The sequence below is a fragment of the Haloarchaeobius sp. FL176 genome (assembly GCF_024609245.1).
In the GTDB taxonomy this organism is placed as follows: domain Archaea; phylum Halobacteriota; class Halobacteria; order Halobacteriales; family Natrialbaceae; genus Haloarchaeobius.
This window is the reverse complement of record NZ_JANJYH010000011.1, coordinates 1-57,499: the sequence shown is the minus strand read 5'-3', so window position 1 is coordinate 57,499 and position 57,499 is coordinate 1. Positions and strand designations below refer to the sequence as shown.

Here is a 57,499-nt window from a genome sequence, read left to right as displayed (position 1 = left end):
GCGGATCTGCTCGATACGGTGGGCGTACTCGTGGTCGGCGTAGATGGCCGTCACCCCCGCGTCCTCGAGGATGTAGGCGTAGTCGTCGGCCGTCAACCGGTAGTTCAGCGGCGTGTGGACGGCGCCGACCTGCATCGACCCGTACGCGGCTTCGAGGTGGTAGTGCGTGTTGGGGTCGAGGACGGCGACGCGGTCGCCCTGTTCGACGTCCACGGACTGGAGGAACGCGGAGAACCGGTCGGCGCGTTCGCCGAACTCGTCGTACGTGTAGCGCTCGCCGGTCGTCGCCACGATGGCGGTCTCGTCGGCGTAGTGGCGTCGGGCACGGTCCAGGAAATCTGTCACTAGAAGCGGCTTGTGCATGAACGATGATTGGATTCCCGTCGGTTCAAAACCCCCTGTTCGTTCAATAGTTACCGGAATTCCGAACCGAGTGAACTTCCAGAGGTGGCCGTCCCCGCCGACGGATTCCTCGGAACCACGCGGTCAGTGCGCGTCCTCCACGACGCAGAGCCAGTCCCGCAACGCCGGATGGTCGAACCCTGTGACGCGGTCGTCCTGCCACCGTTCCGGCGCGGTGAGGGAGACGGCGTCCGTCGCCGCGTCGAGGTCGCTCGTCCCGACGAGGCTGGCAGTGGGGGGCGGCCCGAACTCCGCGAGACGGGCGCTGAGGCGGTCACCGTCGGGTTCGGCGAGTGCGACACCACTCCCGGCGAATCGGTGGCGTCTCGCACCGAGATGATCCGAGCCGGCGGTCTCCGGCCGCGGCACGCCGAGCAGCCGGTCGAGGGGGGCAGGTCAGCGCGCTCGCTCCGTGGTCGAGACGGCTGTCCATGCAAGGACCCGGCTGCGGGAGAAAAGCGTTCGTGGCGGGTCAGTCCAGGCCGAGGAACTCCTCGGCGTTCTCCCAGAGGATCTTGCGCTGGACCTCCTCGGGGAAGTCGAGCTCGCCGAACTGGTGGAGCCACTTCTGCGGGTCGAGCATCGGGTAGTCCGTGCCGAACATCACCTTGTCCTTGAGCAGCGTCTTCGCGTAGTGGAGCACCTGGTCGTCGATGTAGGCGGGCATCCAGCCCGAGAGGTCCATGTAGACGTTGCCCTTCTGCTGGCAGATGGCGAGTTGCTCCTTCTCCCACGGGAACGCCGGGTGGGCGATGAGTATCTGGAGGTCGGGATGCTCGGCGGCCACGTCGTCGAGCAGCATCGGGTCGCCGTACTTGATCTTCAGGCCCCGCCCGCCGGGGGCACAGGCACCGAGCGTGGAGTTCCCCCCGTGGAAGACGCAGGGGACGCCGAGGTCCTCGATGGTGTCGAAGAGCTCCTCGTGTTCGGGGTCCGAGGGGTCGAAGCCCTGCGCTATCTGCTGGAACTTGAAGCCGACGAGGTCGAGGTCCTCGACGCATCGGCGGGCCTCCTCGACGCAGTCGTCCTTCAGGGGGTCGACGCTCCCGAAGCCGACGAAGAAGTCGTCGTGCTCGTCGCGTACCTCCGCGACGTACTCGTTCGGGACCGGCGGGTTGCCGGTGTTCGTCTCGGCGTCCCAGCCGAGCAGCACCGCCTTGTCGATGCCGACAGCGCGGTACTCCTCTTTCATCTCCTCGTAGGAGTTCGGCACCATCTCCTTGCCGAAGCGCTTTGCGGCGTCCTGCATCATCTCGCCGCCGGCGTCGAAGAGGAACTCCTCGGTCGGCTGGTGTGCGTGCGTGTCGATGATTCGGGGGTCGTCGGGGTCCACGACGCTCGGCAGGCTCATACTCACTCCTGCAACGGGCAGGCGAAAAAGCGTTCGTGTTTTCCCCGGCTCAGACCGGTTCGAGCAGCTCCAGCACGTGGCCGTCGGGGTCCTCCACGAACGCGATTCGGATGCCGAGTTCGTCGAGCGTCTCCGGCCTGCGGTGGACGCGCCCGTCGTCGAGTCCGGCGACCGCCGCGTCCACGTCGTCCACCGAGAGGCCGAGGTGGCCGCCGTCCGTCGGCTCGACCGGCTCGTCGGTCTCGACCAGCTGGATGGCGGCATCGTCGCCGATGCCGAGGAACGTGTCCGAGACCGTGTCGCTCCGCTCGAACCGCTCGACGGGCTCGTAGCCGAACAGGTCGCGGTAGAATGCGATGGATTCGTCGAGGTTCGAGACGCGAACCGCCGCGTGATCTATGGTCATACGTGTCCGTTCGCGCCCCGTCACCAATAGCTGTGGTCCCGTCTCAGGGGTGGCCCGGCTTGTCGCCGTAGTGGTCCCGCCGCTTGAACATGAACTTCATGTCGCCCTGCAGGAGGATCTCGTCGTCCTGGTTGCGCGTGTCGGCGTCGATGACCACGAGGCCGGCGTCCTCGCGCGACCCGAACTCCTTCTTCTCGGTGACCTCGAACTCGGCGGAGATGGTGTCGCCGATGGTCAGCGGGTTCGGCACGTCCATGTAGTTCATGCCGAGGAACGCGATGACGGTGCGCTCGACGAAGCCACAGCGCTGGACCATGCCGGTCGTGAGGATGAACGTCATCGGGCCGTGCCCGATGCGTTCGCCGAACGGGCCGTCCTCGCTGTACTCGGCGTTCGTGTGTAGCTCGGTCCAGTCGTCGGCGAACATCGAGTGGAAGACGAAGTCCGACTCGGTGACGGTGCGTCCCACGCTCTCGAAGGTCTTCCCGACCTCCATGTCTTCGAAGTAGTGTGGCTCGTAGCTGTAGGCCATGTCGGTGGCTTCGAAGGGGGCGTAAGTAATGATTGCCCTCCGACTGCGGTCACTGTCGTCGGAGCGCGAAACGAAGGCTTCGACGACCGCTCAGTACTGCGCTTCGTCGTACGTCTCGGTACCGGTGCCGGCAGTCGCGGTGGTCCGGGCCTTGCGGAAGTCGTCCTCCCAGACCGCGTGGGCGATGAAGCCGCCGAGCGCGCAGAGGCCGACGGTGTAGATGGCGGCCATCACGAGCAGGACGACGCCCAAGAACATGAGCACGATGAAGCCCGTCGCGTCACCGGTCAGGATGCCGAGGAAGCCGAACCCGAACAGGGCCAGCAGCGAGGGGACGAAGAATATCGCTCCGGCAGCGGCCCCGACCTTCACGTTCTCCATCTGCGTCTCCCCCTTCTGTAGGTAGGCTGCGACCACGCCGCCGAGGACGGTAGAGAACGGGATGAACCCGAGCACGAACGCCGCGACGGCGCCGATGAGCGCGTTGATCCAGAAGCCGTTCTCGTGACTGCTGTCGTCGAAGTTGAGTGCCATAAGTGGTAAATCACCAGATGGACATATAAACTTACGCTCTAGATGGGGCGTGAATACCTGAGGGACCCAATATCGGAGGGTATGAAAATAGCCGCAGATAATGTGTCAAAATTCTACTTATTTATACGGTCAGCCTTCGAGGAACCGCTAGCGGACCTCCTCGTCGTCGAGGTCCGTGGAGAGTCCAGCAGATGGCTCGTCCAGCAACAGGAGCGCCTGAATCTTGCAGCCGGATGACTGATGCTATCAGCAAGGATATAAGAGAGTCCCCGTCTGAACCGCCGCTTTCCCCGACCTATATGCGCTCCGGCGTCCGACTGCCGCTATGCGAGATGCGTACGTCGTCGGGGCCGGGCAGTCGGACTTCGGCTCGTTCCCCGACGAGAGCTACCGGTCGCTGTTCGAAACGGCCTTCGACGCGGCCGTCGACAGCGTCGCGGGGGGCATCGACACGGACGACTTCGACGAGGCCGTCGTGGGAACGCTCGGCGTCGGCGGCCGTCAGCTCGGGCTCTCCGGGCCGGCGGTCACCGAGCACGTCGGACTCCACGGCGTGCCGACGACGCGAGTGGAGAACGCCTGTGCGGCGTCGGGTTACGCGGTCCGACAGGCCGTCCAGGCCGTCAAGTCGGGCATGGCCGACGTGGTGCTCGCGGGCGGCGTCGAGGTGATGACCGACGCCTCCGGCGACGCGACGAAGTACTGGCTCGGCGTCAGCGGCGAGACGGAGTGGGAGCGCCTCTCCGGGACGACGTTCGCCGGCGTCTACGCCCAGATGGCCAGCGCACACATGGCCGAGCACGGCACCACGCACGAACAGCTCTCCCACGTCGCCGTGAAGAACCACGCCCACGGCGCGGACAACCCGCACGCCCATCTCGGGTTCACCTGCTCGCTGGAGGACGCGATGGACGCGCCGGTCGTCGCGGACCCGCTGAATCTCTATCACTGCTGTCCGACGACCGACGGCGCGGCGACGGCCATCGTCGTCAGTGAGGACGTCGTCGACCAGTACGCCGACGAGGCGCTTCGCGTTGCCGGCGTGGGCGCGGCGTCGGACCGCGTGGGGCTGTTCCAGCGCGACTCCTACGTGAACGTCCCAGCGTCCGCCGACGCGGCCGCCACCGCCTACGAGATGGCCGGCTTCGGGCCGGAGGACCTGGACTTCGCAGAGGTCCACGACTGCTTCGCCATCGCGGAGCTGATGGCCTACGAGGACCTCGGGCTCTGCGAGCCGGGCGAGTCCGGCGCGTTCGTCGCCGACGGGCGGAGCGACTACGGCGGCGAGGTCGTCGTCAACACCTCCGGCGGACTCAAGTCCAAGGGTCACCCCATCGGCGCGACCGGCGCGGGCCAGGTCGTCGAGGCGTTCAAGCAGCTCACCGGACAGGCGGGCGAGCGACAGGTCGAGGGCGCAACGCGGGGGCTGACGCACAACGTCGGCGGGAGCGGCGGCGCGGCGGTCGTTCACGCGTTCGAGCGCGAGGAGGTCGGCGCATGACCGGGAACTCCATTCGCGCGGTCGGCGCGTACGCGCCGCGCTTCCGCATCACCGCCGAGGCGTTCGAGGAGGCGTGGGGCCAGTTCCACGCATCCGGCATCGAGGAGAAGGCGGTCCCGGGAGCCGACGAGGACGCGCTCACGATGGCCGTCGCGGCCGCGAAGCACGCCCTCGAAGCCGACGGCAGCGACGGCGACAAGGTTTCGCACCTCGCCTTCGCCTCCACCACCCCACCGCTCGCCGAGGCGGACCTGACGAGCCGGCTCGGGGCGGCGCTTGGCGTGCCGGAGACGGCGACGCGACGGTTCCACGGTGGGAGCACGCGCGCCGGCACCTCGGCGCTCGTCGACGCCGTCGCGGCCGACCTCGACGAGGGGGTCGCCCTCGTGGTCGCCGCGGACTGTCCGAAGGGACACCTCGACGACGCGGTCGACCACGCCGCCGGGGCCGGTGCGGTCGCGTTCGTCCTCGACGACGGTGGTCGCGACGGGGGTGCAACGGTCACCGAGAGCGCCGAGTACGCGACGCCGTACCCCGGCACCCGGTTCCGGCAGGCGGGGGCCGAACGCACCGAGGGTCTCGACGTGACGACCTACGACCGGGCGGCGTTCCGCGAGGTCGTCACGGGCGCGGTCGACGCGCTCGACGCCGACCCGGAGCCGGACGCGGTCGCCATCCAGGCCGTCGACGGCAAGCGCCCGTACCGCGTCGCCGGCGCGCTCGGCGTCGACAACGCCGCCATCTACGAGGTCGCGACGGTGCAGGACCTCGGCGACACCGGGGCGGCGAGCGCGCCGCTCTCGCTCGCCCGAGCGCTCGCGGCGGGCGTGGAGACGACGCTCGTCGTCGGCGTCGGCTCGGGTGCCGGCGCGGACGCGCTCGTGGTCGAGCACGACGACGCGGGGGCCGTCTCGGCGGACCTCGACCTCGACGGCGGTGCGAACCTCTCCTACGCCGAGTACCTCCGCCAGCGGGGCGAGGTCACCTCCGGCCCACCGGACGGCGGCGGCGCGTACGTCTCCGTCCCGTCCTGGAAGCGCTCGATTCCGCAGCGCTACCGGCTCGAGGCCGCCCGCTGTGTGTCCTGTGGCGCGCTGAACTTCCCGCCCGCGGGTGCCTGCGAGTCCTGCAACGAGCGCGACGGCACGGAGCCGGTCGTGCTCCCGGGCACCGGCACTGTCGAGGCGGTGACGACGATTTCGCAGGGCGGCGCGCCGCCCGAGTTCGCGGAACAGCAGTCCAAGTCCGGCGACTTCGCCGTCGCTGTCGTCGCCTTCGACGGTCCGGACGGCGGCAGCGTGAGTGTCCCGGTGCAGGTGACCGACGCCGATCCCGGCTCCGTGGGCGTCGGTGACGCCGTCGTGGCCGAGTTCCGCCGCATCTACACGCAGGAAGGCGTCACGCGCTACGGCTGCAAGGTCACGCCCGCGGAGTGACCCCCTACTCGCCGGACGGGACGAACGCGATGCAGGCGACCGCCGTCGTGAGGTGCATCACCGCCAGCGCGCCGACACCGGCGGCCGTCGCGGTGTCGTCGGCCAGCATGATGCCGATGTCGGGAATGAACGAGAGGACCAGCACCCCCAGGGCGACCCGCGTGAACGTTCTCGTCGGCGTCTCCGACCGCGACTCCAGCACCCGGAAGACGCCCACCCCCCCGACCACGCCGGCGGTCGTCAGGACTGCGACCGGTGGGTACGCGAGTGCCATCAGGTCCGGGGCGAGTTCTGCCGTGATGGCCACGTTCAGGACGGCGAGGTTCCCGAGGAGGGCTGTCACGAGGGCGACCCCCGCACGTGCGGGCAGGCCGTAGCCAGCGACGGGCTGGCGCAGGCGTTCGAGCGTCGTCGGCCGTTGGCTCATACCGCTGGAGAGGATGGCCACGAACTTCAAGCTAGGACTGAAGTGGCACACCCCGCCGGAACGGACAACGCTTACTTGCCGGGCAATCACGGTCCCACGTATGAAGGTCTGTGTACTCGGCGCGGGGACCATGGGGAACGGAATCGCACAGGTCACGGCGATGGCCGGCCACGACGTGACGATGCGCGACATCGAACGGGAGTTCGTCGAGGACGGCCTGGCGACCATCGAGTCGAACCTCCAGGGCGGCGTCGACCGTGACAAGGTCACTCCGGAAGAGATGGAGGCCACGCTGGCGCGCATCGACACCGCGGTCGAGCTCGAACCGGCCGTCGCGGGTGCCGACCTCGTCGTCGAGGCGGTGCCCGAGCAGATGGACCTGAAGAAGGACACGTTCGCGGACGTGGAGGCGGCCATCGACGAGGACACTGTCATCGCGACGAACACCTCCTCGCTGTCCATCACGGAGATCGCGAGCGCGCTGGAACACGACGAGCGCGCGGTCGGCCTGCACTTCTTCAACCCGGTCCACCTCATGCAGCTGGTCGAGGTCGTCGTCCCCGAACAGTCGAGCGAGGAGACCGTCGCGTTCGCCGAGGAGTTCGTCGAGGGCATCGACCGGACGGCGGTGACGGTCCGCGATTCGGCGGGGTTCGCCTCGTCGCGGCTGGGCGTCACGCTCGGCGTCGAGGCCATCCGGATGCTCGAAGAGGGTGTCGCCTCGCCGCAGGACATCGACGCCGCGATGGAGCTCGGCTACAACCACCCGATGGGCCCCATCGAGCTGGGCGACGTGGTCGGGCTGGACGTCCGGCTGGACATCCTCGAGTACCTGCGCGAGGAGCTGGGCGAACGGTTCAAGCCCCCGCAGCTGCTCAAGCAGAAGGTCCGGGCGGGCAAGCTCGGCAAGAAGACCGGCGAGGGGTTCTACGTCTGGGAGGACGGTGAAATAGTCGGCACGTCGGGCGACTGGGGTGACGGTGAATGAGCGGCGACGAGGTGGCGAGCGACGACAGCGGGACCGTCGACGCCGAAGCGACGGCCGAGGACTGCGAACTGGTTCGTGTCGCCGTGGGTGACGAAGCCGAGGGTGTGGCGACGGTCACCCTCGCCCGGCCGGACGCGCGGAACGCGCTGAACGCCCAGCTCCGCCGTGAACTGAAGACGGTGCTCGACGGGGTCGAGGCCGACGACGACGTGCGCGTCGTGGTGCTCACCGGTTCGGACGAGTCCAGCGCGTTCGTCGCCGGCGCGGACGTGACGGAACTGCGCGAGCGCGACGCGCTCGAACAGCGCGAGGCGTCGAAGCGCCCACGCGTCTACGAGTACGTCGACGACCTGGAGAAGCCGGTCGTCGCTCGCATCAACGGTCACTGTCTCGGTGGCGGCTCCGAACTCGCACTCGGCTGTGACGTGCGCATCGCGCAGTACGGGGCCAAGTTCGGCCAGCCCGAGATCAACCTCGGTATCATGCCCGGCGGGGGCGCCACACAGCGGCTCCCCCGTCTCGTCGGCGAGGGCCAGGCGATGCGGCTCGTGCTCTCCGGCGAACTCATCGACGCCGAGGAGGCCGACGACATCGGCCTCGTCGACGAGGTGTACGAGCCGGACGACCTCGACGACCGCGTGTACGACCTCGCGGGGAAGATGGCGTCCAAGTCGCCGGTGGCGCTCGAACACGCCAAGAAGGCGGTGAAGGCGGCGTCGCGGATGGAGCTCGAGGCGGGCATCGAGTACGAGGCGGAGCTGTTCGCGCTGCTGTTCGCGGGTGAGGACAAGAACGAGGGTATCGACGCGTTCTTCGAGGACCGCGAGCCGGAGTGGTCGGGGTAGTCACCGCAGCCGGACCGGTTTCAGTTCAACGGATTGATGAGTACCGGTACAACAGGGTTGTGGCCGCTGTTTCCGTTGGAGGTGGTATCGACACAGACGCCCGGAATTCGTCTCCCGGCAACTCTGGACGTTTTATTTTTGCTACGAAGCGTTGAAATTGTGCTGTTTTCCTTGCTACCATCTCCAATTGTGGCATTTATATTACATTCTTTATTTATATTCGCCCCGCGTCCCGGCTACTGATGAGACGAGCCCCTTGGGAAGGGGGAGCGTCGAAACATGGGAAACGAACGGATGAATCGGGCGAACGAAAGAGCGGAGCGGCAGAGCGTGGACAGTCGTCGGTGCTGGCCGTGGCACTCCTCATCGGATTCGTGGTCCTGGGTATGCTATCGGTCGCACTCGTCGGCAGTGTCACGCTCGACCGGGCACAGGACAACGCGCAGAACCAGCGCATCGAACTGGCCTTCGTCGAGTTCAGCCAGTCGGTCACGTCGGTCGCCTTCGGCCAGGGGACGACGGAGCAGGTCGCGTTCGACATCAGGGCGAACGACGCGGCCGTCCGTCACGACGAGACCGGGAGCATCCGGGTCTACACGGACGACACGCTGATCGCGAACCGCACCTTCGGGTCCGTCGAGTACACCCGGGAGGGCAGCACCCTCGCCTACCAAGCCGGTGGCGTGTGGCGCGGGACCCGTGCGGACGCCAACATGGTGTCGCCACCGCCATTCGACTACGACGACGGGTCGTTGAACGCCTGGATTCCGGTTGTGACCGGCGAGCGGACGCTCACCAGGAGTGCCATCGACCTTCGGCGGAACGGCTCCGCCGTGGCACTGGACCGCCAGTCGGTCGTCCAGGGCCAGCTCGTCACCGTCGAGATCCAGAGCAAGTACTACGGCGGCTGGGCCGACTACCTCCGTCAGCAGACCAGTGATGCCAGCATCACGGTCGACCACGCCAACGAAACCGTCGTCATGCGGCTCGGTGAGCCGGCCATCGACAGCACGTTCTCGGAAGGTGTCTTCGCGACCAGCGGTGACATCCAGTTCGACGGCGGCAACTCGGAGATCCACGGGAGCGTCTCCGCGGGCGGGAGCGTCTCCGACCACAGCAGGGTCACCCGCGGCGTGACCGAAGGCACGACGAACGACCTCCGCATCATCGACGACGTCATCGAGAAGAAGGTCCGTGACGCGGAGAACGACTCGACGATGCCGATCATGCATCCCGAGTACGGCGGTGCGTTCCTCGGCAGTGGGGCGACGTACTACGACGACGACGGCTTCGTCCTCGAGAACGGTGAGGACCTCACTGTGGACCTGAGCGGCGGAAACGTCACCATGCTCGTCGATGGGAACGTGTCGCTCCAGGGCGGCGATATCGACGTCGTCAACGGGGGCGGCGACCGGGCGTTCCGCATCTACTCGACCCGGAACTTCGGGATGGGGAACAGCCGGGCCGGCGTCGTCGGCGAGTCCCAGTACCTCCAGGTGTACGGCACCTCGGAGATGCAGATCGCCATCACCGGCGGGAGCAAGGCCGACCTGTTCGGGACCATCTACGCACCCCGTAAGGAGGCTGTCCTCGGGGACAGCGAGCCCAACGCGGCCGCGGAACCGTTCGGGACCGGGAACAAGTGCGACGGCTGGGACACCTGCGTCGTTGCGGGGAACAGCGAAGTGTCGGGTGCCATCATCGCCGGGCCGACCATCGTCGGGCAGAGCACCGAGATCGAGTACGATCGGAACCTCGTGGACATCCAGCCGTCGCTCCAACTCGACCACGGACTCTACCCCCCGCCGATCACGTACCTGCACCTCTCCGTGTACGATATCACGGTCTCACAGGCGGGGTCGAACAGCTCCATCGCAGTACCGCCTGCCGTTGCGTCCTCGGTAGCCGCGGCAGCACGGCCGAGAGCCGACTGACCGTTCGGCCGACCCGTCTCCAGAACGTCGCCGCACCGGCTGTCGGGCTACTCGCTCGAGATCGGGTGTTCGAGGTTCTCGATCATCGCGTGGACGTTCCCCTGTTCGTCGAGCTCCCGCGGGAAGATGCCCAGCGAGACGACGTGGTCGCCCGCGTTCTCCACCGAGCCACTGACGATGAAGTTGGTGTCGACCTGCTGGCCCTGCATGGTCGCCGAGCCCCCGAACGTCGACACCAGCGCGCTCCCGCCAAGCGCGCCGAGCGTCGTCTGGTCGATGCGGTCGCCGACGCTCATGCCCTCGTACTGCTGCTGGAAGCGACTGACGATGTCACGGGGGCTGGCCTCGGCGAGCGGGTTGAACGACTCCCCGAGAATCTCGACCTGTGGCGTCGAGACCACGGCGAAGACCCCCGCACGCTGGCCGCTCAGCGGGCCCACGTCTATGGTCTTGTAGTACTCCGTCACCCAGTTGGCGACCGTCACGGTCTGCTCCTGGTCCGCGACGGAGAACGTCCGCTCGGCGCGGAGCTCTCGTGGCTCCTGCTTGACGTAGTTCCCCTCGCCGGCAACCGACTCGGCCGTCGCCGCCTGCTGTGCCTCGAACGTCGTCGCGTCGGAGAGGAAGCCCAGACAGCCTGCTGTCGCAGCCAGCGAAGCACTCGCTGTCGCCGCGAGGAACTGTCGTCGATTGGCGTTCATGGGCGTCATCAGTCGGTACGGGGGCTTAAAACGAGTGGCAACGCACCGAGGGGTGTCAGAGCCGGAACGTCGCGCCGTCGTCCGTATCCTCCACGGTGACGCCGATGGCCTCCAGCTCGTCGCGGAGCTCGTCGGCGCGGTCGTAGTTGCCAGCCTCCCGCTCGGCTTCGCGGACCGAGAGGACCAGTTCGACGAGTTCGCCCGCCACCTCGGCGCTCCCGTCGGTCTCCTCGCGGAACTGGAACCCGAGGACGTCGCCACCGAACTCCGCGAACGTCTCGACCGCCATCCGGAGCCCGCGGTAGTCGTACGTCTCGCGGTCGTCGACGTGCCGGTTCACGGCGCCGACGAGTTCGAGCAACGCGGTCGTCGCCTCGCGGGTGTTGAAGTCGTCGTTCATCCCCTCGGTGAACTCCCGGCGGGCGCGGTCGACGGTGTTGCGGAGGTCGCGGTCGTCCTCGGTCGTCCGGGCGTCGACCGAGTCGCAGGCCTCGACGGCGGTCCGGTAGCCGCGTTCGAGTCGGTCCCAGCGTTCGCGGGCCTCCGCGAGCGTCTCGTCGCTGTAGACGGCCTCGTTGTGGTACGCCGTCGAGAGCAGGAACATCCGGACGACGTTCGGGCCCTCCGCTTCGAGCGCCTCACCGACGGTCGTGAAGTTGCCCAGACTGGAGGACATCTTCTCGGCCTTCGTCTGCAGCAGGCGGACGTGGAGCCAGTACTTCGCGAACTGCTGGCCGGTCGCCGCCTCGGACTGGGCGATCTCGTTCTCGTGGTGCGGGAAGACCAGGTCCTGCCCGCCGACGTGGATGTCGATGGTCGAGTCGAGGTGCGTCATCGCCATCGCCGAGCACTCGATGTGCCAGCCGGGTCGTCCCTCGCCCCACGGCGACACCCAGGTCTGGCCGGACGGCGTCTCGCCATCGTCGCCGGGGTGGTCGGCCTTCCGGTGCTCGTGGACGGCGTCGGGGGAGACGCCGTCGGCCTTCCAGAGCGCGAAGTCGGCCGGGTGGCGCTTCTCGCTCAGCTCGTCCGGGTCGCCCTGTTCCTCGATCTCCTCGACGCGCTGGTTCGAGAGCTTCCCGTAGTCCTCGAACGCGGTCACGTCGAAGTACACCGAACCGTCGGCCTCGTAGGCGTAGCCCTTCTCGACCAGCGTCTCCACGAGGTCGACGATTTTCGGGACGTGCTCGGAGACGCGGGGGTAGACCTCGGCCCGCTTCAGGTTCAGGCCGCGCATGTCGGCCAGTACGTCGGCGATGTAGTGTTCGGCGACCTCGGCCTCGCTCTCGCCGAGGTCGGGGTCGCCCGCCCGGGCGACGATCTTCTCGTTCACGTCGGTGAAGTTCTCGACGTGACGAACGTCGTAGCCGAGCTGTGCCAGCCAGCGGTGCATCACGTCGACGTGGGCCCAGCCACGTGCGTGCCCGAGGTGCGCCGGGTCCGAGACCGTCAGCCCGCAGTAGTAGAGGAGGACGTCGTCGGGGTCGTTCGGCTCGAACGGCTCCTTCTCGCCCGTCAACGTGTTCGTCACGTGCAGGGTCATTACCCCGTGGTTCCCGGCGGGAGCGGTTAAATCGATTGGTGGCACGGTGTGGTTCGTCATCACGTGTCGGGAGTGCGGCAAGCACGTCTAACAACGCAAATATAAAACACCTACGAGGGCTATATCTGGGCATGACAGAGACGCCGCACGTGGAGATATACACGAAGGAGAACTGCCCGTACTGCGAGAAGGCGAAGGACCTCTTCGACGAGAAGGGCGTCGACTACGTGGAGTACAACGTGACCGGCGACGAGGCGCTGTTCGACGAGATGGTCGAGCGTGCGGAGGGGCGCAAGACCGCGCCCGAGGTGTTCATCGACGACCAGCTCGTCGGCGGCTGGGACGACACGTGCGAACTGGAGGAGCAGGGCGAACTCGACGAGCTGCTCGGGCTTGCGGAGGAGGGAACCGACGGTGACGAGCCGGTCTCTGACGTCTGTGACGACGCCGAGGAGACCGTCGAACACCGCACGCTGCTCATCGCCGGCACCGGCATCGCCGGCCTCTCGGCGGCCATCTACGCGGCGCGCTCGAACAACGAGCCGCTCCTCGTCGAGGGCGACGAACCGGGTGGCCAGCTCACGCTGACGACGGACGTGGAGAACTACCCCGGCTTCCCCGAGGGGATCTCCGGTCCCGACCTCATCAACAACATGAAAGAGCAGGCCAAGAAGTTCGGTGCCGACACCCGGAACGGCATCATCGCGGACATCGACGGCTCCTCGCGGCCGTTCCGCGTCGAGCTCACCGACGGCGACGTCTACACCGCCGACGCGGTCATCGCGGCCTCCGGCGCGTCCGCTCGCACGCTGGGCGTCCCCGGCGAGGACGAGCTGATGGGCTACGGGCTCTCGACGTGTGCGACCTGCGACGGCGCGTTCTTCCGTGGCGAGGACATGCTCGTCGTCGGCGGCGGCGACGCCGCGATGGAGGAGGCGAACTTCCTCACCAAGTTCGCCGACACCGTCTACATCGCCCACCGGCGCGACGAGTTCCGCGCCGAGGACGTCTGGATCGACCGTGTGATGGACAAGGCCGAGCAGGGCGACATCGAGGTCCTCTGGAACACCGAGCTCACCGAGATCCACGGTTCGCAGGCGGACGGAGTGGACCACGTGACGCTCGTCGAGAACCCCGAGGGGCACCCGACGGACAAGCTCAACGACCCGGACACGACGGAGTACGCGAAGGACGTCGGTGCGGTGTTCTACGCTATCGGCCACACGCCGAACACGGACTACCTCGAGGGTACCGGCGTCGAGATGGACGAAGAGGGCTATCTCAAGACCGCCGGCGGCTTCGGCGGCGGCCAGACCGAGACCGGCGTCGAGGGTATCTTCGGTGCGGGCGACGTCGTCGACTACCACTACCAGCAGGCTGTCACCGCTGCCGGCATGGGCTGTAAGGCTGCGCTGGACGCGGACGATTACCTCGAGGACCACGCGACCGTGGTGGACGCGACGGCAGAGACAGCCGCCAAAGCCGACGACTGAACCCTGAATGGTCCCCTAGCGGTTTTATTATGCTCCGTCGAATCCATCAATCAGAATGGACGCCTGCGGGGCCGGGGCCCGGTCGTCGACCAGAGTCGGGGTCGCCGTGTTCGACGAGGGCGGACGGCACGTCTTCGCGAACGGCGAGTACGCGGCTCTCTACGGCTACGACGAACCGGCCGAGCTACTCGACGAGCACTGGGACGCGTGTCTCCCGTCGAGTCACGACGACTGCGTCACCGACGGGCTGACAGCGGTCGAACGCAGCGGGCGCTGGTTCGGGACCGTCCGCGAGTTCGACGCCGACGGCGGTGAGGAGCGGGAGTACGAGCTGACCTTCGTTCGCTCCACGTCGGGCGAGACGGTCGTCATCGTCCGCGAGGGCGACAGATTGTGCTCGCACGAGGACCGCCTTGCGGCGTTGAACGAGGCTACCCAGGACCTGTTCGCTACCGAACGGACGAACGTCATCGCGAAGACCGCCATCGATGTCGCACAGAGCGTCTTCGACCAGCCGTTCGTCACGCTCTGGCTCGAAACGGACGACAGCGACCACCTCGACCCCGTCGCCGGCAGCGACGCGTCACGCGTGCTCTCTGGGTACGAGGACCTCGAATTCACGCCGGTACCGCCGGACACCCTCGAGATGGAGACCTTCGAGTCCGGCGAACGGACGGTCGTAGAGGACTACTCGTCACATCCGAATCGTGCGTTCCCGGACCTGCCGCTCTCGTCGGCGCTCCTCGTTCCCGTCGGCGAGTACGGACTTCTCGGCACGTCGGTCCCGCACGCCGGAGGGCTCAGCGAGGAGACCGTGGAGCTTCTCACGCTGCTCGCCCGGAACGTCGGCGTCGCGCTGGACCGCGCGAGCAAGCACCGGGAGCTGGAGCGACGGAACGAGCGGCTCGACCAGTTCACGGGCGTCGTCAGCCACGACCTCCGGGGCCCGCTGTCGATAATCTCCGGCAACGTCGAACTCGCCCGCGAGACGGGTGACACGGCGTACCTCGACGAGGTCGACCAGGCCGTCGAACGGATGGACCGGCTCATCAGCGAGGTTCTGACGCTGGCCCGTGAGGGCGAGGCGGTCGGCGACCCGGAGCCCGTGTCGCTCGTCGAGACGGCCACGCGGGCCTGGCGGTCGCTACCGACGGCGGACGCCACGCTGGTCGTCGACGACGACGCCGTCGTCATCGCTGACCCGGAGCGGCTCCAGACGGTGTTCGAGAACCTGTTCCGCAACAGCATCGACCACGGCCACGAGGACGTCACGGTGGCCGTCGAGCCGACCACGGACGGGTTCGCAGTGTCGGACGACGGGCCCGGAATCCCCGAGGACGAACGTGAGTCAGTGTTCGACCGGGGGTTCACGACCAGCGACGACGGCACCGGCTTCGGGCTGGCCATCGTCGAGACGGTCGCCGAGGGCCACGGGTGGACGGTGTCGGTGGCGGAGAGCGAGGCGGGTGGCGTACGGTTCGTCTTCGACGGTGCGGACGTGCGCCACGGGCCCCGTCGGACCGTCTCCGAGCATTGAATCCACAGAGGTTTATGCGTGCCAACGAATCCGGAACTATGTCAGACGACGTCGAGACAATCACGTTCGCCATCGAATCCGAAGACGACGAGGACGAGGTCGAGCTGCCCGCAGACCTCATCGACATGCTCGCCGAGCAGGGCCAGTCGCCCGCCGAGGTAGTCGCGGACATCACACTGCTCTCGTTCGCCTCCCGAGCGCACCACTTCGCACACCACGGCGAGGGTGACGTTCCGGAGATCGACGACGTCGAGTCGGAGACGATGGCGCTGTTCGAGGAGCGCTTCGGCGTCACGTTCGGCGAGGCGACCGGCCACCAGCACTGAGCCGGCCTCACCCGCTCGAGACCGACAGGTTCCACACGTTTTCGGGGCCGACGCTACCGCCACCAGCCACGGCACCATCGACCGCCCTCTCGTCGAACCGCGCACGCACTCGCCGACGGCGGCGCGGCGGTCAGGACTCGTCGGACCGCCCTTCGACGGACCACCGCAGCAGGACGCCGTCGTCGACTTCCTCGACGCCCTCGAGGGACAGCTCGGGGAAGTTCGCCACGAAGCCGTCGCCGTCGGCGAGCGTCGGCGCGTCGCGGCCCCCGACGACCATCGCGCCGACGTAGACGGTGAGTTCGTCGACCAGTCCGGCCTCGAACAGGGAGGCGATGAGCTCGCCGCCTCCCTCGACCAGCAGCCGGTCGACGCCGCGGTCCCCGAGTGCGTCCAGTCCGGCGGCGGGGTCCACCCGTTCCCGTCCAGCGACGACGACCTCCGCACCGGCCGCCCCGAGGGCCTCGCGTCGGTCCTCGGGCGTGGCCTCGGCGACGAGCACGTAGGTCGTGGCCGCGTCGTCGAGGACGACGGCCTCGGCCGGGGTTCGTCCCCGTGAGTCGAAGACCACCCGTGCCGGGTGCGGCGTCCGCCCGTCCGTCTCGCGGTCGGCGATGCGGGCGTCGTCCTTGACCGTCAGCGATGGGTCGTCGGCTAGCACGGTGCCGACGCCGACCGCGACGGCGTCGCTGTCGGCTCTGATGGCGTCGACGCGCTCGAAGTCCTCGGGGCCGCTGATGCGGAGCTGACTGCGGTCGCGGGATGCGAGCTTGCCGTCCGCGCTCGTCGCGGCGTTTACGTGGACGTACACGCCCGGAGCCACGGCGGGCGGCGGCAAACTGGTTTCGGTCCCCTGGTTCAAGTGCGATGCCGGGACCAGAGCGGTCATGCTCGCAGTCGCCGGCGGCAAGGGTGGCGTAGGGAAGACGACGACGACGCTCGGGCTGGCGGGGGCGCTCGCCCGCGACGGCCGCCCGGTCCGGGCGGTGGACACCGACCGCGAGATGCCGGACCTCCACGCGCTCGCCGGCTGTGACCGTGACCCGTCGCTCGCTGCGGTGCTCGACGGCGACGGGGTCCCCGAACAGCCCGTCGCGACGATCCCCGGCGTGCGGGTCGTCGCGGCTCCCCGTGTGGACGACGGGGCCAGTGTCTCGTCGGCGCTCGCTCGCCTGCGGGACCGACCCACTGTCGTCGACACGCCCGCCGGTGCAGGGCCGGACGCGGTCGCCCCGCTCCGCGTGGTCGACCACGTGCTCCTCGTGGCGGACGGCACGTCCCAGGCGCTCCGTGACGCGGCCAAGACCGCCGCCATCGCCCGACAACTCGGCGTGACCGTCGCTGGGGTCGTCCTCGTCGGCACCTGCAAGCGCCCCGACGGCGTCGAACGCCTCCTGAGAACGTCTGTACTCGGTACGGTCCCGGCCGCGACCGACCCCCTCTCGGATCCGGCTGTCTGGCGGGCCTACGACGGTGTCGCCGAACGTCTCCGGAGGCAAACAGTTATTTAGGCAGGGCCGGTTAACGGTTGACGTACATGGCTGGCCGGTTAGAGACTGGAATCGACGTTCTGGACCGGAAGTTGAACGGTGGGCTCCCCCCGGGGTCCATCGTCGCGTTCACCGCGTCTCCGGCGAGCCAGTCCGAACTCCTGCTCTACGAACTGACCGCCGCACGCGGGACGCTCTACCTCACGACCGAGCGGTCCGACCAGGCCGTCCGCGACGCTATCGAGAACACCAACGCGCCGGTCGGTTCGCCGACGGTGCGTGACATCTCGGGCTCCGAGCCGCTCGACCAGGCCAACCGGCTCATCCGCGCGCTCCCGGAGGGTGCGAACCTCGTCATCGACACCGCCGACGTGTTAGAGCGCGGTGACCGGAACCGCTACCGGAGCTTCATGAACGAACTCCAGACACACATGGTCAACACCGGCTCCATCGCGTTCATGCACTGCCTCGACGGCCACCACATCCCGACGAACCGGGACACGACGAAGCACATGGCCGACGTGGTGTTCGCACTGGAGACCCAGGTCCGCGGCGCGGAGCTGGAGAACCGCCTCTCCGTACCGAAGTTCCGCGGCGGGACTGCACTCGTCGAGACGGTCAAACTGGAGCTCGCGGACGAGGTCGCCATCGACACCAGCCGCGACATCGCGTAGGGCGCTCTTTTCGGACCTTCGAACTGTTCACCGGGACGAACACGAATCAGAAAGAATTACACTCCGGATTCGAATGTAGGGGTAACGGCGTTCATCGAACACTGCGACGCTGTCTACTCTACCATGACTGAAACATACGACGCGGTCATCGCCGGTGCCGGGCCCGCTGGTGGCCAGGCCGCCCGGGACCTCGCCGCACGGGGGTACGACGTTGTCGTGCTCGAGACGGAGGGAGAGGAGGAGTTCCCGAGCCGGAGCAACAAGTCGACCGCGGGAACGTTCCCGTCGACGATGTCCGACTTCAACATCCCGGACGAGGTCGTGATGAACTTCACCGACGAGGTGGTGCTGGAGTCGCCGAACCACTACTACGCGCGACATCAGCCGGGGGCGGTCCTCGAGTTCGCCGACTACAAGCGCTGGCTCGTCGAGGACTCCCGAGACGACGGGGCGGAGTACATCTTCGACGCCCGCGTCTCGAAGCCCATCGTCGAGGGCGGCGAGCCGGTGGGGGTCCGCTACAACGGCGACGAGGAACTGTACGGGGAGGTCATCATCGACGCCACGGGTCCGAGCGCGCCGCTCGCGAAGGCGCTGGATGTGGTGGACCTCAAACGCGGGCGTCAGGCCATCGGCGTCGAGTTCGAGATGGAGGGCGTCGACGTGAACGCGGGCGGCTACGCCGACCTCACCGACGCGATGATGCTCAGACTCGACCACGACCTCGCGCCCGGTGGCTACTCGTGGATCTTCCACACCGGCGGCGACACCGCGAAGGTCGGCGTCTGCTACATCCAGAGCGACGCACACCGTGAGAACGCCAAGGAGGGCTTCAGCATCGACGACTACCTCTCGTACTGGCAGGACAAGGACCCACGCCTCCAGAACGCGACCCGCATCGAGGGCGAACAACACCGCGGCTCCGCACACATCCAGCTGCCCGGTTCGATGAGCACGGACAGCTTCATGGCCATCGGCGACACCGTCCCGACGGTCGACCCGCTCTGGGGTGAGGGCATCGACAAGTGTATGCGCTCCGGGCGGGCCGCTGCGGCGGTCGCTGACCGCGTGCTGACCCACAGCGACCGCGACACCGGCGCCTCCGAGATGGCGATCTACGACCAGCTCTGGCACGACCGGGTCGCCCCGAAAGTCAAGACCCGGCTGTTCATGACCGAGCTGCTGTACCGCGCTTCGAACGAGCGCTACGACCACCTGATGGACGACCTCTCGCGGATGTCCCCGGAGGACCTCACCGAGGTGAATCAAGGGAACAAGCTCGAACTCGCGAAGATGCTCCAGCTCGGCGACGCGAAGCTGGTGATCGACACCCTCCGCGACTGGTACGACCGGTAGGAGCACCGCATTACGCCCTCGAACCCGCGCTTCCCTTCTCCACGGTTCCCGTCTCGTACTTCGCGAGCCCGCTGCTCAGGTCGAGGCGGCGGTCCACGTGCTCGGTGTCTTCGTAGTGCGTCGCGACGAACTCGACGACGCGCTCCCGGCGCTCCTCGTTGATTGTCCGATGGAGAGACGGCACCGCAAAAGTCGTCCGTCCTCGGTTTCTCGGTCGGGTGCGAGTTACTCGTCGAGGTCGGCTTCGATGTCGTCGGCGTCGATGTCGGCCTCCTCGAGTGCTTCCTCGATGTCGGCCGCCTCGGCGCCGCCACCGCCGCCCATGCCGCCCATCATGCCGCCCATGCCACCCATCATGCCGCCCATGCCGCCGGAGATGGTCTCCTGAACGATGACACGGTCGATGTCGAGATGCTGCATGAGCTGTTGTGCGACCTGCTGCTTGCCGAACATCCACTGCTGGTTCATCTGCAGCTGCGGGTCGGCCTCGATGTACAGCGTCTCCTTCTCGACGGTCTGGGTCTCGAATTCGGGCTCGGCGTCCTCGTCGTCGTCGTCGGACTCGACCTGGACCTCCTCTTCGACCTCGTCGGTCTCGAACCACATGTCGAGCTCGACGTCGAACATCATCTCCATCAGGCCCTGTGCCTTCTCGACGCGGTCGTCGACGAGGCCGGCGATCTCGTAGTCGTACTCGATGTCGTCACCCGCGAGTGGGTGGTTGAAGTCGACGCGGGCGCGGCCGCCGATGACGGCGTTGACGAAGCCCTGGTCGCCGTCGACCTGGACCTGCGAACCGGGGCGTCGGGAGTCCTCGGGGAGCTTCTCGACGCTGACCGTGCGGACCTCCTCGTCGTCGTACTCGCCGAAGGCGTCGACCGCGGGGATGACGACGCTGCCGGCGTCGCCGACTTCCTTGCCGCGGAGCTCCTCCTCGACCTGATCGAACATGTGGCCCTCGCCGAGGACGATGACGCGCGGTTCGAACTCGCGGTCCTCCTCCTCCTCGATGCCCTCCTCCTCGGCGACCTCGGGGTCTGTCGTGTCGACGAGGCGCTCGCTCTCGACGGTGCGGGCGGTGTAGTCGAGCTTGACGAAGTCGCCGTCCTGCAGTCCGGTCACTTCCTCCTCGGTCTCCTCGTTGTCGGCCGTCTCGGCCTCTTGGTCATCGGTCATACAATGAACGTCTCCCACGCGGCATTTAAGAACCACGTTTTGGACCCGCCAGTCGCTGGTGTGGAGTCGGGAGGGCTTTTGTCCCTCGTGAGCGAGGTGCGGGACATGTACGAAGTCGAACTGAAGGTCCGCGCCGGTCACGACGCAGTGCGGCGGCGGCTCGACGAGCAAGACGCCGAACCGGTCGACGCCGTCGGCCAGACCGACGTCTACTACGACGCACCGCACCGGGACTTCGCGGCGACGGACGAGGCGCTACGCATCAGACAGGAGGTGTCGCTGGACGAAGCCGAGGGCCGCGAGGCCGGCTTCGACTGGTCTCTGGACGAAGGCACGACGATGGTGACGTACAAGGGGCCGCTCGTGGACGACAGCTCGAAGACCCGCGAGGAGTTCGAGACTGCCGTCGCCGACCGGGGCGCGATGGAAGGTATCCTCGACGGGCTGGGGTTCGAGCCGGCGGCGACGGTCCGGAAGCGTCGCCGTCGGTTCGCGCTCTCGGGCTACACCGTCACGCTCGACGAGGTCGACGGACTCGGCGAGTTCGTCGAGGTCGAGACAGAGGTCGAGGCGGACGACATCGAGGCGGCCCGAGAGGGCGCGTTCGGGGTGCTCGATGCCCTCGGCCTCGACGCCGCCGACGGCATCCGGACCTCGTACCTCGGGCTGTTGCTCGACGCCTGACAAGAAGATAACTGCAACGCATTTCTCCGGCGGTGATTCGTTTCGCAAGTTATAGAACCGGGCCAGTTCAACTCGGACCAATGACAGAGCGCAATATTCGCGTGGAACCCATCGACCGGTCCGCGGTCGAGGACCAAGAGGTCGAGATCGTGGAGCGAAAGGGGCTCGGACACCCCGACTCCATCTGCGACGGTATCGCCGAGAGCGTCTCACAGGCGCTCGCGCGCACCTACCTCGACCGCGTCGGCAAGGTCCTCCACTACAACACCGACGAAACCCAGCTCGTCGCCGGTTCTGCGGCCCCTGCCTTCGGCGGCGGCGAGGTCATCGAGCCGATCTATCTCCTCATCGTCGGTCGGGCAACGAAGCACTACGTCGACGAGGACGGCACCGAGTACAACATCCCGACGGAGACGGTCGCCCTGCGTGCCGCACGGGACTACCTCGGCGAGCACTTCCCCGAACTGGAGTTCGGCACCGACATCGTCGTCGACGTGAAGCTCGGCGAGGGGTCGGGCGACCTGCAGGAGGTCTTCTCCGAGGAGGGTGCGACGATCCCCATGGCCAACGACACGTCCTTCGGCGTCGGCCACGCCCCGCTGACCGAGACCGAGCGCATCGTCCACGAGGCCGAACGGCGGCTCAACGGCCCCTACGCCGCGGACAACCCTGCCGTCGGCCAGGACATCAAGATCATGGGCAAGCGCGAAGGTGACCGCGTCGAGATCACGGTCGCCGCCGCCATCGTCGACAGCTACGTCGAGGGGATGGACGACTACATCGACGAGGTCGAGGGCGTCCGCGAGTTCGTCACCGACGTCGCCACCGAGATAACGGACCGGACGGTCGACGTCCACGTCAACACGGCCGACGACTACGACGAGGGCGCGATCTACCTCACCACGACCGGCACGTCCGCCGAGCAGGGTGACGACGGCTCGGTCGGCCGCGGCAACCGCGCGAACGGCCTCATCACGCCCAACCGGTCGATGTCGATGGAGGCGACCTCCGGCAAGAACCCCGTGAACCACATCGGGAAGATATACAACCTGCTCTCGACGGAGATCGCCGAGTCCGTCGTGCGCGAGGTCGACGGCATCCGCGACCTGCGAATCCGCCTGCTCTCCCAGATCGGCCGTCCCATCGACCAGCCCCACGTCGCCGACGCACACGTCGTCACCGAAGACGGCGTCGCGGTGGCCGACATCGAGGACGAGGTGAACGACATCGTCGACCGCGAACTGGCCGACGTGACCGAGATCACCCGTCGCGTCATCGACGGCGAGCTGACGACCTTCTGAACCCGGGCGCCGTTCGGGCCAGCCGTCGCGCTCCGACGGCGGTTTATACGTCGACTGGCTATCGCCGACCATGCATCCCCCCGGTGCCGACGCCGTCCTCGTCAGACACGGCGACCTGAACGTCAAGAGCACCCGGGTCAAGCGACGCATGGAGCACCGGCTGCTGGACCACGTCGAGTCGCTGCTCGCGGCCGACGGCATCGCGGCCGAGGTAGACCGGCACTGGTCCCGGCCCATCGTTCGGGGCGTGGGTGGCGAGGCCGACCGGGCCGCCGAGACTACCGCCCGTGCCTTCGGTGTCGTCTCGACCAGCCCCGCAGTGACGGTGCCGTCGGACCGCGGCGCCGTCGAGGATGCCCTCGCGGCGGCTGGCCGTGCCGTCTACACCGACGGAACGTTCGCGGTCAGCGTCAACCGGGCGGACAAGACGTTGCCTTACACCAGCGAGGACCTGGAGCGCTCGGGCGGGCAGGCGATCTGGGAGGCCGTCGAGGACGAGTTCGACCCCGTGGTCGACCTCGACGACCCCGACGTCGTCTTCGAGGCCGACCTCCGCGAGGACGAGGCGTTCGTCTTCTGCGACCGGTACGACGGCCCCGGTGGCCTGCCTCACGGCACGCAGGAGCCTCTCGTCGCGCTCGTCAGCGGCGGCATCGACTCGCCCGTCGCGGCGTACGAGGCGATGCGCCGAGGGAGTCCCGTCGTGCCGGTCTACGTCGAACTCGGCGAGTACGGCGGGGCGGACCACGAGGCTCGCGCCGTCGAGACCGTCCGGACGCTCTCCGCGAGGGTCCCGGACGAGTCGTTCGACCTCTGGCGGGTTCCGGCGGGTGACGTCGTCGCCGACCTCGTGGACACGATGGAGACCGGCCGGATGCTCGCGTTCCGCCGGTTCCTGCTGATGGTGGGCGAGGCCGTCGCCGAGGAGACGGGTGCGGTCGGCGTCCTCACGGGCGAGGCGCTCGGCCAGAAGTCGAGTCAGACCGCCCAGAACATGGCCGTCACCTCGCAGGCCATCGACCTGCCCGTCCACCGGCCGCTGTTCTCGTGGGACAAACACGACATCGTCTCGCAGGCCCGCGCCATCGACACGTTCGTCGACTCGACCGTGCCGGCGGGCTGTAACCGTGTCGTCCCCGATCAGCCCGAGACACACGGGTCGGCGGAGACCATCGCGCGAGCGGAGCCCGACGACCTGCGCGAACGCGCCCGGACGGCCGTCGAGCGGGCCGGGCGACTGTCGTTCTGACACCGGACCGAGCGAAATCCACATACCTACTGGGTACGAACGGGCCTGCAGTGACTGACGTCTGTCTCATCGGCTCGTCCGACGTGGTCCTCCGGTACGAGCTGCTCTCGCGCGAGACCTCGCGCGAGGCCCTGTCGACCTACGACCTCTGGGAGCCCTACGAGAACGCCATCGCGCTCCGCACCGTGAGCCTCGGTGCCGCCGTCTCCCTGTTGAACGACCTCGACTGGTACATCGTCCGGTTCGTGGACGAGGTGCTCGTGCGCGAACCGAGCGTCGACGACGAGGAGTGGCTCTCCCGTGGGCTCGCCACAGAGGTCCGCAACGACGCCGTCGCGCCCGGGAAGACCGACCAGTTCTGCAAGCTGTACGGCCTGCTCGAACCCGAGGACGGGCCGCCGAAGCCGGTCGAACCGCTGTTCGCCCAGCGGGTCGACGGCGAGCTACCGACCTACGACCTCCGGCCCGACGTCTCCGAGACGATGGTCGTCCGCGTCAGCGAGGAGGAGTTCGCCGGATGACGGGCCACGGCATCGCCCGCGTCGACGGGCTCCGCATCCACTACCGGCGCGCGGGCACCGACGGACCGAACGTCGTCCTCCTCCACGGTGCGGGCATCGACGACGCCGACCTCTCCTGGCGACACACCGTCGAGACGCTCGCCGAGGACTATCAGGTGTACGCCCCGGACTGGCCGGACTACGGCGACAGCGACCCCGTCGACGACCACTCCATCGACACCTACCGCGAGGTGTTCGCGGGGTTCGTCGACTCGGTGGGGCTCGACGAGTTCGCCCTCGTCGGCATCTCCATGGGCGGGGCCGTCGCGCTCGGCTACACCCTCGACCACCCCGACCGCGTCCGGGCGCTGGGGCTCGTCGACAGCTACGGGCTCGGCGCGCGGGTCCCCGGCGGTCCGATGCTGTACGCACTGGCCAACGTTCCCGGCGCGAACGCGACTGGCTGGTCGATGCTCGGGAGCTCGCGCGCCGCCACGGTGACCGGCCTCGCGAACGTCGTCCACGACCCCTCGATGCTCGACGAGGCGTTCGTCGACGCGGTCAACGAGCGCGCCAGCCAGCGCGGGGCGGGGCGGGCGTTCACCGACTTCCAGCGCAACGAGATCACCCCTGACGGCCGCGCACGGACCAACTACGCCGACCGGCTCGGCGAGGTCGCGGTGCCGACGCTGCTGGTACACGGCGAGTCCGACCCGCTGTTCCCCGTCGCGTGGGCGCGTCGGGCCCACGAGGGGATTCCGGACTCCGAGCTGGTCGTCTTCGAGGACTGCGGCCACTGGCCGACGCGGGAGCATCCCGACAGGTTCGACGCGACGTTGCTGAGGTTTCTCCGGGAGCGGATGCCGCCGGCGGTCGAACAGGACGACTGAAGCCTCACCGGCAATCGCCAGTGTCGAGGTCTCTCCGGGTGCGTCGCCACATTCGAGATGAGTCTCGACTGCTATCTCGCGGTTCTGTTTGCGGAGAGAAAATTCAGCCAGAACTGGAAATCCCGGCTCGAAAAAGAAATTTATCCATGTTTGATGTTATCACTTAACATGGGCGGGCAAAACCACGGCAGCGTCCTCGTCGACCGTCGGACCGTCGGCGTCGGTGTCGGGCTGCTCCTCGCGGGCTGTCTGACCGCGGACGACGAGTCGGAGTCAGCTGGCGGTGGGAACGGTGACGACGACCCGGCGTTCGTCCAGGACGCCGAACCCGATGGCTCGATTCGAGTCTCGGACCAGCGTGGCAGCGGTGGAGAAATATCGATAGAGAGGGTGGAAGCGAACGTCGACTATCGCATCGTCGTAGAGTACGAGAACGGTCGGGTGGAGTCCAGTACCATCCCGGCCGGTGAAACCCATTCGCCGACGATAGAGCTCGAAACCACGGTAGGTACGTCACAGACCATCTCGGTGTCACTGGTCTCTGCCGAGGGCGAGGAGATCGCATCGACGGAGTTCAGGTACGAACTGGCACCGCGGGGGCCGGCCCTGACGAGCTCGGCGGCTCACGAACTGCTGTCGGACCGGACCGGGCTCCTCGGACCCTGGCCGATGTTCGTCGACTGGAACGGGCAACCGACAGTCGAGAGCAACGACGCGGCGTACCAGGTCGAGTTCGCGTGGATTCACGAGCACTGGGAGGACGTCCCGATAATCGGGGACAACGAAGCAGCGACGGAGGAGCATCTCGCGTGGGCCAACGCGGCGTTCCTCCAGGCGCTCTACACGAGCCAGTACGAGGTTGGCCGCACGACCGTCCGGACACATCAGATGCTCGGTCGCGATTCGGTCGGCGACCTGGTGCTCGAACCGTCCGGTACCGTCGTGATCTCCGGCTCGTCGGCAGCGTCCGTGAACTGGAACAACCTCGTCGACAACGGCGAGTTTCCCGAGGGGCTCCGGCAGGTCGCGGACGAGTACGATTTCACGTACCACGAACCGCTCGACTGAGCCTCAGTCGAACGTCCCGGCGGACATGTACCGCTCGCCGGAGTCCCAGAACACGGTGACGACGAGCGGGCAGTCCGTGTAGTCGCCGCCGTCGGTCTCGACGCCGCCGGGCACGACGGCATCGCGGCCGGACGCCGGGCAGTCCGCGCTCGGCTCCGCTATCTCGGCGGCGACCTCGCGCGCCTTCAGACAGGACGCACCGGAGGACTGGCCGACGAAGATGCCCTCCTCGCGGGCGAGCCGGCGGCACTCCGCCTCGGCCGCTTCGAAGTTCACGGTGCGGACCTCGTCGATGAGGTCGCGGTCGAGGTTGTCGCTGACGAAGCCCGGGCCCATGCCCTGGAACTCGTCGTCGCCGGCTTCGCCCGTCGTCAGCACGGCGTTGTCCTCGGGCTCGACACCCACGACGCGCATGTCGGGGAACTCCTCTTTCAGCCGGCGGGCGTTGCCGGTGATGGTGCCGCCGGTGCCGATGCCCGCGACGAGTGCGTCTATCTCGCGGCCGTCGACCTGCTCCAGTATCTCCTCGGCGGTCGTCCGGTAGTGCGCCCGGGGGTTGGCGGGGTTCTCGAACTGCCGGACCTGGAACGCACCCGTTTCCGCTTCTATCTGGTCCGCGCGGTCCCGGGCGTCGACCATGCCACCGTCGACCAGTTCGATGTCGGCCCCGTACGCTCGGAGGATGCCCTTTCGCTCCTCGGACATCCCCGCCGGCATGACGATGGTCACGTCGTAGCCACGCGCCGCCCCGACCATCGCGATGCCGATGCCCGTGTTCCCGCTCGTCGGCTCGACGAGGCTGTCGCCGGGCTCGATCTCCCCGCGTCGCTCGGCGTCGAGGACCATCTCCCGGGCCGGTCGGTCCTTGGCGGAGCCGCCGGGGTTGAACGACTCGACCTTGGCGGCGACCGTCGCACCCGGCGGCGAGGTCACCTGCACCAGCGGCGAGCCGATGGCGTCCAGTATACTCCGTTTCATCGCCGACCCGTACGGGCCGGACGACTAAGGGGCGGCCGGCGGCGGCAGATGTGGCCGGGGACTGCGAACCGTCGGCAACCCATGCGAGGAGCGGGAGCGTTTTCCCCGTCGGCTGGGTAGGCCGGGGTATGAGCGAGGCAGAACTCGAGACGATGCGGCCGAACCCCGCGTGGGCGCCCGACGCCTACGAGGACACCCTCGCGGTCTGGGAGGCGCTCGCGGACCGCATCGTCGTCAAAGTCTGGGGCGGCGACTGGTGCAAGGACTGTCGGAGCCAGCTGCCGGACTTCGGCGCGGCACTCGACGCGGCCGAGGTCCAGGAGGTAGAGCACTATCCGGTCGAACGCGAGGACGGGGGGAAGGTCGGCCCCGGCGTCTCCGAGTACGGCATCGAGTACATCCCGACGGTCGTCGTCGAGGACCGCGAGACGGGTACCGAGCTGGCTCGATTCGTCGAGGAGGAGGACCGCCCCATCGCGGTCTGGCTGGCGGAACAGCTCGCGGACGAACGCTAGTTCTCGAACCAGTCGAGCGCTTCTTCGAAGTCGTGCGTCGGCGACGAGCAGGCGAAGCCACGGCAGGCGTACAGCGTCGGCTCGCCGTCGCGGGCCTCGCGGTCGGCCCAGACGGGCGGTGCCTCGGCGAGTTCGAGGTCGTCCAGCCAGCCTGCAAGCTCGTCGTCGGTCGGTGGGCGCGGCGCCAGGAGTCGCCGCGGGAGGTACGTCCCGGCGAGGGTCTCGCGCCATCCCTCGGGCAGTGGGCGGTCGTCTGCCGCGACCGTCAGCTCCGCGTCGCCGGCGCTCCACCGGTCCGCGACGAGCGCGAGTGAGGGGTACTCCAGCGGGCTGGTCTCGACGCGCGTGCCGTGGGTCGCGAGCGTGGACTCCACCACGTCGGCGAACGCCTCGTCGGGTGCGAAGCCGTCGAGCGACAGGAGCACGTCGAGCGCGACGCCGAGACTCGACGGGGTGGACTGGTCGCGGAGCTCCTGTGGGCGCGCGACCAGCTCCTCGCCGTCCTGCGGCGTGAAGAACACCGTTCCCTCGTCGGGGTCCCAGAAGTCCCGAACGACGACGCGGGCGAGGTCGAGCGCGAAGCCGAGGTGGTCCGGGTCGCCCGTCCCCTGGTACGTGTCGAACGCGCCGCGGGCGAGGAAGGCGTAGTCCTCCAGGAACGCGTCACCTTTCACATCACCATCCTTGAAGCGCCGCGAGAGGGTGCTGGAGTCGGCGTCCCAGAGGTGCTCCCGGACGAACCCGAGCGCCCTCTCAGCCGCGTCGGCGTACTCCGGGTCGAGGACGAGTGCGGCCTCGGCGAACGAAGAGGCCATCAGCCCGTTCCAGCCAGCGAGCACCTTCTCGTCGCGCCGGGGACGGGGGCGGTTGGCGCGGGCCTCGAACAGCGTCTCGCGGGCGTCGTCGAGGCGGTCCTCGACGGCCGCTGCGTCGAGGTCGTACTCGTCGGCCAGGTCCGCGATCTCGCGGTCGATGGTCAGCACGGTCTGCCCGTGCTCGAAGTTGCCCGACTCGGTGACGCCGTAACGGTCGCAGAACAGGTCGGCGTCCTCACCGTCGAGCACTTCGTGGACAGCCGCGGGTGTCCAGACGTAGAACGCACCTTCGACGTGCTCACCGTCCTCGTCGGGTGAACGGGCGTCCAGCGTCGAGAAGAAGCCGCCGTCCGGGTGCGTGAGTTCCCGCTCGACGAATTCGAGGGTCCCCTCGGTGACGGTCCGGTAGCGCTCTTCGCCGGTGAGCTGGTAGCCAGCGAGGAAGATCCGGGGCAGCTCCGCGTTGTCGTACAGCATCTTCTCGAAGTGCGGCACGGTCCAGTCGCGGTCGGTACAGTAGCGGTGAAAGCCGCCGCCGAGGTGGTCGTACAGCCCGCCGTCGGCCATCGCGTCGAGCGTCTGGGCGGCGGCGTCGAGGTAGCTGTCCCGCCCCGTGGCGTCGTACGCTCGGAGCAGCAGGTGCAGCCGCGCCTCCTGGGGGAACTTCTGGCCGGTGCCGAAGCCGCCGTGCTCGCCGTCGACAGCTCTGAGAACGGCGTCGGCGGCGTCGGTCAGTACGCCCTCGTCAGGGGCGTCCTCGCCCGCCGAGGGCACCTCCTCCAGCTGGTCCTTCGCGGCGCGGGTCCACTGCTCGGCCCGGTTCTCCATCTCCCGGCGGTCCTCCGGGTTCGACCACGAGTTCGCGATGTTCCCGAGGAGGTTCAGGAACCCGGGCATGTTCCGCTGCGACTCCCGGGGGAAGTAGGTGCCGACGTAGAACGGTTTGCCCTCCGGCGTGAGCCAGACGGAGAGCGGCCAGCCGCCGCGGCCGGAGACCAGTTGCGAGACGGTCTGATAGATGGAGTCGAGGTCCGGACGCTCCTCGCGGTCGACCTTGATGGGGACGAAGTCGCGGTTCAACACCTCGGCGACTTCACCGTCCTCGAAACTCTCCTCCTCCATGACGTGACACCAGTGACACGCCGAGTAGCCGACCGAGAGGAAGATGGGGACGTCGCGCTCTTCCGCGGCATCGAGCGCGGCCTCGTCCCAGGGCTGCCAGTTGACGGGGTTGTCCGCGTGCTGGCGCAGGTACGGCGACGCCTCCTCGTCGAGCCGGTTCCGGGCTGTGGGATCGCTCATGCGACATCCTTGGGTCGGTGACGGGTAAAACCGTCCGACTCCGTGAGCGGAGCGTATTTCGCGGTCCTCCGAGAACGAGAGGTCATGAGGGACGAGGCCAACGCGGGTGAAGCCGACGAGGAGGGAGCCAACGGCGGGGATATCGACGGGCCGATGATGGGCGTCGGCATCGCCCTCGGCGCGGGACTCGGCGCCGCGCTCGGAGTCGCGATGGACAACATCCCTCTCGGTATCGGAATCGGGATGGGAGTCGGCGTTGCGCTCGGAGCGGGGCTATCGGCCTGGTAGGTGAGGGCAGTCGAGGCTGTCCGGGTAGTCAGAGGCCCACGTGAGTATCCACTCCCGTGCATACTTCCAACCGGCAGAACCGAAACCATTACACTCCCTTGCGTACCGACTCCATCTATGACAGAGACCGTGCTCCTGGTCGGCGGTGGCGGCCGCGAACACGCCATCGCGTACGCACTCGACCGCTCCGAGGAACGCGACGAGTTCGATTTCTACGCCTGCGCCGGCAACCGGAACCCCGGTATCGCCGCGCTCACCGACGGCTTCGAGACGCTCGACACGAGCGACACCGACGCCGTCGTCGACTACGCCGAGTCCGTCGACGCGACGCTCGCGGTCATCGGGCCCGAGAAGCCCCTCGCCGAGGGCGTCGTCGACGCACTGGAGGAGGCGGGCATCTACGCGTTCGGCCCGCGGCAGGCCGATGCTCGCATCGAGACGGACAAGTCGTTCCAGCGGGAGTTCATGGAGGCCAACGACATCCCCGGCTGTCCGGACTACGCCATCTTCACCGACATGGAGCTGGCCTGCGGCTACATCGACGAGTACGACGGCGACCTCGCGGTCAAGCCCGCGGGGCTGACCGGCGGGAAGGGCGTCCGCGTCACCGGTGACCAGATCACGAAAGCAGAAGCGAAGACCTACCTCCGCGAGTCCGACCACGAGAAGGTCGTGCTCGAGGAGCGTCTCGTCGGCGAGGAGTTCACCGTGCAGGCGCTCGTAGCCGGCGACGACGTGCTCATCACGCCCGCCGTGCAGGACCACAAGCGCGCCTACGAGGGCGACGAGGGGCCGAACACGGGCGGCATGGGGAGCTACACCGACGCGACGTTCCAGCTCCCGTTCATGAGCGAGCTGCACAGCTTCGAGGCGCTGCAGGTCCTGGAGGCGACCGTCGAGGCCCTCGACGACTACCGCGGCGTGCTGTACGGCCAGTTCATGCTCACCTCGGAGGGCGTGAAGGTCGTCGAGTTCAACGCCCGCTTCGGCGACCCCGAGGCCATGAACGTCCTCCCCATCCTGGACACCGACTTCTACGAGGTACTCGTCGGCGCCCGCGACGGTGGCTCGCGCATGCCCGAACTCGAGTTCCAGTCGCGTGCGACCGTCTGCAAGTACGCCGTCCCGGAGGGCTACCCGACCGACCCACAGGACGGCACGCGCATCGAGGTCGACGAGGAGAGCGCGGCCGCAGCCGCGGCCGAGCACGACGGCGACGCGTTCCTCTTCTACGCCTCCGTCGACGAGGGCGACGACGGGCTCTACACCACGACCTCGCGCTCGTTCGCCGTCGTCGGTGTCGCCGACACCATCGGCGAGGCCGAGGCCATCGCCGAGGACGCCATCGCCGTCGCCGGCGAGGAGGGCTTCCACGTCCGCCACGATATCGGCACCGAGGAGCTCGTCCAGAGCCGCATCGACCACGTCGAGCGGCTCACGGAGTAGCGTCACGGCCACGTTCCGGAGCGTCTGGTTGTCTGGGCACTCCACGTCGCGCCCGGGCGCTCGCTCTGGACTGGTTGACGAGGCACCGTGACCGCGGGGATTTAGATCTCTCTGCTCTGTTGAAACCGTACTATTCAGATACAATATCGGGAGATACAGCCGTTAGATAGTTGATGCGAATAGGTCAACAGAACAGGTGTCGTCTGTTTCAAGCGATTCACCGTTCTCCAATCTTGCCGGTCATATCTATGAGTACGACAGCCCCCTTCCAGCAAATGTCACCAGAACTGATTCTATAGCCACTTAAGTGAGCATGTTATTGACCTCAAGTGGAGCATGTCGGATAAAGCCAAGACGACGAGACGGTTATTTCTGGGAAGTACTGTTGCAGTAAGCACTCTTATTGCCGGGTGTTCCGGTCAGGAAGGGGCAGATACGGAAACACCAACTGACGCGCCCACGGAGACGACAACACGTACTGCTACGGAGACGACGACGGACACTGCTACTGAGACAGCGACAGAGACGCAAACTGAAGAACCTACGACTGTCGAGAATTTCTCGTATCCTGCTGGTGCCAGTCGGGACGGAATCAGGGCGAGTGAACTCTTTCAGACACACCGGTCGGCGATCGTCGAGGGGGAATCAGCTACAGTCTCTATCGACCAGGCGACTGACCGCGACGGCCACGCCTCATCTGTGTCACTCACCAACAGATATGGCCCAAACGGTGTTTCTCAGGTCAAAGAGGCGGGCAAATTGACCGAGAGCCTCTGGTCACCGTCCGGTGAGGATGCTGGCTATGTCGAGATGGATACCGGATTTGAGCAGCGATACCGGATTGATAATCAAGCGCCGGACCCGCAAGCAGTTCTCCGACTTCGATTGATTCAACGACTCCTCGCTGGAAGTCAGTGGAGTGATGCGACCACTGTCGTGGAGACTGCTGCTGGTGAACCGGCAGTCGTGTACGAGTCCACCGGAATTGCTAACGAACAAGATCTTCTACGAGTCGTATTCGGAGATGAACTCTCTGAGTTCGAAGCGACGATCTCAGTCACCGAGGCAGGGTATCTCAGCGGATTCTCCTACGAGATGACCGTCGAAAGAGACACGCGCACCGTGCAACAACAAATGACGGCTGTCGTTGAGATGGTCGGAAAGACTACCGTAGAAGAACCCTCGTGGGCTGGGACAGCACAGGAGAACGGAGTCCAATTCACGGCTAGCGTGTCGGATGACGCGAAGGCGATCGTGCTGGAATTGGAGAATGGCGAAGTCCCAACCGGAATCCGCGTACAACTCTCCTCAGGGCGCTTCGATACGACCACACTCAGTGAATCAGTCACCGCCGGTGATACCCTCTATCTGAGTTTCTCGGAGGACAACAGTCTGGTAGTCGGGAGGAACGAGATGCCGAGCGACTCAACGGCTCTCGAAGACTTCGCATTCGTTAATCTTCGAGATGGTGACTTCGTCCTCTTCGAGAAGGATATCTCCTTCTGACGAAGCTCCCCGGCGGCCCTCTCTCACAATCGTATTTATCATTCTCTGCGGAGTTTCAGTCAGTCGTTTTGTTCTTTCGAACCCGAGCGCCATATTGCACAAAGCTTCGTTCATCGCTCTACCCTGTAGTTACGGATCTGTTGAGAACTTCAATAGAGCCGATCTCTCGTAAACCGCGAGGACGAGTCCCGACTCTTGCAGTCTCCACAGCCGGTCGACCGTCCGCCCGGGTACACCGACAGAACGGGGCAGTTTCAAGAACGGTGCCCTCCAACGGCTGGACGTGAGCGAGGAACCACGGCGCGAGCGCGTCACGCAACACCCGACGACCGGGCCACGGAACTCCCTCCAGCACTGGCCGGACGCGAAGTCGCCGTTACGCGTCGCGTTCAACTACGTCCTCATCTGGCTTATCCGCGTCTCGCCGAGCCTGCGGCTGAAGAACTGGCTGATGCGTCGGCTCGGCATCACGGTCGGCGAGGGCGTCTCCTGGGGGCTGGAGGCGACGCCGGACGTGTTCTGGCCGGAGCACATCACGCTCGGGGACCACGTCATCGTAGGCTACGACGCGACGCTGCTGTGTCACGAGTTCCTGCAGGAGGAGTACCGCGTCGGCGACGTGGTCCTCGGCGACAGGGCGATGATCGGCGCGGGTGCCATCGTCCTCCCCGGCGTCGAAATCGGCGAGGGTGCACAGGTGGCCGCGAACTCGCTCGTCACCGAGGACGTGGCAGCCGGCGAGACCGTCGCCGGCGTCCCCGCCCAGCCGATGTCGAGAGAGGAGCTGGCCGACGACTGAGCACTGACGACACGGGACGAACCGACCTACTCCCGTACCCGGACGACGCCGGTCTTGAACACGCGGTGGTTCGGAACGATATACTCGCGGCCGTCGGACTCGATTTGCGTGATGAACAGGTCGACCTCCTGTACGACGCCCTCGTGGCCGTCGATCTCTATCTGATCGCCGATGCCGTACGGCTGATTGAGCAGCAGGTAGACACCCGCCGCGCTCGAGCGAAGCAGGTCGCGGAACGCCAGCCCACCGAGGAAGATGAGCCCGAACAGGTAGCCCGCAAACAGCACGAGCAGCGCGAGCATGTCCACGCCGACCTGGGCCAGCGCGACGAGGAAGGCGACGTAGATGACGCTGTACTTCACGACGCGGGGGAGCAGGTTCACCTCCGGGAGCTTGATACCCCGCAGGCGCTCGGAGACGACGAGTTCGGCCTTGTCAGCGACGACGAAGCCGACGATGAGAACGAGTGCGGCCACGAACACGTCCGGGATGAAGCGGACGACGCCGAGCCAGAACTGGCCCGTGCGGACGATCTCCGCCACGTGGACCGCCGCCAGCGCCGCGATACCGTAGATGAACCACGCACTCAGTCGGGCGACGATGTCGACCGTCGAAGTCCCGAGACTACGGGCGCTGCTCTCGAACGGCGTCCCCTCGACCATCTCCGGCACACCCGCGGCCCGCAGCAGCCGACGGTTCAGCTTCCCCACGACGATGCCGAGGGCGATGCCCAGAAAGAGGACGACTGCCGCCCTGACGAAGGGCTCGTTGATGAGCGCCTCCCACGTCGGCATCTCCGTCTCGGGTTGGTTCCTCGCTGCCGTCGTCTGCTGTGAGAGCCACAGCAACCCGCCGAGCACGGACATCCTCAGTAGTCCTCCGGGTCGATCTCCAGCAGCAACTCGCCGTTCTTGAACGCCCGTACCAGCCCGTCACTCTCAGAGAGCACGATGGCTGTCGCGTTCGTGTCCCGGGTGACGGCCCCGGCCGCCATGTGGCGTGCGCCCAGGCCCTTCGGGATGTCCACGCCCTCGGCCGACGGCTCCAGGTAGCGGTACGCCGAGACGATCTTCCCCGAGTCGGAGATGACGAACGCGCCGTCCAGCCGGGAGAACTCCTTCAGCATCACGTTCACGATGGGGTCGCCGACGTGGACGTGGGACTTCTCGAACGGGTTGTACGACAGCGGCCGGGACTTGTTCATGACCTTCCCGGCGTCGCCGACGACGAACAGGGCGCCGACTGGCTTGCCCTTCTGGCCTTTCTTGCCGAGCTCGACCGCCAGCTCCAGCACGTTCTTGATGACGGCTGGCTCCGCACGCGAACTCGAGAACAGGTCGTAGACGCCGGACTGATTCGACCCGTCGGCGCGCACCCGTGACACGGTGTCGATGCTCCCATCGAACACGCTCGTCGCACAGAGCAACACGTCACCGTCGTCGATGTAGCCTGCTTCGAGCGCGCCCTCCAGACCGAAGTGCACTCGCTGGGCGATCTCCTCGAACTCGAGCGGCAGTTCGACGAACGTCTCCGCACCGACGGCGTTCTCGGTCCCTACCACGAGGACGTCGAGGTCCTCCGCCTCCGAGAACCGCTCGTAGTAAGATCCACTCGGGGAGAAGAGCACTACGGTATCGACATCCGACAATATTTCTCCGAACAACGCTGCCATGTTCGCCATTGGAAAAAACAACAAAGCGGGTATGAAAAAGGTTTGCGGGGCCGGCACGACGCTCCGAGAACGTCTACGATACCGTCACGGTCGCCTCCCAGACGATGCTGTCCGTCTCGGGGTGGATGATTCGGACGACGAGCCTGTCGCCGGCGTCGACGTCCGGCAGCTCGACGCCGATTTCGTCCCCAGCAGTCCACTCGACGTTCCCGTCGGGGCTCACGATGACACCGCTCGCGTTGGTGACCATACCCGAATCGCCTTCCAGAGTCGTGCCGTTCAGCGAGCCGCCGGTCGCCGGGAGATTCACCAGCCGAACCGTCCCGCCGCCGCTCACGTTCCGAATCTGGATTTCGAGCTCCGACACCCGCAGCTCGTCCCCACCGTTCTTCGTGACGTTCAGGTAGCCGTTCGACGCCTCGATGGGCGTCATCGACGCGTGGACCTGTGGTGCCGGCTCCTGCGTGCTGTCCGCGAACTGCAGCGCGAAGTTCCCCGCCGCCACTGCAATCACCAGCACCACCGCGATGAGGAGCACCGTCGCCACCACGGACGATACACCTCGTTGCCCTCTCATATGCGGGACATAGCAATTGGTGTATTAATACCTGCTGGCCGCGTGCGTATTTTATCCGATACCTCTTTTGAATATTAAGACACGTCTGGTGGATTTGATTTCTGAAAATGTAGAATCGGTGAAAATACCGTGGTGATTCGGCAGAACCCGCGGACCGGATTTGAACCACGGTCGCTCACTTCGTTCGCTCCCTGGTTCAGAATCCGGTCCTGCTCTTCGCTCACTGCGTTCGCTCATGCGCGGGACCGGATTTGAACCGGCGGACCCCTTCGGGACAGCGTCCTAAGCGCTTTGCCTTTTAACTGCCCGCTTTGGCGGTCACGGTGGCGCGCGCCTGAAACCACTGGAGTCGCCGCATTGACTGTGTGCGCTGGTCTCGCGGGCGTCTGGCGGACCCCTGGCGTCTCGCGGTCTTGCTTGTATCGCCAGCGTCTCCCCCGCGAACTATAAAAGTAATGCGCGGCACAGCGTTCTGCGATACAACCGTTCGCCGTCCGCTGTCCCGTAGGAGTCCCCCGGTTCAAATCCGGTCACGCTGTCTGTATTGACAATCCCTCTCCCGTCGATAATCGGTGACAGTACGAGAGGAGAGGGAGAGCCCTGATCCTGATTGCGATCGTTGACAGTCTACCCGTGCTCACTCTTCGTGTCGGCACGGGGCGATAACATCGTTTGACCCCACCGCACGATAACACTACCCGGCCACCATGAGCGCTCACTATGTGTGGTAACAGGGCGTGATTCAAGTTATGGTACAGGGCTTCTACTCTGCGTTAGTGGGCGTTATAGTCGTTCATCGTGTCCGTTGGGGACGATAACTTTGCGCGATAACATTGTGCGGTCACTGTGGGCAGTAACATTTCTTAGTCGCAGTGGGTGGGTGACTGGGGAGAACACTGACGGCTGACCAAGATCGTCGGTGACCGTTCGTGTGGTGTCGATCCCACATACCCGGGTACTCAGCCCAGGCGTGGGAAGAAAGATCAAGCAGATGGCTCGGCTTCGTGAAACACACCCAGTGTGCGCCGGTTACCACCGGTAACAGCCTCAGCGGCGGGACTCACTTATAGAATCGCAAAACCACCCCGCCGGAACACAGTTGACAAGATACCGGCTACCGTCCACGCTCCTCGCGCAATTCCTCTTCCAGGTCATCAAGTTCGGCATCGAGGGCTTCGTCATCTACCCGGTCCGCCTGACACTCCACCTCCGCGCCCGATCGTCGGAACATTCGTTTCAATTGTTCGAGACTGGCGGCGGCGCGCCGGGTCTCCTTGTCCTCGTCACCGTCCATGGTGAGTAACACGGTGTCTGATGGGAAAAGAGCCAGTACCAGTGAGTGCTGGATGTTACTGCCAGCGGCGAATCCGAGCGTCGCTTACTACTCGGGTCGCGGTGTCACGTCATCACCGTCGTCGCCCTCGCGCTCAATCCCACTGATGTCCTCGACGACGTTGTTGACGGTCGGGGACGTCAGGTTCACCCACGGTTCATTGATGTCCGTCATCGCAGCGACTTCCCGCGAGTCCGCACTTGCCGGTTCTCGTCCTGATGGATCCGGCTGAGTGTCTGATGCGTCGTGTTAACTCCCTGTATTGACCGAATCTGGTGTGGATGCATCAACCACCGAGTATTTCGGGTTCACTCTACTTGGGACAACGATGTTTCTCGACAAGCTCAGATACGAATGAGGATTTATCTGGAATAGGTTCTTGTTGTTATCTAATGCCATATCTCGGGATCCGGAATAGTGAAGAAGTCATTCCACCGCAGGTATCCGACGGTTCTACTGTTCGCTGCCCTACTTGTGACGACAAAATGTATGTCAAATCTTCACACTACCGGAGTGGGTCATTCGTATCCCGTCACTTCAGTCACAACCCTGATAACTCGACCGGTAGTGACGGTGGTGGGAGTGACGGTGGCGGTGGTGAGTGCCCTGGTGAGTCCGATATTCATCATAAAATGAAGGCGATTTCGTACTCTCGATTGGAAGAGGAGTTCCCGGATGCTAACATTGAGTTGGAAGGGAACGTGAACGGGAGGTTCGCTGATGTCCTTCTCACATTTCCTGAACCTCGATCGCCATACGGGGAAGGTATTGCAGTCGAAGCGCAGTATATGAACAAAGGAAAAGACATCGAGGGTGTCACAGAACACTACTTCGAGCACTCATACAGTGTAGCATGGCTTGAAGAAGACGACTTCACGACTCACGACGTGGACCTCTCAGGAATACTCACACTGTGGCCGAACGCCCTGCCGGACCGACGAGAAATGGCCGGGTACTCCGATGTGATCCAGTCACTGTGGAAGGAAACGACTCCACCAGTTGAACTCGAAGTACCGATTCCTGGGGAGTACTGGGCATCGTTCGATAAGTCCGGAGAGTGGATTACTATCGCGGAACGTGACGTAAAGGTTCGTGGGAGCATCCGAATTGTGAAATCACCAACCGACGAGATCACCTTCGGTGCCTCCAAAGCGACGCGTAGCGGTGGTGAAAGCCTTCAAGTTCAAGCCCAACCTGGAGACCCAGACCATCTTCGAGAGTTTGCAGAGGAAGTTGAATCAGTTGCCTTTGGCGATGCCCGCCCCGCACCCGAAAAATGTGAACCCGAATGGCACGACCTCGCAACGGCATGGTTAACCGGCACCGATAATGTCGTTGTGTGGTTGTCAGCGACGCTTCCATCACCAACATCCGACGTCGTGCTTCAACTGGGGAAGAAGAACAAGTTGACGGGGTCGTCAGATCGGATCTCGATGAAGATGCGGCCGTACGCTGTTGATAGCCTCCATGAAATCGCAGATCTACTTGAGAGGGCCTTCGCTGTAGAACACGGTACCACGGTGCTCAAATAAACCGGTTCCCCAGGTCTGTTGAAACCTATGAGTTCAACAGAGCCAGGATTAGCTATTCAAACATACGCTCGATATACATTTCACCGCCCGCGACTGCATCGGCAGGGATTGTTGCAGAACCATTTGTTCGGCCCCGCGAGTCGAGACCACCTAACGCAGAACCAGGTGGGTTCTCTTCATTCAGGATAATTTCATCTACGATGCGTGTCTCTGGTAGCCAGTCATCGGACTCAAGACCAGGTGTCGTAAATAACCGGATTACGTACTGGTACCCAGCAGAAACAAACGCCTGGGCTTGCCGTAGTTGGTTCGTCGAAAACCGGAAACTAACAGAATCAGACTCCGATGACAGGCCTGCAGCTTTCACTTCAACTGGGACAATATCAGGTGTCGGAGCAGCGTCTTGATCTTGTGTTGCAGTGGGGCCAAACGGGTCGATGAAATCGAACCCGAGCCCATACTCTTGAGTCGCGTTAAGAATCTGTACGAACGGATCCTCCCACAGGTTACTGTCTCCACCCGTGAACCGATCCAGAGACTGGTACTCCTCCGCTGAAAACTCATGTTCGAAATACCGCTTCAGAGACCCATTCCAACGGTTCTTGGTGTGCCACTTGTACCCCGCGCTGTCTTGATCAGCTTCAAGCCCCGCAAGCTCGGTCAGCAACCAATCGAGGTCGTTTCTCTCTTCATCCAACCATCGACCGAGTCGCTGCAGAATATGGATGACTGCAGCTGCTTCAGCACGTTCTCCGCGTTCGCCGTAGATCCGGGGTGAGTCCCCGTCACCATTCTCGTTACCAGATCCACCACCGAACGTCGCTACTGTCGTGCGGCCTCGACCAGGTACCATCCCGTTGCTGAGGTCAAGATCACCATCAAGTTGTGATTGCACCTCTCGAAATGCGTTTTGCTGGCGTGTTCGAGAGTCTACCTGTGAGGCCGGAACCTCTCCGTTGAGAATAAAGTCCCTGAGAGCAACTGCGACATCTTCTTTCCGACCCCTTGGGGCGTGCTCGCTCACAGTCTCAATGAGCGGTGTGAGTACTCGGCTCACGAAGGTTTCCTGCGGTGCGACGTCGAACCACCGATCAGCAGGCGAAAAATCAGCACCCGATAGATTCGCCGTCGCTTTTGGTGTATCTTCCCAGGCGATCGGATCGTCCGTCTCGATGGACGGAAGTACGTCTTCAAGCGCTGCAATCGATGCCAAGTCGGCGTCTTCACGCTCGTCACGAAGGATGCAGAACTGCTCGACTCTGGCACACCATCGAGCGTGGTGGGACGGAACCCACTGCTCCGTGATGAGTCGTGAATTCGCAGCAATCCACTGGATGAAGGAAGACACATCACCATCGTGTGCTGCCAGTGTATGCGACCACTCAACCCACTGCTCGTGAGCGCTGTTTTGCTCTGCGATAACGGTCTCGAACAGTGGAGTAACGGTATCTCTCTCCAGTTCCGATGGTAACAGGGTGGCGGCCTCAGACAAAATGTCAATCGTCTCTGCCACCTGCGGAGACGGGGGTTCAGGCGTCTCCTCAGTGTCAGTCTCAGGCAGGAACTGACTGCGAACCCATTGGATCGTGCCGGAATCTGTATCGGCTAAATTCGACCGGATCCGCTCCACGTTGTTTGGGGCGTCCTCACCGAGCGCCTCGATCAACTCATACAGCGCTTCGACATCACGGAGAAGTTCCCGATGGTCTTGTACGCCGAGCGCAGTCCGAACCAGGTCGAGGTCGTGACCGCGTTGCTCCCACTCCCGTTCTAATTTCTCGGGACTCGGTAACGACGCTCTCAGTGCAGGCTGGATCTCCTCGTATCGACCTGGCATCTCGAAGAGGAACGCGATCCCCGCGGCAGTCGCTTCAACGATATCCTGTGGGTCACTGTCCTGTATCTCTTCGTCGTTCAAGACGATCCCCAGCGGAGAGTCATCGTCATCCGAGACTCGATACAGCCGAGACCTAGTGTCGAAGAAGTCGTCCGTTTGCTCCTCGTGCAGCCGCGCACGAGCGAGATGGTCAATCGCAGTCTGGAATGTATCTCTTGACTCACGGATTGTGTCGGGATTTGACCGATTCAGCGTTGCCAGAATCCATTCTGTCCGTCGCTCTAGTTCTTGTTTCACGGCCTGCAATCCGTCTTCGTCCAATCCGTCCAACTCGTCAGCCTGTAGAATCGGCTGTTCAACGTCCAGTGGCGAGATACCTAACGCGTCTGCTAACGGCGTGAGTCCACCGCGGGTCGGCGGTTTCAATAGATACAGATCTGAGTTTCTGGCTTCCTGTTTCTCCCATTGTCGTAGCGACCGCTGCGTATGGTATTTAAACTTCAGCTCAGCCTCTCCTTCATCCTGTATCTGGTCAATCGGAACAGCATACCACTCTTTGTTCCGGAACCGGAGCGGAAGATGTGTCAGTAATTCAGACTCCAAGACACTCGGCACGTGTTCCACAGGATCAGCTAAAGACTGCAGAATCGGATTCAGCAACTCAGTGTACACGTACATCCATGCCGATTCCACACCGTCAGTCCGCATTCGAACAGGGTGCATATCGTCAAGCGAGTCCTCTGTAGCCAGCACTGATTGGAGCTTCTGGAGCCTGTCTGCCGCTTGAATCGAAGTTAGCTCATCGATCGGTTCGACACCGAAACACGAGAGCAGGTCGTCGGATATCTGCTGGTCTGATTCCGAGTCACTCGGAACTGTCGGGAGAAGCTGTGTGACTTCACCGCGACCACCGTCTTGGACAGCCCACCGCAACCGCACCGCGTCTTCTCCCCACGCCTCGTCTACCCACCCTGAGAACTGATCATCGAACACCGGGTCCCAACACGCTGTGTTTCGAAGCTGCCAGTTGAAGACCGTCGGCACCGTTTCGGACCACGGCCGCTGAATGTGGTTGTTCCCACCGTCACAATACCACCCGGTTTCCAGCACAGTTTTCCGTAACGTGTCCTCGTGTTGCTCTAACCACTGAATGAGCCCAGCGGGATCAGCAGTCACCCGCTGTAGATCTGTGCTCCACACCCACGAACTAATACGCGCCCCGTACCCTCGATCGGCAGTATACGGCCGGCCGTGACACTGGCTACTCGTGTGTTTCCCGGTCTGGACCGAGTGATTCCCGAACCCAGTGACGAACGAAAGGTATGCTGGAGAATTGATGTCCTGGCGGTCCTCACTAAGTTCTCGCTGTAACGCTACCACATCCGACCGGTACGGGTCTGCTTGAGGGAGTTCCCATTCGCGGGGATCCCACGACGCTTTCGTCACACCATCGTTCGGCCGTTGCAATCCAGGCCCGTGATGACACAGAGCGCTCACGTTTGGTGTGACGCCAACACCAAAGAGGGACAGTGTCCTCGCAAGCTCCCTGGCTGCAGTCACCGGGCTCGTGGTTTCCATCTGCGCGTACACGGGTTCCCAAACCGGGTTGAACGGCCCGGGGAGTGTCGTCTCCCCGACTCCAAGTGAGGCTCCCGACGGCCCTGAAACGATGGTTGACCCGGGCCCCTCCTCGCTCCGGGCAAGCGCCGCATCAAGACTCAAGGACGGGTTCTGTAGCACATCTGTTTCAGCGTCCTCCAGTTCCTCGTTCAGAAACGGCCACCACTTTGGGCCGAACTCACAGGCTCCTAACGGCGCGTCAGCCCCCTCCGTCTCTGACCGTGATGCCCACGTGAGCGACGCGTGTCGAAGCCGGAACCGCGTCCGCAATCGGTCGTACTCCCCGTTTTTCAATATGGTTTCTAACAATTCGTGCGCGACGTACCCAGCGGGAAGCGTGTTCAGGTCTGCGGCGGTGAACTCATCGACACGCTCTGCGAGAAACCGAAGCGCAGTCGGAGATACTCGATTATTTTGTTCACGCTCGAAACTTGCGACGAGCGACCGGAAATACTCCTGCCGGTCGGTCTGGTACTTTCGGATCCCCCAGGACTCCCCTGCCTCATCGAGTAAGGCGTTAATCCGGTCATCGGTCTCAGCGAGTTCAGCGAGGAAGAACACAGTGAACTGCCCGTCATCCGGCGGAGCAATGACGTCCGTCGCGTCATTCGGAACGTTCCATAGAATCGTTCGGGACAGCGGCTGCCGCCGATCCCCTTCCGACCGAACCTGTTGATTCTCGATTTGCAGCAACACCCTCTTCTGAGCCTCCTCTTCGACGCCATCCGACTCGTCCCCAGGTTCTGACTGCTTCAGTTGACACGGTAGGAGATACACGCCGTCCAACGCACGGCGATCCGCCCCAAGCAAATCACTGATCTCTGAACTCGACACCGGCTCGAAATACCGAGCTGTCGCCCGAAGTATCGCGTCAGCCGGGTCAGCTGCACACTGTACCCCTGACTTACCGTCACTGACACGGTCACTCCGCGCGAGCGCCGCAGAAACCAACTCGACCCACCGATCTCTTAACCGCGCCGTCACAGCAGCCTCTTTCTCGTCAGTCACACGAAGTAAACTCTCAATGCGACTCACCAGTCGATCGCCCGATGCGTCCTGAAGCCGTGACAGCCCCCAGATTCGATCCGCGGCTGGCACTGTAACTGACATGCGGCCGTCCCCAGAACTTCCGAACGGCCGATCGGTCGTTTTCAATGCCGGCGCTCCAGCCACCGGCAACTGATCACTCAACAGGTACACCGCACGCACTCCATCCCATCCATCACCCGACCAATCTAACAACAAAGAATCCGAATCCGTAGCTCCGGCATCGGCCGTGTCAGATCCAACCTGCGCCGGGGCCGCAGAAGCCCCACCCGCAATCGGAATACACTCCGCCTCCCACAACCTATCCAACAGTTGCTGTCGAAGATACCCGAGCAACTCATCAGCCTCGGTCGGTCGCGCGTCCGGTTCCCACTCGTCTTCCTGTGTCTGATCCGGCAGCAATACCCACGGATACAGACTCAACCAATCATACTCCGACTCGGTGACCTCCGCAGTCTGCTCGGCAACGCGCCCGACAAGGTCTGTTGCCTCCTCGAACACACGACGATTATAATCTACGTAGCGCTGGGACACGTCCTTGATATTCTGTCGATTCGGCGTCACCGAAAACTCGCCGTGCAAAGAAAACGACAACCCAGGATCCCGCTGACTAATTGGGTAATACAGGTACAACGGGTAGTCCTTCAACGAATGTGGGTCTCCGTCCCCAAACTGATCCCTCTCCATGACGGGCCACTCGTCACTCGGACGCGGGACCAAGACCCGCGTCTCGTGATCCCGCTCGCCAGCCGGTAACTGGAACCCGTCGAACACATGGTTAGTCTCCTCTTCCTCTGTCCCGTTTCGATCAACCTGACTGACCCGCCATTCAGTATGTTGCACGGAATCGCCGCTCAGAACACCGGGTTCTGGCTCTATATCCCACGAAATGTGCTCATCAATCTCGTTGTCCGAGACGCGGACTGCGTTCACCTCGTCGATCGTGCCGAAATGAACCAGTGTCTCCGGATCAAGTGACCCGGATCGCGTCCCGTCCACATACCACCAGACACGTTCCGGTGACGTAGTGGCAATCCCGGATTCCTCAACAGCATCATCCGGTAACTCACTCACCGAGTCTACGCCGTAGAGTTCCGTTACAATTTCCCGCCAATTCTCGTCCGCAAACTCGACGAACACCGCAGTTGAAAACTCCCCACCGTACTCCGCTACGGTGTCATTCGGAGCCGCAACTCGATCATTCCCGTGGACTAAATAGTCGGCAAGAGCGGCAAGTTCACTTCGCCGCGCCGACAGCGACAACGGGATCGGATACGCGAACAGAAACAGCTGCATCAATGCACGCCGGTTATCGGCATTCAGATCGGACGGGGACTTCCCCTCCTGGTTCCGACTCAAATCAAGATCAACCGGGAACGCATCAGTGTTGAATTCCTCACCCAGCCCGTCCACGCCGTGATCGTACCCGATCGTATTCAAAATCGCAGCCAGCAGATACGCCTTCGAAAACCGAACCCGAAGCGCCTGCTGCTCACCCGACGCGTCAGGCGTCTCCGTCCACACTTCGAACGACTCCCCCTTCCCAAGGATCGACTTGAGACCAATCCCCATCTTCCCAATCTCATCAGGCGTGTCCTTCGATGTCTTCCCGATACCGGTCGCCGCCTCTTCGACTGACCGGTTGTGGAAATTAAAGCTCCGCCCATTGTTCGCAATAAGCAGCCCCTCATCGGTCACGGCGATAAACACCTGCCCGTCGTCCGCGTACTGTGCTTCGTCCCGCGCATTCTGCAGCAACTCCAGAATCTCCCGATTCGGGTGATCCTCCGCAATCGTCCGCTCCGATTGCCCTAACGACGTATCCTTCCGAAACGCGCTCCGTAGATTCGGCTGCCCGTCAAGCACTTCAAGCGAGTCATCCTGCAGATCAGCGACCAAATCCTCCCAATACCCTGCCCAGTGAGTCCGCAGTCCCTCGTTCGTCCTCGGATTCTTTCCCAACGAATCGAACGTCGCGTTCATCTCTTCAGACGTATCAGGCACACCTCATTAGAGTACTGCTGCCCGCTTCACTAGGTGTCCTTCTCCCGTGAGAGGGTGGAACCCGAGTGGCTTGAGAATTGAGGATCTGAGACCCCGTTTCGACCTGCGACCTAATCTGGATTCGATCACTCAATAAGAGGTATTTTTAACCGGTATTATGAAGGGATGATTATGACGAGCAAGACACATACAGGGCGTTGCAACTATGTTCTGGACCCAGAGGAGTGGCAAGAAACTCATGAAGAAGGATGTTACGTAAGTCGTCGAAACGATGAAGAGATACTGACCGAGAAAAATGGCTCCTTTGTTTGGGAATGTCCGCACCCTGCTGAAGAAAATAAGGACAAATGTCTGTTCCACCTGCCAGAAGAGGAACAACCGTCTGATTCAGAGTTAGTGTCGGAATTCCTTGACATAGTGAATAAGGAATCCACTCATGACAACATATCTGATCGCCCGCCGCAGTTTATTGACGCTAATTTTGGCGACCTCGACATTCGATGTAGCAAACTTGGATCCGAAGACGAGATTGATCTGCGTCATGCTACCGTCGATACACTTCGGTTAGATGTTGAAACCGTTACTGTACCACTGAACATAGGTAGAATCCAAGTGAGACAGGAGGCTGATCTCTCCAATACTATCTTTGAGTCGAAAGTGGATTGTTTAGCTGCAACGTTTCACGATGAAGCTGAGTTCCAGAACTCGGTGTTCAAAGGTGAGCTTGTCGGACGAGGACAAACATTTGAAGGAGATGCGGACTTCGAAGAAGCAACGTTCGAAAGTGAGTGTCGCATTCCAGAAACGACTTTCAACGCATATGCTGACTTCTCTGAGACGGAATTTGAGGGTCGTTCGAAGTTTCATGGTGTTACTTTCGAAGACGGAGGTTCCTTCCGACTTGCCTCGTTCAACAGCCGGGTAACATTTTTGAAGATGACTTCTGGCTCCTGGCTACGATATAACGGGGCCACATTCGAAGGTGAAGTGGACTTCCGAGAGACAACGCTCGATTGGACGACTTTCATCAAAACAACATTCCACAACAAGGTGAGATTTGAAGAAGCAGAAGTTGTAGCCGAAGCAGATTTTCAGCAAGCTACATTCAACGGGGAAATTGATTGCGAGCAAGCGATATTTCGTGAGGCAAATTTCCAGAACGCTTCATTCCACGCGGAGGCAGCGTTCCAGAAGACACTGTTCAAGGCGGTGGAATTTATAGAAACAACATTTCATGAACAAGTGGATTTCTCGAATGCTGTCTTTCGGTACGTGGATGCCCAGGAGGCTGTCTTCCGCGACGACGTATCCTTTCGGGCGACGTTATCGGATCAGTTCATCCCATACACCCCGTTTCAAGGAAGAACCAATTTCTCCGGTGCCACCGTCCGAGGGATAGCCGATTTTCGAATTCTGGATACGGATGAAACCGTTGTCAGCGAGAGACTCACAACTTTTCAGGGGCGAGTCGATTTCTCCAATTCACAGCTTGAAAACGCAGAATTTGATGGAGTTACATTCGCTGAACGGGGAGACCTCCTCAGCGAGGACCCACCAATTACATTCGCTGATTCCGACCTCACAGGCGCATCTTTCCGGAGTGCTGATTGCTCGCAGGTGAACTTCACCAACGCAGATCTGACCAACACCACATGTGCAACTGTCGATTTCACCGCTGCGAATCTGGAAGGCGCGATTCTTTCACGCGCCAACTTATACGAGGCAGACTTCACCAACACACGATTGCACGGCACTATTTTCGGTGACGCCCGTATCAGCGACGGAACGAAGTTTATCGATTCAGGGTCTTGGTGGACTTGGCTCCCTAAATGTACAAGAGGGATGCAGACAGTGGTCTATGATCCGCGAACCGGCCCTGTGGTCGAGGATTCTAACCGGGATGACTTGGTAGATCCGTATTCACGAGCTGCATCGGTGTACACTCAACTTGAAACTCTCGCCTCTACAAATGCGGCAAGCGGCGTGGCCAGTACGTGTTTTCGCTGGCGGAAAGACATGCAACGCAAGCGGTACTGGGATAATGATGGTGAGAGCTCCCACCGACAGTGGGCCCGGTACGTCTTCTCAAAACTCACAAATCTCAGCACTCGATATGGCGATAGTCCGTGGCGCGTCGTTGGCTGGTCATTCGCTGTGGTCGGTACATCTACCCTCCTTTTCTGGCTCACAGATGGTGTCCGATCAGCACAAACAGCCGGTGTATCGACCCCAGATTGGCTGGCACCACTCTATTTCAGTCTCGTAACCTTCACAACACTCGGATACGGAGACTTCCAACCAGCAAACCAATGTGCACAACTTCTCGCAGGCGTTGAAGCCCTCCTTGGTTCCCTCCTACTGGCATTGCTCATCGCTGTTCTTGGACGCCGTGCAACACGATAATCTTCTTTGAATAGGAGGTTGTCGGAATTGTTGGCCTATTGAGCGTATTCATCGCCAATTTGAGTCGATGCTTGTTCGATATCGGAGCCGGAGTACGGAAGTATTACAACAAGTCTTCACTTCTTCGGGTGGGTAACAATCCCGGGCATCCTCCAGATTATCGCGGGACTCAATCAGGTGAGTCAAAGCCGCATCAATGACGTCACTCATAGGTGGTTCATCAGATGCGTCAGCGGCAACGATTTGGCTGGCTTGGTCAAGCAGTCGCTTCCGTTCATCACTGAGTCGTAGAGTGGTACGGTCAGATGTCATAAACAGATGTGCATACTGGGGTCGGTTTAGCGTGATTCTGAGGTTTCTGAATCGGGTTCTCTTTAAGTACGATGTCTTCCCTGGCCGTCGCGTCTGCCGTAATCGGCGCAGCGTGCTGGGCAGATCTATGCACGCTGACCGGGTGGGTGCATACACTGGCGTACATACATCGAGGATGCTGATGACATTCGCATGCAGCCCCGTGGAGTCGGTCTTGAAGACCCGGTTCAACAGGCCTGAGTTGCCATGCGTTCCGCATACAGGCTGTTGCTCTTGGACTGCCGTATAAAGTTGGATAGTTACTCAAATCGTGCACCGGAAGAGTAGCGACGTCGAAATCCGCACCACTATAGTAGTCATCCCTCCTGCGAAAGTGAGACACGCAGACGGAATCGGTGACAACGGATTGGATCGTGAAAATCGTCAGTACCCTGCGAGCGTTGCCTGCACTCCATCACTACCGCTGCATTCCTGGTCACTGCGATGGTCGTTGTTCTCGCCTTGGTCACCACGAACAATATGCTCAGCTTCTTCCAGAGAGTCTACTCTCATGATGTCCGCCCGAACCCGGCCGTCAACCTCTTCCTCATAGTGCGTCCATTGCTGTCCACACGTCCTGCGTTTTACCCGTCGCTCAACTTTCTGATCAAGGTCATCACGAAGGTCCTCTATGGGCGGGAGGTCGTCGCCAATCTTCACGAACGGTTTTTGCCCGCGATACGTGCCATCATCGTCAACGAGGAGCATGTCCTGTCCGCTACGGAGCGGTTTGTAGTCGCCGTACACGTCCAGCCGGATGTCGTCAGGTAACACGGGATCCTGGTCGTCCATCCAGTACCCGACTTGTTCTAGTCGGTCGAGCGTCCGGTAGATGTCGTCGTCAACATCGAGTTCTGCGAGCGCGTCGCGGATCGTCGTGTGCGCTTCGCTGCGGTCGTCGTCTGCGCTGGTGTGTTCGGTCGCCATGAGCGCTTCATCAGGTGTGTACTTGTACTGGGCTGTGACGGTCGCTCGCGCCGTGTTGACCGCAACCTTGACATATTCGCCCCCGTCTGCACAGTTGATGGTGATTTTGACGTACTCGTTCGGGGAGTGAGTGATCGAGTCGATGCTCTTAGTCATCGGTCAATGTTGGTGCCGGCGGGGAATCCGAATGTACTCTGCCGGTCGTCACACGGTTCTAGATCTACACTGCCGTCCCCGGGGTAGCCAATTTCAGCATCGTGGAACTGGTCGGGGGTGAGGTGGATCAGAGTCGAACTCATCTCGGACGGATAGCAGGTGCAGCCCTTCAAGAGATGAACCGACGCTTGAATCCTACTCGCAAACAGTAGGGTGACTCGGAGCATGTGACCTCATCTGTATCGGTTTCGGGCATTCCGCTCGCTTTCTAAAACGATGGCATCAGCACTGACGTCAATCGTCTCAATCTGGTTCTCAGGCGATTCGTCTTCCGTGGTGCAGGCTTTGTGATTCATTCCTGTGAGTCGGACTCCAGATAGTTGTATTCGCTTTCCATCAGGATGTTTCGTTCACTGACGTGATCGACAATCGAAGGGTAGCTGGGTCGTGAAAAGCGAGCTGAGTTCCCCGTTACGACTCGATCAGATGGCCGAATTCTTTGAGCATGATCTCGGCATCAATCGAATGGTCCTCACACCAGTCAACGGCGTTATCTTCCGACAACACCGTGATTTCTTCGCCACCTGATTTGCCATTGCTGTGTGATGTCGCGTACTTCGTTGCTGCGCCGCCCGCACCGTGCAGGAAGTACTCGCCATCATCTGTTTTGTAAAGGGACTCAACCAAGTAGTGGAAGTCATTCCGGTCTGTGTTGGGCGCGTATCGCGCGATCTCTTCTGCTTCGTCTGTATCGTACAGCTTTCGGTCGATTATTTGTCTCATTGCAAACCAAAATATGAGACACCCCTGAAAAAGGGTTAGCCCTCAGAGGGAGACGACCCCCGGAGAACCCAGTAGAACCACAGATCCCGTTCCTAAATGCCCGAATTATTCGACCCCAGGGTGAATTTCGACGGCCGAGTCTGTAATGGAATCTCTGGAATCGCTGGGCGGAGGAATGATGAAATGGAATGTCTGTTAGAAGCCTTTGGATACCCCCTCACGCATAGAATAGTGGCTCTGTTGAAACCCTCAGCAGTTAACAGATTCTGGCGGGGGTTGGTGAATCAAAAGAGGGCGCACAGATGGTCGTTATCTGAAGTCTCCTATCAACATAAACGACTAATGCGCGACATAGAGTAACCGTCATTCATGGGTTACCAGTCTCGGACAATCAAGCAAGTTCTACCGGACATAAACGAGTCCATCTTTCTGCCGGCAATCCAGCGGGAGTTCGTCTGGGATACCGAACAGATCGTTCAGCTCTTCGATTCCGTTCTCCGCGAGTACCCTATCGGGTCGTTCATTTTCTGGAACCTCAACGGAGAGTTCGCAGACAACCAGATCAAGTACTACTTCGTCCGAAATCACATCGAGGATAGCATCTATCCGGACGATTTCGACAACGTTCACCACCGGAATCCGAAGGTCCCCGAATACGAGCAAATCCCGGACTCCGTTTCACTCGTCGTTGACGGCCAGCAACGCCTTTCCTCCTTCTACATCGGGCTCCAAGGAACATACGTTGAGAAGCAGAAGTACCGGCAACGGAAGAATCCCGACGCCTGGACGCGTAAACAGCTGTATCTCAACTTGCTCTCGAACCCCAACAACCAGACTGAGGACCATCTGAAGCTCCGATACGACTTTAGATTCAAGGAGCCTGATCCGACACAGTCTAGTGAGGAATACTGGTTCCGTGTCGGCGATATTCTGGAGATCGACACGCTAGAGAAGGCGATGACCCGTGCGAACGAAATCGCGTCCGAGTTAGAGGAGGTCTCCGATGCACAGGAACACTACCTCCTCAAGAACCTCACTACTCTCTACAACGCTGTTCACGCCCGAGACATCGTGAACTACTACGAGGAGGGAAACCAGGATAACGAGCGAATTCTGGACATCTTCGTCCGGGCGAACGAAGGTGGTACGCAACTCAGCAAGTCCGAAATCCTCCTCTCTATTGCCACGTCGTACTGGGGCTCAGATGAAGAGAACCCCATTGACGCAAAGGAAGAGATCAACAACTTCGTCGGGAACCTTAATCAGGCGTATGTGGACGAGGGCTACGACTTCGGTAGCGACTTCGTCCTGAAATCCCTCCTCGTCGTCGCTGACCTCTCCGCCGAGTACCAGATTCGCACGTTCACACACGAGAATCTGGCGTTGATGAAAGAAATCTGGGCGAACGGAGTCGTTCAAGACGCGATCGAATCCACCATAGACTTGATCAGCAGCTTCGGTATCACCGGCCGGAGCCTGACGAGCCGAAATGCGCTCATCCCGTTGGTCTTCTACTTCTACCACAACGAGAATCCCTCGCTGACGACGGACTCTCAACTCGGCGTGCAGGTTCGACCCCGAATCCTCGAATGGCTCTGCTCTGCGCTCCTCAACAGCAACTTCAACTCCCGCCCAGACCAGATCATCGAGGACGCACGTGATGCCATCAAAGAGGCGGACGATAGTCAGTTCCCACTAGAACGGATTCAGCGTGAAATCAGGACGCGTGGGAAAGCAGTTGGCTTCAGCCAGGAAATCGTAGAAGACCTGTTCGAGGAGACGGACTACAATAGCACGAAGATCTACCTGCTCCTGTCGGTCCTCTACTACCCCGACCCTGCCCACGACGATTCATACGAAATTGACCACATCTTCCCGCGGAGTCTCCTTGAGAAGGACAATCTCATCGAGAACTACGGATTCGACCCGAGCAAGGCCGAGCGATACGCCTCCCTGCGTGATCACGTTGCCAACCTCCAGTTAATCGAGGAGAACCAGTCCAAGGGGACCCAAGCATTCGATGAATGGATTTCGACGCGGAGTGACCAATACTACGACCGTCACCACATTCCGACTGACGAGCGTCTGTACGAACTAGAGAACTTCCCCGAGTTCATCGAGCGACGCGAGGAGATGCTTCGAGACCACATCATCAGCACCTTCAACTGAACATCTCCCTTCGCCCAAGAACGCTACACTAATTCCTGTACCTTCGACTGAAGGTGATTGTACGCTGCTTCAGCTGTTTCGACATCCTTCGCACCTGTAATCACCAGTTTTCCGTTAGCGAACACCAGCAGTACAGCACCGATTCCCTCGGGCCGATAAACCAGACCCGGGAACTGCTCCGGCTCATACTCCGTTACTTCCAACCCCAACCCGATTGAGAGAGCATTCAGAGAAACCATCTCATCGAGCATCGCAGTACAGACCACGTTCTGGACAGCGAACCCGGTCTGTTGAGCTTCGTCGGTGATGCCCAACTCCGCGAGGGCTCTCAGGAATCCATCGTTCGTCTCGCGTAGTGTCTCCTCACTGGGGCAGCCGCTGATGATGTACTTCCCGCTTCGATAGACCGTGATGAGCGGCCCACCTTCTTCGAGACGAACGTAGAGGCCGTGGTAATTCGACGGGTCGTACTCCAAGTACGGTGTAGACAGATCGTCTTCCAGAGCTTCGAGATCCAGCTCCACCCCAAGATCGCCAGAGCCGACGATGTTCGCAATTTCGACAGTCATCGGTCACCTGGAAGACTGCCGAGGACGAAGGACGCAGTCACCAACTGCGGTTCTTCTGGGGTGACGTGCTTTTCTTCCTCCAATCGGGATAATTCCTCGTCGCGCTCACGACGAAGCGACTCAAGTTGGCGTTTCGCGTTCCCGATTGGTGCCGACATATCTTTCCCTTGCTCGTCTTGCTGTTGATAATCCTCAAGTCGGTCCTTCCATTCGCTGATCTCCTCCTCAAAGTGTTGCTCGGCGTGTTGCCGCTTGATCTCAACCTCTCGTTCCCGTTCCTTACGTGCTTCGCCGGCAAACGATTCGACTTGCTCCCACGCTTCCATCTCCGCGACACTCTGCAGGTCTTCTGCCATCGACGTAAGTCGGTCGAGGGTCGGTGTCGAGACGACCTCCTCCGGCGGGGCCGTGTCCACGAACTCCGGCTTCTCTGTCCTCACGTCGCCTTCAGACGTGACGTAGAGCGGAACCAGCTTCTCGGTGACTGCCTCTCCCGCCCCAGAGACGTATCCCAGGCGGTACGTGAATAGGATTCCGGGTGTGGGTTCGCCGTCTTCCGCGACCTTCACAGCGACCTGTCCCCCGATGCGATTCGAGTCCAGACAGAACTCGATAAGCGACTGCACGAGCGGGTGGTCCAATGCGATGAACTCGACGTCGTCCTCTTCCATCGCTACCTGGCGAGTGAACGTCGCCTGGTCGTATCGTCCTGCAACCTGATCGCCGGAGAGGATATCTGGAACGTCAAGCTGGAACACGTCTCCGCCAGCACGGGCCGGACCAGGACGAACACCTCGAATGTCGCCACTGAATTCGTCGAAGAACTCCCGAACCAGTACCTCGATGTCGTCTTCGCTGACGTCGCCGTGTTGGCTGCGTTCGATCACCTCCAATATCTCTTCGTCTTCGTCAGAGAGATCGAATCGATCCCGGATCAGAAATTCGTTTTCCACCGTTTGGAGCGCGTCCTTTCGCTCCTCAATCGTCTTCTCGATGTCTCCAACGACTTCATCAGTTGGTCGGTTCTCCGCGATGGCGGCCATAATGGTGTCATCGAGATCGACGTCTTCCAGCACCCGACCGAGAACATCCGAACGCATCCCGAGGTCGGACTCAATCTGGTTCGTCTTCTCAACCAGCAGGTTCAGAATCTCGCTCTCTCGGGTGTTCTTGAAGAAGAGATTCCGAATCTCCACGGTTCGCTCCTGCCCGTAGCGGTGGAGACGGCCCATTCGCTGATCGATCCGGATTGGGTTCCACGGGAGGTCATAGTTGACCATGATGTGGGCGAACTGGAGGTTGAGGCCCTCCTGTGCCGCGTCGGTGGCGAGCATCAAGTTGGCCTCATTCTCGAACTTCTCCATCTCCTCCCGCCGTCGATCTTGGTCCAGGTCTCCGTAGACTTGGGCGATATCGTGGTCGTCGAACACCCTGTCTCGGAGGTATTCGAGCGTGTCCGTGTACTCGGTGAAGATGAGTATTTTCTCCTCGGGGTCGTTGGACAGGATACGATCGATAAACTGCTTGAGCAGCTGGGCCTTCGAATCGGTCTGGATGCTCTTGGCCTGCTGCCAGAGTTGCTTCACCCGATCAAGTTCTTCCTGTATCTGCGAACGATTCAGTGTGACTGTAACCGTTTCCAGCGCCTCTTCGACACGCTCACGCTCGGTGTCGGTCAGTGTCTCGGGTTCGGTACTATACCGGGGGATCAGTTCCTGAACGTCGTCGGGCAGGTCCTCGGCGACGGCGTCGTTCTGGATTGCGCGCATTCGGTTTTCCAGAGACTTCTGAATCGCGTAGATGCTGGAGACCAGCCGCTTCTGGTAAATGACCATCGTGAATCCCGCGGCTTGGTTCTCCTCCTGTTGAGCGAGGTTGTAGTACTCGCGGATGTATTCGGTGACGTCGTCGTAGAGCTTGCGCTCAGCTGGCGACATGTCCACACCGAGTGCTTCGATGTTCTTCTCGGGGAACATGCGCGTCCCGTCGGTCTCGTACATGTCGTCTTTCAGCCGGCGAATCATCAGGTCGTCCAGTGCGTCGGGATTGATCTGTGACTCGTGGCTGAAGCGATATGGATCGAGGAGACTCACGAGGAAGTAGAACTGGTCAGACTTCCCTTTGTGGGGTGTTCCGGTCATCAACAGAAGCGCGTCGGAATTTTCGGCGACGGCTTCACCGACAGTGTAACGCTGGGTGCGTTCGATGGAGTCGTCGCTTCCCCGGCGAGCAGTCAGGTGGTGTGCCTCGTCAAAAACGGCGACGTCCCAAGATTCGTTGAGATTATCGAGCGCATCACGTACCGAGACCCTGTCCGACTCTGGGTCATCGTTCGTTTGCTTAGCGAAATCGATTGAAGTGATGATGAGATCCTCTTGCTCCCAGACGTTCTGGTTTGGGTGGGACTGACGGTGGTTTTCTACAGTTTCACGGTCGTAAATGACGAAGTTGCGATCGAACTTCTCGCGCATCTCCTCCTGCCACTGCACCGTGAGTGGCGCTGGTGCGACAATGAGCACGCGCTGGGCGCGCCCACGCGCGATGAGTTCCTCGATAACGATGCCGGCTTCGATGGTCTTCCCGAGGCCGACTTCGTCGCCAATCAGGTAGCGGTGATCGTACGAGTTCAGGATCTCGTAGGCGGCCTGCACCTGGTACGGCTCGATCTCGATACGGTTGTTCGTCAGCGACAGGAACCGGTCGTACCGGTACGCGAGATCGAGGCGGGTCGCACGCTCCCGGAGGTCGTGGTGAATGGGCGAATCGATCTGCCGGGCTGCGAGACGGTCAACGATGGAGTCGATCCGCTCGATGTGGGGTAGGCCACTCGGGAGTTTCCGGAGTTCCCCCTCCGTGGTGTAGACGTGGAGGAGTTGGCCTCCGTTCGGGCGGTCTTCGATTTTTGTAATCTCGCCCTGCCCGCCAGCGAACTTGACGTGGTCGCCAACCTCGAAGTCGGCCATGCTATACTGCAGATTCGACGATTTCGACCTCTTCGTCGGTCAAATCGTAGAGGTCGTAAATGATTTCGTCGATAAGCTGACCAGTTTCTTCCATCATCTCATCGAGTTCTTCGGCGTGACTCTTCACTTCGGTGTACCGCTCCAGCCCATTGCGGACTATCTCAATGTCGGGGAGCTTCAGATCCTTCAGCCTGTCCAGCGGCGAGTTCGTTTTGGTAGCCCCCTTCCGGAAGCCAGCAAACCCATTCCCCTTTTCGACGGCAGCTGGAACGAAATTACGGATGAGCGTTTCTGTTTCCTTAGAGAGGCCAACAAATGCCAACGCGTCATAAGTTTCAAATTCTTCATCGACAAGCCTACCCCAGGTATCAGTTTCGCGTGAATCGTCCTCATCAGGTTTGTAGCTGATATCAACAGTCATCAGCAGCCTCCCGTCGTCCTCAAACGATACTCCCTCAACACGGAGGCTGTCAAAGTTTTTGGTTGTTTCAGTGATTGGTGTGTCCGCAGCACCTTCAACTGGTATCTGTATGTCTCCAAGCGAGTCGCCCGTCATCGAATCTGGGAGTTCATCGCCCGGAATGCTGAGATAATCAAGGATGTTAAGATTGAGCTCCCGCTGCTCCTTGACTGCCTCAATTACATGTTCAGACAGGACTGACACTAGCTCTTGTGGGGTTTCGGTTTTTTCTATCTCATTGGCCTGTCGGTTTGGAAAAACTGTAAGAGCATTGTTCGCCCATTCATTGACAGGATAGTCCTTACCGTCAGTGTCTGGAATCGGGAAGGACCGGACTGATTGCGGCCACACATCGGAATATGTACCTTGGAGACCGCCGGTTTCGAATTTGTTCTTGAACAACCACGTCATCAGTGTAGAATTGAGAAGTGCAACGGCATATGGAAGATCAAGATCTTCATCTAACCGCTCAAAGCCCTCAAAGTCAAGGGTAGCACCAGTATCTTTGAGAATATCGTAGTCGCAGCAGACCAGTACCGTATCGTCACAGTACATCCCTTCATCGTCGTAAGCGGCTGCAATCCACCCTCCTTTATCTGTTCGTTTCCTCACCAATAATTTCTCACCCTCAAACATTTCTGAGTGACGTGGGCCAGACATCTCGTCAGGTCGATAATCAAGCCATTCACCCTCCCAATCAAAATACCAACGTCCAACATTAGTACCTTGGATGAATTTTTTTGCATTACCTACTGGTTCTTCACAAACTACATCTTTCTTTACGAACCCTCCAGATTCGCTACTGGCCACAGTCGCACCTACGTTTACGTAGAGGTATTGTCCTAAGAATTTAGAATTATCTTCCATCTTATTTATAATTGGGACGTATTTTTCCACATAGTCCTCATCCAATCGAATTTGGCAATTATATGCATCAAGCCAAACCTTAGGATGGACATTGGTCACGTTTTCATAATGTATGTGTTTACCCCGAGGTCTCGACAGCCGGCACAGCGTGAGCCCGTGAGATCATATCATTGCTGCTGACGACTCGACGAAGCTCTTCGTATGGATTGCGTCCCTGCTGGCGCCACGTCGCCAGC

The 57,499-nt window shown here is 62.4% G+C and carries 52 protein-coding genes and 1 tRNA gene (1 of these 53 cut by a window edge); 26 read left to right on the top strand and 27 right to left on the bottom strand.

Annotation, left to right across the window (positions count from 1 at the left end; translation table 11 throughout):
* From NO978_RS16585 to NO978_RS16560, 6 genes are all read right to left on the bottom strand, one after another.
* Positions 1-363, bottom strand: partial view of a long-chain-fatty-acid--CoA ligase gene (locus NO978_RS16585; RefSeq protein ID WP_257300673.1) — the beginning only. It extends 1,248 nt beyond the left edge of the window; the window shows 363 of its 1,611 coding nt (coding positions 1-363); its start codon is at positions 361-363; the stop codon falls past the left edge of the window.
* Between the two features lie 123 nt (positions 364-486).
* Positions 487-771 carry a hypothetical protein gene (locus tag NO978_RS16580; protein WP_257300672.1) on the bottom strand — a complete coding sequence of 95 codons (285 nt, stop codon included), beginning with the start codon at positions 769-771 and terminating at the stop codon, positions 487-489.
* A gap of 103 nt (positions 772-874) precedes the next feature.
* Entirely contained in the window at positions 875-1,753 is an 879-nt protein-coding gene (locus NO978_RS16575; protein WP_257300671.1) for an amidohydrolase family protein, read from the bottom strand.
* A gap of 49 nt (positions 1,754-1,802) precedes the next feature.
* Entirely contained in the window at positions 1,803-2,159 is a 357-nt protein-coding gene (locus NO978_RS16570; protein ID WP_257300670.1) for a VOC family protein, read from the bottom strand.
* 43 nt (positions 2,160-2,202) lie between these two features.
* On the bottom strand, positions 2,203-2,691 hold the full coding sequence (locus tag NO978_RS16565; protein WP_257300669.1) for a MaoC/PaaZ C-terminal domain-containing protein: 489 nt from the start codon (positions 2,689-2,691) through the stop codon (positions 2,203-2,205).
* A gap of 90 nt (positions 2,692-2,781) precedes the next feature.
* Positions 2,782-3,225 (bottom strand): DUF5518 domain-containing protein, encoded by a 444-nt coding sequence (locus NO978_RS16560; RefSeq protein ID WP_257300668.1) that lies wholly within the window; start codon positions 3,223-3,225, stop codon positions 2,782-2,784.
* Between the two features lie 42 nt (positions 3,226-3,267).
* Between NO978_RS16560 and NO978_RS16555 the strand changes: the two genes are divergently transcribed.
* From NO978_RS16555 to NO978_RS16545, 3 genes are all read left to right on the top strand, one after another.
* Positions 3,268-3,462, top strand: coding sequence for a hypothetical protein (locus NO978_RS16555; RefSeq protein ID WP_257300667.1), 195 nt, complete (start codon positions 3,268-3,270; stop codon positions 3,460-3,462).
* Between the two features lie 88 nt (positions 3,463-3,550).
* Positions 3,551-4,726 (top strand): beta-ketoacyl synthase N-terminal-like domain-containing protein, encoded by a 1,176-nt coding sequence (locus NO978_RS16550; protein WP_257300666.1) that lies wholly within the window; start codon positions 3,551-3,553, stop codon positions 4,724-4,726.
* Positions 4,723-6,162: a zinc ribbon domain-containing protein gene (locus NO978_RS16545; RefSeq protein WP_257300665.1), complete on the top strand. Its 1,440-nt coding sequence runs from the start codon at positions 4,723-4,725 to the stop codon at positions 6,160-6,162. The genes NO978_RS16550 and NO978_RS16545 overlap by 4 nt, the downstream gene beginning before the upstream one ends.
* Positions 6,163-6,166: 4 nt before the next feature.
* Here the strand turns inward: NO978_RS16545 and NO978_RS16540 are convergent, their stop codons facing one another.
* Complete coding sequence (locus tag NO978_RS16540; protein WP_257300664.1) at positions 6,167-6,589, bottom strand: DUF6069 family protein; 423 nt, start codon at positions 6,587-6,589, stop codon at positions 6,167-6,169.
* A gap of 100 nt (positions 6,590-6,689) precedes the next feature.
* Between NO978_RS16540 and NO978_RS16535 the strand changes: the two genes are divergently transcribed.
* The 3 genes from NO978_RS16535 (at position 6,690) to NO978_RS16525 (ending at position 10,356) form a co-directional block, all read left to right on the top strand.
* The gene (locus NO978_RS16535) at positions 6,690-7,577 is read left to right on the top strand and encodes a 3-hydroxyacyl-CoA dehydrogenase family protein (protein ID WP_257300663.1); all 888 of its coding nucleotides are present in this window, start codon (positions 6,690-6,692) and stop codon (positions 7,575-7,577) included.
* Positions 7,574-8,422 carry an enoyl-CoA hydratase/isomerase family protein gene (locus tag NO978_RS16530; RefSeq protein ID WP_257300662.1) on the top strand — a complete coding sequence of 283 codons (849 nt, stop codon included), beginning with the start codon at positions 7,574-7,576 and terminating at the stop codon, positions 8,420-8,422. The genes NO978_RS16535 and NO978_RS16530 overlap by 4 nt, the downstream gene beginning before the upstream one ends.
* Positions 8,423-8,808: 386 nt before the next feature.
* Positions 8,809-10,356: a hypothetical protein gene (locus NO978_RS16525; protein WP_257300661.1), complete on the top strand. Its 1,548-nt coding sequence runs from the start codon at positions 8,809-8,811 to the stop codon at positions 10,354-10,356.
* A gap of 47 nt (positions 10,357-10,403) precedes the next feature.
* Here the strand turns inward: NO978_RS16525 and NO978_RS16520 are convergent, their stop codons facing one another.
* Positions 10,404-11,057 carry a DUF6517 family protein gene (locus NO978_RS16520; RefSeq protein WP_257300660.1) on the bottom strand — a complete coding sequence of 218 codons (654 nt, stop codon included), beginning with the start codon at positions 11,055-11,057 and terminating at the stop codon, positions 10,404-10,406.
* A gap of 55 nt (positions 11,058-11,112) precedes the next feature.
* Positions 11,113-12,600, bottom strand: a complete 1,488-nt coding sequence (cysS, locus tag NO978_RS16515; RefSeq protein ID WP_257300659.1) for a cysteine--tRNA ligase — start codon at positions 12,598-12,600, stop codon at positions 11,113-11,115.
* 131 nt (positions 12,601-12,731) lie between these two features.
* On the opposite strand from cysS, the gene grxC reads away from it, so the two are divergent.
* The 3 genes from grxC to NO978_RS16500 are packed head-to-tail and all read left to right on the top strand — an operon-like array spanning position 12,732 to position 15,956.
* Positions 12,732-14,093, top strand: a complete 1,362-nt coding sequence (gene grxC, locus NO978_RS16510; protein ID WP_257300658.1) for a glutaredoxin 3 — start codon at positions 12,732-12,734, stop codon at positions 14,091-14,093.
* Positions 14,094-14,148: 55 nt separating this feature from the next.
* The gene (locus tag NO978_RS16505; protein WP_257300657.1) at positions 14,149-15,630 is read left to right on the top strand and encodes an ATP-binding protein; all 1,482 of its coding nucleotides are present in this window, start codon (positions 14,149-14,151) and stop codon (positions 15,628-15,630) included.
* Between the two features lie 38 nt (positions 15,631-15,668).
* Positions 15,669-15,956: a hypothetical protein gene (locus NO978_RS16500; RefSeq protein WP_257300656.1), complete on the top strand. Its 288-nt coding sequence runs from the start codon at positions 15,669-15,671 to the stop codon at positions 15,954-15,956.
* A gap of 130 nt (positions 15,957-16,086) precedes the next feature.
* Here the strand turns inward: NO978_RS16500 and NO978_RS16495 are convergent, their stop codons facing one another.
* Positions 16,087-16,767, bottom strand: a complete 681-nt coding sequence (locus NO978_RS16495; protein ID WP_257300655.1) for a 2,5-diamino-6-(ribosylamino)-4(3H)-pyrimidinone 5'-phosphate reductase — start codon at positions 16,765-16,767, stop codon at positions 16,087-16,089.
* A 76-nt stretch (positions 16,768-16,843) separates the two neighbouring features.
* Between NO978_RS16495 and NO978_RS16490 the strand changes: the two genes are divergently transcribed.
* The 3 genes from NO978_RS16490 (at position 16,844) to NO978_RS16480 (ending at position 19,476) form a co-directional block, all read left to right on the top strand.
* Positions 16,844-17,467 carry a P-loop NTPase gene (locus NO978_RS16490; RefSeq protein ID WP_257300654.1) on the top strand — a complete coding sequence of 208 codons (624 nt, stop codon included), beginning with the start codon at positions 16,844-16,846 and terminating at the stop codon, positions 17,465-17,467.
* A gap of 26 nt (positions 17,468-17,493) precedes the next feature.
* Positions 17,494-18,120, top strand: a complete 627-nt coding sequence (locus tag NO978_RS16485; RefSeq protein ID WP_257300653.1) for a transcriptional regulator — start codon at positions 17,494-17,496, stop codon at positions 18,118-18,120.
* Positions 18,121-18,243: 123 nt separating this feature from the next.
* Positions 18,244-19,476: a digeranylgeranylglycerophospholipid reductase gene (locus tag NO978_RS16480; protein WP_257300652.1), complete on the top strand. Its 1,233-nt coding sequence runs from the start codon at positions 18,244-18,246 to the stop codon at positions 19,474-19,476.
* Between the two features lie 10 nt (positions 19,477-19,486).
* Here the strand turns inward: NO978_RS16480 and NO978_RS16475 are convergent, their stop codons facing one another.
* Both NO978_RS16475 and NO978_RS16470 read right to left on the bottom strand, forming a co-directional pair.
* Positions 19,487-19,660: a hypothetical protein gene (locus tag NO978_RS16475; protein WP_257300651.1), complete on the bottom strand. Its 174-nt coding sequence runs from the start codon at positions 19,658-19,660 to the stop codon at positions 19,487-19,489.
* A gap of 41 nt (positions 19,661-19,701) precedes the next feature.
* Positions 19,702-20,652 (bottom strand): peptidylprolyl isomerase, encoded by a 951-nt coding sequence (locus NO978_RS16470; protein ID WP_257300650.1) that lies wholly within the window; start codon positions 20,650-20,652, stop codon positions 19,702-19,704.
* Between the two features lie 105 nt (positions 20,653-20,757).
* On the opposite strand from NO978_RS16470, the gene cyaB reads away from it, so the two are divergent.
* From cyaB to NO978_RS16440, 6 genes are all read left to right on the top strand, one after another.
* A complete protein-coding gene (gene cyaB / locus NO978_RS16465) occupies positions 20,758-21,336 on the top strand; it encodes a class IV adenylate cyclase (protein ID WP_257300649.1) in 579 nt (192 codons plus the stop codon).
* A gap of 80 nt (positions 21,337-21,416) precedes the next feature.
* A complete protein-coding gene (locus NO978_RS16460) occupies positions 21,417-22,637 on the top strand; it encodes a methionine adenosyltransferase (protein WP_257300648.1) in 1,221 nt (406 codons plus the stop codon).
* Positions 22,638-22,707: 70 nt separating this feature from the next.
* Positions 22,708-23,886: a tRNA sulfurtransferase gene (locus NO978_RS16455; RefSeq protein ID WP_257300647.1), complete on the top strand. Its 1,179-nt coding sequence runs from the start codon at positions 22,708-22,710 to the stop codon at positions 23,884-23,886.
* 50 nt (positions 23,887-23,936) lie between these two features.
* The gene (locus NO978_RS16450; protein WP_257300646.1) at positions 23,937-24,407 is read left to right on the top strand and encodes a DUF5804 family protein; all 471 of its coding nucleotides are present in this window, start codon (positions 23,937-23,939) and stop codon (positions 24,405-24,407) included.
* Complete coding sequence (locus NO978_RS16445; protein WP_257300645.1) at positions 24,404-25,276, top strand: alpha/beta fold hydrolase; 873 nt, start codon at positions 24,404-24,406, stop codon at positions 25,274-25,276. Before NO978_RS16450 ends, NO978_RS16445 begins: the two co-directional genes overlap by 4 nt.
* 168 nt (positions 25,277-25,444) lie before the next feature.
* Positions 25,445-26,344, top strand: coding sequence for a hypothetical protein (locus NO978_RS16440; RefSeq protein WP_257300644.1), 900 nt, complete (start codon positions 25,445-25,447; stop codon positions 26,342-26,344).
* 3 nt (positions 26,345-26,347) lie between these two features.
* Here the strand turns inward: NO978_RS16440 and NO978_RS16435 are convergent, their stop codons facing one another.
* Positions 26,348-27,322, bottom strand: coding sequence for a PLP-dependent cysteine synthase family protein (locus NO978_RS16435; protein ID WP_257300643.1), 975 nt, complete (start codon positions 27,320-27,322; stop codon positions 26,348-26,350).
* A gap of 128 nt (positions 27,323-27,450) precedes the next feature.
* Between NO978_RS16435 and NO978_RS16430 the strand changes: the two genes are divergently transcribed.
* Positions 27,451-27,837 carry a thioredoxin family protein gene (locus NO978_RS16430; RefSeq protein ID WP_257300642.1) on the top strand — a complete coding sequence of 129 codons (387 nt, stop codon included), beginning with the start codon at positions 27,451-27,453 and terminating at the stop codon, positions 27,835-27,837.
* Here NO978_RS16430 and NO978_RS16425 read toward each other — a convergent pair.
* Entirely contained in the window at positions 27,834-29,954 is a 2,121-nt protein-coding gene (locus tag NO978_RS16425; RefSeq protein WP_257300641.1) for a thioredoxin domain-containing protein, read from the bottom strand. The two genes, NO978_RS16430 and NO978_RS16425, sit on opposite strands and share 4 nt — an antisense overlap.
* 84 nt (positions 29,955-30,038) lie before the next feature.
* Between NO978_RS16425 and NO978_RS16420 the strand changes: the two genes are divergently transcribed.
* The 4 genes from NO978_RS16420 to NO978_RS16405 all read left to right on the top strand — a co-directional run bounded on the left by NO978_RS16420 (position 30,039) and on the right by NO978_RS16405 (position 33,993).
* Complete coding sequence (locus NO978_RS16420) at positions 30,039-30,242, top strand: hypothetical protein (protein WP_257300640.1); 204 nt, start codon at positions 30,039-30,041, stop codon at positions 30,240-30,242.
* Positions 30,243-30,359: 117 nt separating this feature from the next.
* Positions 30,360-31,688: a phosphoribosylamine--glycine ligase gene (gene purD / locus NO978_RS16415; RefSeq protein ID WP_257300639.1), complete on the top strand. Its 1,329-nt coding sequence runs from the start codon at positions 30,360-30,362 to the stop codon at positions 31,686-31,688.
* 336 nt (positions 31,689-32,024) lie between these two features.
* Positions 32,025-33,194, top strand: coding sequence for a hypothetical protein (locus NO978_RS16410; RefSeq protein ID WP_257300638.1), 1,170 nt, complete (start codon positions 32,025-32,027; stop codon positions 33,192-33,194).
* A gap of 277 nt (positions 33,195-33,471) precedes the next feature.
* Positions 33,472-33,993 (top strand): DapH/DapD/GlmU-related protein, encoded by a 522-nt coding sequence (locus NO978_RS16405; protein WP_303647355.1) that lies wholly within the window; start codon positions 33,472-33,474, stop codon positions 33,991-33,993.
* Positions 33,994-34,019: 26 nt separating this feature from the next.
* On the opposite strand, the gene NO978_RS16400 is transcribed toward NO978_RS16405, so the two are convergent.
* The 6 genes from NO978_RS16400 to NO978_RS16375 form a co-directional block, all read right to left on the bottom strand.
* Positions 34,020-34,787: a mechanosensitive ion channel family protein gene (locus NO978_RS16400; RefSeq protein WP_257300724.1), complete on the bottom strand. Its 768-nt coding sequence runs from the start codon at positions 34,785-34,787 to the stop codon at positions 34,020-34,022.
* 74 nt (positions 34,788-34,861) lie between these two features.
* Positions 34,862-35,674 carry a diadenylate cyclase DacZ gene (gene dacZ, locus NO978_RS16395; protein WP_257300636.1) on the bottom strand — a complete coding sequence of 271 codons (813 nt, stop codon included), beginning with the start codon at positions 35,672-35,674 and terminating at the stop codon, positions 34,862-34,864.
* A gap of 64 nt (positions 35,675-35,738) precedes the next feature.
* Positions 35,739-36,242 (bottom strand): type IV pilin, encoded by a 504-nt coding sequence (locus NO978_RS16390; protein WP_257300635.1) that lies wholly within the window; start codon positions 36,240-36,242, stop codon positions 35,739-35,741.
* A gap of 236 nt (positions 36,243-36,478) precedes the next feature.
* Positions 36,479-36,576 (bottom strand) — tRNA-Leu (locus NO978_RS16385).
* Between the two features lie 780 nt (positions 36,577-37,356).
* Complete coding sequence (locus NO978_RS16380) at positions 37,357-37,536, bottom strand: hypothetical protein (RefSeq protein ID WP_257300634.1); 180 nt, start codon at positions 37,534-37,536, stop codon at positions 37,357-37,359.
* Between the two features lie 87 nt (positions 37,537-37,623).
* Positions 37,624-37,749, bottom strand: a complete 126-nt coding sequence (locus tag NO978_RS16375) for a hypothetical protein (protein WP_257300633.1) — start codon at positions 37,747-37,749, stop codon at positions 37,624-37,626.
* A gap of 482 nt (positions 37,750-38,231) precedes the next feature.
* Between NO978_RS16375 and NO978_RS16370 the strand changes: the two genes are divergently transcribed.
* Positions 38,232-39,107: a hypothetical protein gene (locus tag NO978_RS16370; protein WP_257300632.1), complete on the top strand. Its 876-nt coding sequence runs from the start codon at positions 38,232-38,234 to the stop codon at positions 39,105-39,107.
* 52 nt (positions 39,108-39,159) lie between these two features.
* Here the strand turns inward: NO978_RS16370 and NO978_RS16365 are convergent, their stop codons facing one another.
* Positions 39,160-45,594, bottom strand: coding sequence for a sacsin N-terminal ATP-binding-like domain-containing protein (locus NO978_RS16365; RefSeq protein ID WP_257300631.1), 6,435 nt, complete (start codon positions 45,592-45,594; stop codon positions 39,160-39,162).
* A gap of 192 nt (positions 45,595-45,786) precedes the next feature.
* Between NO978_RS16365 and NO978_RS16360 the strand changes: the two genes are divergently transcribed.
* The gene (locus tag NO978_RS16360) at positions 45,787-48,018 is read left to right on the top strand and encodes a pentapeptide repeat-containing protein (protein WP_257300630.1); all 2,232 of its coding nucleotides are present in this window, start codon (positions 45,787-45,789) and stop codon (positions 48,016-48,018) included.
* Positions 48,019-48,066: 48 nt separating this feature from the next.
* Here the strand turns inward: NO978_RS16360 and NO978_RS20045 are convergent, their stop codons facing one another.
* The 3 genes from NO978_RS20045 to NO978_RS16350 form a co-directional block, all read right to left on the bottom strand.
* Positions 48,067-48,330, bottom strand: coding sequence for a hypothetical protein (locus tag NO978_RS20045; RefSeq protein ID WP_369684158.1), 264 nt, complete (start codon positions 48,328-48,330; stop codon positions 48,067-48,069).
* A gap of 423 nt (positions 48,331-48,753) precedes the next feature.
* Positions 48,754-49,452, bottom strand: coding sequence for a hypothetical protein (locus NO978_RS16355; protein ID WP_257300629.1), 699 nt, complete (start codon positions 49,450-49,452; stop codon positions 48,754-48,756).
* A gap of 471 nt (positions 49,453-49,923) precedes the next feature.
* On the bottom strand, positions 49,924-50,235 hold the full coding sequence (locus NO978_RS16350) for a hypothetical protein (RefSeq protein ID WP_257300628.1): 312 nt from the start codon (positions 50,233-50,235) through the stop codon (positions 49,924-49,926).
* A gap of 369 nt (positions 50,236-50,604) precedes the next feature.
* Here NO978_RS16350 and NO978_RS16345 point away from each other — a divergent pair, with 369 nt between their 5' ends.
* Positions 50,605-52,404, top strand: coding sequence for a DUF262 domain-containing protein (locus tag NO978_RS16345; protein WP_257300627.1), 1,800 nt, complete (start codon positions 50,605-50,607; stop codon positions 52,402-52,404).
* A gap of 23 nt (positions 52,405-52,427) precedes the next feature.
* On the opposite strand, the gene NO978_RS16340 is transcribed toward NO978_RS16345, so the two are convergent.
* The 3 genes from NO978_RS16340 to NO978_RS16330 are packed head-to-tail and all read right to left on the bottom strand — an operon-like array spanning position 52,428 to position 57,293.
* Positions 52,428-52,973 (bottom strand): TATA-box-binding protein, encoded by a 546-nt coding sequence (locus NO978_RS16340; protein ID WP_257300626.1) that lies wholly within the window; start codon positions 52,971-52,973, stop codon positions 52,428-52,430.
* On the bottom strand, positions 52,970-55,936 hold the full coding sequence (locus tag NO978_RS16335; RefSeq protein WP_257300625.1) for a DEAD/DEAH box helicase: 2,967 nt from the start codon (positions 55,934-55,936) through the stop codon (positions 52,970-52,972). The genes NO978_RS16340 and NO978_RS16335 overlap by 4 nt, the downstream gene beginning before the upstream one ends.
* Before the next feature lies 1 nt (position 55,937).
* Positions 55,938-57,293 (bottom strand): TaqI-like C-terminal specificity domain-containing protein, encoded by a 1,356-nt coding sequence (locus tag NO978_RS16330; RefSeq protein ID WP_257300624.1) that lies wholly within the window; start codon positions 57,291-57,293, stop codon positions 55,938-55,940.
* Positions 57,294-57,499 lie beyond the last annotated feature (206 nt).

Bases quoted from the DNA above. Each gene is read 5' to 3' on its own strand.
- NO978_RS16345 (WP_257300627.1), top strand. From the start codon at position 50,605: ATGGGTTACCAGTCTCGGACAATCAAGCAAGTTCTACCGGACATAAAC.
- NO978_RS16575 (WP_257300671.1), bottom strand. From the start codon at position 1,753: ATGAGCCTGCCGAGCGTCGTGGACCCCGACGACCCCCGAATCATCGAC.
- NO978_RS16480 (WP_257300652.1), top strand. From the start codon at position 18,244: ATGACTGAAACATACGACGCGGTCATCGCCGGTGCCGGGCCCGCTGGT.
- NO978_RS16375 (WP_257300633.1), bottom strand. From the start codon at position 37,749: ATGACGGACATCAATGAACCGTGGGTGAACCTGACGTCCCCGACCGTC.
- NO978_RS16560 (WP_257300668.1), bottom strand. From the start codon at position 3,225: ATGGCACTCAACTTCGACGACAGCAGTCACGAGAACGGCTTCTGGATC.
- NO978_RS16545 (WP_257300665.1), top strand. From the start codon at position 4,723: ATGACCGGGAACTCCATTCGCGCGGTCGGCGCGTACGCGCCGCGCTTC.
- NO978_RS16540 (WP_257300664.1), bottom strand. From the start codon at position 6,589: ATGAGCCAACGGCCGACGACGCTCGAACGCCTGCGCCAGCCCGTCGCT.
- NO978_RS16490 (WP_257300654.1), top strand. From the start codon at position 16,844: ATGCTCGCAGTCGCCGGCGGCAAGGGTGGCGTAGGGAAGACGACGACG.
- NO978_RS16335 (WP_257300625.1), bottom strand. From the start codon at position 55,936: ATGGCCGACTTCGAGGTTGGCGACCACGTCAAGTTCGCTGGCGGGCAG.
- NO978_RS16550 (WP_257300666.1), top strand. From the start codon at position 3,551: ATGCGAGATGCGTACGTCGTCGGGGCCGGGCAGTCGGACTTCGGCTCG.
- NO978_RS16400 (WP_257300724.1), bottom strand. From the start codon at position 34,787: ATGCCGACGTGGGAGGCGCTCATCAACGAGCCCTTCGTCAGGGCGGCA.
- NO978_RS16485 (WP_257300653.1), top strand. From the start codon at position 17,494: ATGGCTGGCCGGTTAGAGACTGGAATCGACGTTCTGGACCGGAAGTTG.
- grxC (WP_257300658.1), top strand. From the start codon at position 12,732: ATGACAGAGACGCCGCACGTGGAGATATACACGAAGGAGAACTGCCCG.
- NO978_RS16520 (WP_257300660.1), bottom strand. From the start codon at position 11,057: ATGAACGCCAATCGACGACAGTTCCTCGCGGCGACAGCGAGTGCTTCG.
- NO978_RS16445 (WP_257300645.1), top strand. From the start codon at position 24,404: ATGACGGGCCACGGCATCGCCCGCGTCGACGGGCTCCGCATCCACTAC.
- NO978_RS16525 (WP_257300661.1), top strand. From the start codon at position 8,809: ATGCTATCGGTCGCACTCGTCGGCAGTGTCACGCTCGACCGGGCACAG.
- NO978_RS16380 (WP_257300634.1), bottom strand. From the start codon at position 37,536: ATGGACGGTGACGAGGACAAGGAGACCCGGCGCGCCGCCGCCAGTCTC.
- NO978_RS16355 (WP_257300629.1), bottom strand. From the start codon at position 49,452: ATGACTAAGAGCATCGACTCGATCACTCACTCCCCGAACGAGTACGTC.
- NO978_RS16555 (WP_257300667.1), top strand. From the start codon at position 3,268: ATGGGGCGTGAATACCTGAGGGACCCAATATCGGAGGGTATGAAAATA.
- NO978_RS16530 (WP_257300662.1), top strand. From the start codon at position 7,574: ATGAGCGGCGACGAGGTGGCGAGCGACGACAGCGGGACCGTCGACGCC.
- NO978_RS16365 (WP_257300631.1), bottom strand. From the start codon at position 45,594: ATGAACGCGACGTTCGATTCGTTGGGAAAGAATCCGAGGACGAACGAG.
- cysS (WP_257300659.1), bottom strand. From the start codon at position 12,600: ATGACCCTGCACGTGACGAACACGTTGACGGGCGAGAAGGAGCCGTTC.
- NO978_RS16425 (WP_257300641.1), bottom strand. From the start codon at position 29,954: ATGAGCGATCCCACAGCCCGGAACCGGCTCGACGAGGAGGCGTCGCCG.
- NO978_RS16460 (WP_257300648.1), top strand. From the start codon at position 21,417: ATGACAGAGCGCAATATTCGCGTGGAACCCATCGACCGGTCCGCGGTC.
- NO978_RS20045 (WP_369684158.1), bottom strand. From the start codon at position 48,330: ATGACATCTGACCGTACCACTCTACGACTCAGTGATGAACGGAAGCGA.
- NO978_RS16500 (WP_257300656.1), top strand. From the start codon at position 15,669: ATGTCAGACGACGTCGAGACAATCACGTTCGCCATCGAATCCGAAGAC.
- NO978_RS16455 (WP_257300647.1), top strand. From the start codon at position 22,708: ATGCATCCCCCCGGTGCCGACGCCGTCCTCGTCAGACACGGCGACCTG.
- NO978_RS16570 (WP_257300670.1), bottom strand. From the start codon at position 2,159: ATGACCATAGATCACGCGGCGGTTCGCGTCTCGAACCTCGACGAATCC.
- NO978_RS16340 (WP_257300626.1), bottom strand. From the start codon at position 52,973: ATGACTGTCGAAATTGCGAACATCGTCGGCTCTGGCGATCTTGGGGTG.
- NO978_RS16410 (WP_257300638.1), top strand. From the start codon at position 32,025: ATGTCGGATAAAGCCAAGACGACGAGACGGTTATTTCTGGGAAGTACT.
- NO978_RS16430 (WP_257300642.1), top strand. From the start codon at position 27,451: ATGAGCGAGGCAGAACTCGAGACGATGCGGCCGAACCCCGCGTGGGCG.
- NO978_RS16420 (WP_257300640.1), top strand. From the start codon at position 30,039: ATGAGGGACGAGGCCAACGCGGGTGAAGCCGACGAGGAGGGAGCCAAC.
- NO978_RS16360 (WP_257300630.1), top strand. From the start codon at position 45,787: ATGACGAGCAAGACACATACAGGGCGTTGCAACTATGTTCTGGACCCA.
- NO978_RS16350 (WP_257300628.1), bottom strand. From the start codon at position 50,235: ATGAGACAAATAATCGACCGAAAGCTGTACGATACAGACGAAGCAGAA.
- NO978_RS16440 (WP_257300644.1), top strand. From the start codon at position 25,445: ATGGGCGGGCAAAACCACGGCAGCGTCCTCGTCGACCGTCGGACCGTC.
- NO978_RS16470 (WP_257300650.1), bottom strand. From the start codon at position 20,652: ATGACCGATGACCAAGAGGCCGAGACGGCCGACAACGAGGAGACCGAG.
- NO978_RS16390 (WP_257300635.1), bottom strand. From the start codon at position 36,242: ATGAGAGGGCAACGAGGTGTATCGTCCGTGGTGGCGACGGTGCTCCTC.
- NO978_RS16505 (WP_257300657.1), top strand. From the start codon at position 14,149: ATGGACGCCTGCGGGGCCGGGGCCCGGTCGTCGACCAGAGTCGGGGTC.
- cyaB (WP_257300649.1), top strand. From the start codon at position 20,758: ATGTACGAAGTCGAACTGAAGGTCCGCGCCGGTCACGACGCAGTGCGG.
- NO978_RS16435 (WP_257300643.1), bottom strand. From the start codon at position 27,322: ATGAAACGGAGTATACTGGACGCCATCGGCTCGCCGCTGGTGCAGGTG.
- NO978_RS16535 (WP_257300663.1), top strand. From the start codon at position 6,690: ATGAAGGTCTGTGTACTCGGCGCGGGGACCATGGGGAACGGAATCGCA.
- purD (WP_257300639.1), top strand. From the start codon at position 30,360: ATGACAGAGACCGTGCTCCTGGTCGGCGGTGGCGGCCGCGAACACGCC.
- NO978_RS16565 (WP_257300669.1), bottom strand. From the start codon at position 2,691: ATGGCCTACAGCTACGAGCCACACTACTTCGAAGACATGGAGGTCGGG.
- dacZ (WP_257300636.1), bottom strand. From the start codon at position 35,674: ATGGCGAACATGGCAGCGTTGTTCGGAGAAATATTGTCGGATGTCGAT.